Source organism: Chryseobacterium lathyri (genome assembly GCF_019970085.1).
Taxonomy (GTDB): domain Bacteria; phylum Bacteroidota; class Bacteroidia; order Flavobacteriales; family Weeksellaceae; genus Chryseobacterium; species Chryseobacterium lathyri.
In genome coordinates this window covers 230,687-288,357 of sequence record NZ_JAHXYG010000003.1, presented here as the reverse complement: position 1 = coordinate 288,357, position 57,671 = coordinate 230,687, and the positions used below count along the sequence as shown (strand labels likewise).

The following is a 57,671-nucleotide window of genomic DNA, read 5'->3' as shown; positions in this document are numbered from 1 at the left end:
TCATAGATGAATACCATGCTATAAACCGACAAAATAAGCCAAAAGCTTGTGCTAATACCGATAACAGTTCTTGGTGTGCCTCATTTGTGGGCTGGTGTTTGAAAAACAGCGGGTATTCTGCCCAATTAGACCCGGGTGCCTATTCATATGGAGAAGAAAAGACTAGATATAGAGCTGGTTTTAAGAAAAATCCAACAGATAAAAAAGGTCTGGAAAAAGAGGAATTTGATGATCCGGTATGGGGAAAGCTTATAGCCGGGAATCACCCTTTGGTGGGTTCAATATGTGTTTTATTAAATAAACACCACGTAAGTATAGCTGTTGGAAAGAGCAGTGATGGGAAAACAATATATTATCTGGGAGGAAATCAGGGAAACAAAGTCTGTGTGGGAACTTTCGGACAAAGAACCTCTTCCATATATCCCGTAGAATATACCAAAAAATCTGAAGACGATGAGTTACCTATTTATTATACAAAAAATGAAAAGCTTAGTTACTAGTTTGATATTATTGTTTTTTATCCCTGTTTGCGGACAAAAGCCTGTGAATGATACTTTGAAAAGGTATTATCAGGATTCATTGATCATACAAAAAAACTTTAAAGACGGAACAATATCAAACAAACTTACCGTAAAAGTAATTAATCCCTGTAACTCTGAAAAAAACAGATTCGACGGAGCTGTAACCATTATCAGCGCTGCTGTCAAAAATAAAAATTACAGCGATAGCATAGTTTATAATTATCCATATGCACAATCCGGTTTAATCAATTTAAAAACAGATCATATATCTGATCATAACATCAATAAGCATCAGGCAGTCTTCATACCCTTTACGTATTGTGGGAATTGGGATAATGATACAAAAGTCTCCTACATTATATTTTATAACCATAAAAAATATCTGTATCATATAAAATATTATTGTGGAGAAGATGGCAAATGTAAACTAAATGATAATCTGAACATTACATTAAAAGATTTACCCTCAACATTAAGATTAAAAGTGACTAAAGACTTAAAAACAAAATATAATAACTCAAATGATTTTCAATAATAAGCTCAAAATAAAATGATATGAGTGAAGTACAAGAAAAAGATGATTATTCTGTAAACCCCAATCAGAAGGTTTATGATCTCCCCCACCAGGTGGATCATGAAGTGAATGTGGTAAAAATATATTTTGCAAAACAAGTTCCTAAAATGACTTGGGAAACTAAAGAAGAAACTTATACCGTTAAAAGTGGAGGTCTGGTATCTAATGTCAAAAAGAAGTACGAAAAAAAAGGAAGAAGGAACCTCAAGGCAGATCAGGAGGATTCTGTAAAATTAAAGGCAAAAGAATCGGTGAAAATTACCTGGGAAGAGGAAGTACAAGCGAAAAAGGCTGATGGCAGTCCTGATTTTGATTTTGAGAGAATAAACAGCACCACCATTAAAAAGAAAGTATGGGTAGTCGCCAATTGTGAAGGGGCAAGCGGCAAACTCTCTGTTGAGATCCATGAAAATAAATTGAAAAATACTGAAAACGTATATGAAAATCCTATCAAGTTTTTAGATGGCGAGGAGGAGAAAAGTAAAATAGAATTTACTATCAACGGAACACTGGTGTATGCCAAAGAAATAACGATGCGTCCCAAAAGTGACGAAGATTTAAAAAAAATAATAGATAAACTGAATAAAAGAGAGAACTTAAATGCTTTTTTATATTTCAAAGCTGAAGTAACAGGAACAGAAGATGAAGTGAAATTCCCGGATGAGACGCATGAGTTTTTAAATAAAGACAATGAAAGGTTTGAGATCAGATACTGTAATTGTGGAAACAACTATGATATTACCTGTACCCGATATAGTAAAAAATATGGACCAGCCTACTGGGGATCTAAAAAACTTGAAAATTATTCCGATTGGGATACATTGATTGAAGAAAAGAAAATTACGGCTGAAGAAAAGGCTATTTTGGTGGGAATGTCTGAAAATGAAGGCAAATTAGATTCTGTTCAATCCTATGACTGGGACCTTTCAGGTGAACAGATGATATTAACTGCGGGGGCCATGCAGAAAACAGTGGATCATACCGGAAAAGGTGAATTTACTACACAGGTTGAAGAATTTAAAGCTCAGCATCCTGAAAAATATGACGAGTTATTTGTATCATGCGGATGGACGGTAGACTCCGGGATTCTATACTATAAAGATCCGGCAGATCCCAAAGCGGAGAAAATTACAGGAAATACATTATCAAATAAAATCAGAGAAAACTGTAAAGAATCCTTATTTGGAAAAACAGTAGAATGTAAGCCTCTGCAACCGATTGTAAATGCTGTTATTGATAAAGTATTTCAGGAAAAACAGGTGCTGGATTTTATTAAGAGGTTAAAAGAAGTTGTACTTCCTCTAACTCCTACAGGCTATTCATATAAGCTGTCAGATTATTTAAAATCAAAATTAGGTAAAGCAACTGCATTGGATCATCACATTAACAGACCAGGATATGTACAAGATGATTTCGGCTCTGCACTAGACCGGTTTTTTGCAAAAAAAGATGCTAACACAGCCAAAGAAAATAAAACCAGAAAAGAAGGGGAAAAATTAGAAAAAATATCAAGAAATCCTGGCGAATGGGGAGATATGCACAGTAAATACGAGCAGGAAATTCTTGATGATTACGGGAATAAAAGAAGAGGTACAGATATGGATAAACGCTATGAAAAAATGGAAAAAAACTCAAATTTATCATCATGAAAAAATTGACATTTATGCTAATGATTTTAATCATTTTTGTTACCTGCGGAAACGTTGTTTCCCAAAAACATCATGATGTACAGAATAAAACGGCAAAGAAAGACACCATCATTACTTTAAATGATACTCTATCATTGTATTATGCTTCCTACAACAGCCCTATGAAACTATGGTATAATCTCCATATTATTAATAAAAAGAAAAAGATAAAAGTAGGTAAAGGAAGTGAATTTAATGGTACCGGAAGTGAGCTCTTTTCTTCACTGTCCCCTAATGCAAAGTACGTAGTAGTAGACGGCATCATTAAAGAATATGTACATGAAAGTGATAAAGACAGTACCCTGCATGAAAACTACACGTGTGCCATTATTGACATAAAAAAAGCAAAAATAGTTAAACAAATGCAACAGGATTGTGATGGGTCTTGGAATAAAAAAAACCAGTGGGTTTCCTCCGGAGGGAAAGTAGTTTTTAAGTAAAAATAATGAGTGAAAAATTATGGAACCAGAGTTTCCCATAGATATTAAATTGAACCTTTCGGAAGGAAAGAAATTTTATCGCTATTCCTGTAATGAATATACCACCATCAACGGAAAAACGCACAGAAGTGAGCTCAATAAAAATTTTCATGTTACGCTGAAGCGTTTAGAAAAAGAAAGATTTGAATACCATATCGAAATTTTTGATAGAGTTCATCGGGATAAAACACTATCCATGTCCGAAAAAGATTTTCTAGCCAGAATTGCAGATATCAATGACGATGTAATGCTTATAACGGACGAATATGGTCATTTAAAAAATGTACAGGAATTATCAATTCTTCAGGATAAAGTGGAAAAAACAGTAGAAAAGCTCTCCCGCTCCTATGTTGGCAAACAGGCAGAAGATTCTTACACTTTTTTAAAAACATTTTACCAAAACGAAAACTTAGTGGGTAAAGATTTTTTAAAAAGTAATCAATTGGGAATGATCCTCCATAAGTTTTATGGAAGGTATGAGCAGGAAGATCGGGTAAAGTATAGCGTGCGTTACCTTAATTTTATGACCAATACCGTAATAGATATAGAAGAACGTGTACAAACGGAGGCCATGCGTTGTGATGATGAATTATTACTATTACAGTATACCGGGAACATTCCTTCAGATAAAAATTGGGAAATGTTTTATGGAGAAATGAACAGAAAGGAAATTGCTTATAACAGGGAAACAGATTTTCCAAAACTTGACAAATATAAAGGGCAGATTTTATTGGATTTTAAAACCAAAGAAGTGCTAGAACATAAACTTACCATAGAATTTTCCCTGGGTGAAAACTACCAAAAGAAAATCATCTATCATATAAAAGAAATAAGCTATGAAGAACTATAAAAATACAGGATGGATTAAAGAAATGCAGGACCAGCCGGATAAAAAGTCTGGCAAAGGATTGAACCATACTGGTTTTGTGTTTTTATTATTTGGAAATCAGAATCTTACCTCATTTAAGGAAAATGAAATCTCGGATAATCCTCGTCAGGAAATGTAAAAACTCCCGTATTAAAAAAAGAAAAATCTTAAAATGGCGACACGTATTACAATAACAGATTCCGGGCAAACCCAAACTTTAAATGGCCCATTAGCTCCGGATACCCCCGATAACTCTTTACAGCGTATTACTGAAGTTTATTTTGCCAAGAAAACGACAACAGACAACGGAACAAGAGTCAATTTTACAAAAATTGATTCTGCTCATGTACAGCAGGATCATCAGAATCAAAATATCCCATACGATTCCATATTAGGCAAAACAGTATATCTGATCATAGAGACCAGCAATATGACAGATCTGAGTATAGATGCGGTGATAAGGCCTTCAGCAAGTACGATGACAGAAAATACAGATCCATTACAGTTAATGCGTTTTGTATCTCCTGACCGGTATGAGGCACAGAGGCTGTTTACCGTACAGGTAGGAAATTTTGATGCTCTTAACAATAGAGATGGCAGCCATGATCATTATACTAATTTACGGGCTGACCATATCAATAAAGCCATTATTAAGCTGCAGCTAAGGCCTGACGGAAGAGCTACTTTTGATGACTGGACCAGAAGACTGGCAGATAGCAGTATTAATTTGGAAGTGGCAGTAGAAAGAACAGACAATAATCCCTGTGCCTATGGAGATGGACAGGAAGAGGTAAACGGAGCTGGTATTTTCTTGAATGATGACAGAGGAAGATTCAGGGTGGTCAATAAAAATATTTATACCATTCATCATGGCAGCAATACGTACAATGCTTTACAGGTGATCAGTACAAATCCGGAAAGAAGAAGAAGGATTCAGAAGGTTCTGAATAACCATTCCACTGATGTTATCTTTTTTTATTACGACCAAAACGATAATGAACACAGGATTTGTAACAGAACTAAAGAAACTGTAACCAGAAAAAGAAGAGTCAACACCATCCCACCGCTGACCCAAAGAGGCAATCTTTTGGACACCATAGATTTCACAGCGAACAGAGCCGCCGGAGAGCAGATAGATGCCCATCAGTTATTGGTGTATGCTAACGGAACTCTTGGTGATGGAGCCACCGACAAATGGTACATCAATCAACCGGGAAATGTCGAGTTGGTCAATATGGATATTTTAGCGAATGACGGTGTAGGGCCACAGATTTTTGAGGCATTCAATTATAATCAAAATGGGGTCATCATCCGGTATGGGTTTCAGCATACCAGAAGAAGAAGCATTCAGCCGGATCTATTTGCAGGTTTCTTAGGAGCATTGGCACAATTCAGACAGGAAGGACATAATCATTATATCGTATCTCAGGGTTTTTCTTATTCAGACGCGTCATGCTACCCCAGCGCAGAACATGTGAACGGAGAAGCGGGAGATCTGAATTTATTAACGGCTCAGCAAAATGGAGTCAATACGGTCCTTACGGCTGCGAATTTTGATTATGACAACCAGGTTATTCTCCGGAATATTCTTTTTGATTTTGGATTTGGATCAGGCCGGTCAGAGAATTTTTCTAACACCTCAAATGCCAGTACTGCAGACAATGCCAGCACACGGTTACCTCATACCACGCATACCGCTACCCCAAGACATAATAATCATTTGCATGTTCACGGTTTCACCCCAATATTAGATATATATGCCTAAAATTAATATCGCCTGTTTTACCATTCTGTTTTTCCTTTTTTCCTGTTACAGTAAGGCTCAAACAGAAAATAAGGCAATAAGCACAGAATCTCATTCCACAGATAAAGAATCAGTTTTATTTAACACCAATAAATCGGATTGTATTATTCTGCCATTTGGATATCCAGATATTTCAAAACGGATAACCGTTGACGCCATTCTGTCTGCTATACAGGATGAAAATAAATTAAAGGAAATCAATGCATTGCAATTTGAAAAACAAATAAAAAAAGATCTTGTCTTGCTTCCTGAAGAATACAATGTTTTGCTGCCATTCAGCACTACTGTCAATGAAAAATATGACCAAATTAAAATAGCCTCAGATTTTTTGTGTTATGGAGACTATTCACTGTACTTTATGGCGGTTTATAATACCGTTCGTTATGCCGAACCGTTTATTGAAAAAATATATTTAGTTTCAACGAAGGACGGCAAGCTGATCGATATGAAAAGAATCTATCTTAATCATCAGGGAGAAATGGGATTTGCCAACTATACCCTGTTTAATATCGATAAAAATTACACCATTTCTCTACAGGATTATGAATTGTCTGAAAGCCCTTTTCAATTAAAACCTTTACAGAAATACCAGATTCTGCCCTCCGGAAAATTTGCCAGATACTATGACAATGATGGCCCTTATAAAGATGATGAAGAACAGGGCCTGATAAAAAATCACCATAAAGAAGGAAAATGGATAGAATGTAAACCCAATGGATCTATGGATTTACAAAAATATCCGCAATTTACCGATCCGTATACGTATCTGGAAGCCGAATATAAAAATGGTTTACCCGTTGGAACATGGAAATTTTACAAATTATTACAAAAATATAATGAAGAAACAGGGGCCCCCCTATTCAATACAAGGAAAAAAGGACCATTGATCTATACGGAAATGTATAGAGATGGGGAATTAGAAAAGCGGGAATTTCATTAAGGCAATGGAAGGCTTCAAAAGGAAAAGTCTTCCATTGCACTCATCTCTTAATTTTTAATATTTTCCAACCATTGCTGAGCAAGGGTTTCTACATAATCAACAAATGTCGTTACACGATTAATTGTGTAAAAGGTATATTCTGGTTGGCCTTTTAAAACTTCAACATTTTCAAAACTATGATCAGAAGCAAAAAGTAAAACCTTTTTTGTGTTTCGGTCATAAAAAGTTTCATTTCCATTCGCTTCCTGAGCAAAACAAAACAGATCTTTTGTGTCAATTTGCTTTACATTTTCATCTTTACAAACCTGATCATATAAGTCAATCCAGTCACCTAAACCTTTTGTGAGTTCGGATTTAATGAAAATAAAATTCTGATTATCGGTCAGCATTTCATTTTCTGTATCAAAGCTGTGATAAGTTTCCTTTATCCCGCCCATTTCGTCTAAGAGTAACTGATGTTCAGATAAAACATCAATTTCACTATGAATTTGTTCAATCTTGCACAACCAACCACATTTAAAGCCATTTCTGTCCGTCCAGGTATATAGATAATAGTTTGATTTTTTGTTTTTAGATGTTGTTATATCAACACTCAAAATTGAAGTCGATTCTAGCAATAGTTGATATAAAGTTGGAAATGTATTGATAAATTCCGGACTGAAAGTTTTACTGATGATATGTTTAATTTCAACGCTATCATTTTGTCCTACAAACCAACTTACCTCTTGCTTGAAATTTTCAAAATCCTTTTGGTCCATTGTTTTTTGATTTAATTAAATGTTTTTTTCACATAACGCAAAATGAGAACTTGATAATGGCTGAACAGATTTCACATAGCTTTCACCTGCATTTTGTCAAATAAATCTTTGTTTTTTTTAACCATCGAATATACACTTTTAAAAATTTCTTTAAGACAGTCAATGAGTGGTTTGAGTTGAGAAAAAATACTTTTGTTTTTTATTCGCTGATGAAACAGCCTGATAAAACACGCGCTTCATCAAATCAATCAAAGATTGATTCCTTCTTTGCCTCCTACTCTATGCAGGATTATAGTATACCTTTGCGTTAATGAAATTCTATTCGTTAGTTTACTTCTTCCCTCTTCTTTCAAGAATAAGATGCGCCGCATCCAGCATTTTAGTCAGATGAATGTACGGACTGATGATATTTCTTTCCGGCAGATTATCATAGACACCCAGTGAGAAGTAAACCATCCCGGACATAAAATAGTCAAATTCCTGTACGCTGTATTCTCTGAATGCTTTTTTAAAGACCAACAGAGGGTTTCGGTATTCTTTCTCCGAAAGCAAGCCCAGAACCAACGGAGAAACATCTTCCAACTGAGTATTGGCGGCCCAGTTCTTTTCCTTCAGCGTGATGAGATAACCTGCACGGATAAACGACTGGATCGACTGGCGAAAGTGAAAGATAACAGACGGATCTTCTTTGATCCAGCTATTCCTTTTTACCGCATAATTGATAATGCTGTTGAGTCTCTCTTTAGAGGCTGCCAGGTCATTGAGCTGAAAAAAGATCTCCATAAGCTTTACTCCGGAGTGCTTTCTGCGAACTGCCCAAAACCGGGTGTCAAAGTCTGTTCTATTCTTTTTCATGGGTTTGTATTTTTATTATGCATTAATATTTTTTATAAATGTAATAAAAATTCGCTATAATTCGGATTTGAGTCCGAGTTTTTTATAAGAATAAGTAATTTATTTGTTTCTATGACAGAAGCAAATAGAAAAATTGTTGAATTTATAAGGGATGAATGGGTTGTTCCTCTGAACAATAACAGCAAATTTGCAGTGGATCATAACATCGATGAAAAAACAGTCCGAAGAATAAGAGATGATGAAACCTACCAAATCGCTCTTCTTACCATCTTGCGAATTTGTCATGGTAAGAATATCACTCTTGCTAATTTCTTCAAAATGGTTGGAATATAAATGACGTAATCAATATAATTAATCCTGACGAGAGTTGGGATTTTTTTATGACGAAATTCTCGAAACTTCAAAGAATATATTTACTTGAATTCTTTAAGAATTTCCGTGAAAACACGGATTGAAAATTTTAAAATGATTTTTATTTTATTTTTTATGGGAAGCCGTAAGAGAATATAAATTATCATATGTAAATTTGATTTTGTTAACAATAAAATATTAATATTATGGGACTTAAACCAGGGCCAAAAAGAACAGCAACATCAACTGGCAAACCGGATCAACACCAACGTGATAATAAGGAAACACCAGGAAATACACCTTCTTTGAAACCACCTAAGAAACAGCAAGGTAAATAAACGTTATCTTGTAGTAGCCAAAGACCAAATCCTAGCTTCTGTTTGGTTTTTTTGCTTATTTATCCCTAAAATTTGAAAAATTTGAGACTTGTATATTTGTACAAAATGCAGTAATTTAATACTATAATAATTTTACTAGATGAAGAAATGTATTTGGTGTTCAAAAACGGAAAATCTCACAACCTTTAATAAGCTTGCCCATACAATTCCTCAATCCTTAGGTGGAAAATTTACCTGTAAAAATGTATGCGACGAGTGTAATGAATATTTTGGAAAGAAAGAATTTGGATTACCTGCAGTCGAAATTGCATTAAAAGAAGTTTTGAATACTTCGAAGTATTTGCTTTTATCTCAACACAAAGAGCTAAGATTAAATAGATTTAAATCGGAATATTTTGCCTTCAACTATAAAAATGATAGAACTTTTAAGTTTAAGATGGGATACAAGCTGAAGCCAAACTTTCAGAGGGAATTTGCTAAGAGATTTAGAAGAGGTATTTACAAGGTATTTTTAGAAGAAAGAGAAAGGCAATTGGGGGATGCTCATGACGAAAGATTTAATTATATAAGAGAATTTTCCAGATATAACCTAAACGAATATCCAATTTATTTTCAAAAACCAAAGTTTAAAGCAGTTTTCTACAATACAGAAGATTTATTGGTACCTCAAATACGGTTTACTGAACATAGCGATGAAATGGATAAAAATTTTAGATTCTACAGCTATCCTTTGATGGGACATTCTTTCGTAATTCCAACTTCAAACCAATTTATGGATGAACGACTAGCTTCCTATAGACAACATCTTATTCAAAGCAATGATCCGTTTGGTCTTGAACTTATTGAAATAGACAAAGTTGAAAATATAGATTTTAGGTTCCAATATATGAATGAAAAACAATAATAACTTATATACTACTTTAATTTCTAAAGTATTAAACATAATAATAATATAGTCTAAAAGCCAAAGCCACACGAAAGAATTTGTGCGGTAGCTAGGAGAGTAATTTCGTTCATAGTATTGAATTCTTCAGATGACAGTTCAAGTACTTCTAATATCAAAAATTGAATTTACTTAATCATAAATTTAATTACCTAATGTCATAACTATCTACATCTTTCGTATAATTTTTAGGATTAGAGTTTTCAAATTCTTCTTTAGTTGCATACATATATCTGCGATTTCTATGACTAAAGTACTCAATTAAGTTTAAAATACAATCTCTTAATATATGATCTAGTTTTAGATAGTTTTGAAACATTTCATCATGATTTTTTCCAACTATACCTTCATGTACTGCAAGATTTCTTTCTCTTTTTATAAGACTTTTTACATTTTTATTAATAGGAATTTTAGCATATTCTAAGAAATTAGTCAGTGATTTATTGGTACTTGTATGATTGATATTTAAATTCGATATCACAGCATTCATTCTGTTCCATGATGCTTCATCAATACTTTTTACAGGTAAAATAGCCTTTATTAAATTGGGTTTTATCTCTTTTGAGAAAATATCTTCATCTATCATGCCTGTAGATTCAACAGCCATATAATTTGAATATTTTTTTGCAATTCTTTCGAAGGCTGTAATCAATATGAAATATCTCTCTTCAATTCCAGTAGTTTGTGATGAAACATTTAATGAAAAAATTAAAGATTCTAAATCTAAGATTTTATTAATTCTTTGAAATTTCACAAAAGATCGGAAAAATATTTCTCTGAAAATCTCATCAGAAAAAGAATTATGGGTATTTATAGGAATGTAGTCATTATAGTGATCGTCATTCTTGTTTTCGAAGGAATAATTTATTTCTACTTCTGATGTATATCGATTATTATTTTGTCCGTGGTATCTTCCAATATATTCTTTTCGTACCTTGACTTTGGCCCCATTAATAAATGATAGTGTGCTAATTAATTCATGTTTTATTTTTAAGTAATCCTCATAATACAGTATACAATGACTTCTTCGTTCTTTATGATTTCTGAAGTCTATTAATACATTTTCAGAATTCTTATGTTGAATTAATTTGAATTTAAAATAGTTCCCATTTCCTTCTAATCCATCAATCACCCACGATGTCTCAGTGTGATCGAATGTAAAATCAAAAAAACTATCATCATTTTCAATACCATTTATGAACTTTTTAGTTTTAGTGGAATTAGCAAATTTTGTCTTAAAATTCTCAAGTTCCACATACCAAATATTTTGTTTCTTCTCTACTTCTTTTTCCTCACCTTCATAAAGCGCATGCTCTGGAGTATGTAATTTAATATAGTCATCGCAAATAAATGTTACTTTATTATTACTCCCTTCATGTTTTGTCAAAAATAAATCTTGACATTCAATTTTATTTTTTTTCAGTTAAACCAACTATTTTATAATAATGATTGAATTCGTTTTTTTCATAAATTGAATTGTCCGTAAGTAACGTTTCAATCTTATAAACCCCATTTTCTATAAAAACCAAAGCAAATGAAAGATCGATTATTTCATTTTGACATTCTAAATACCCAGAAGTAATAGTATAAACTAAATCCATTTTCTATGATAAGTAATTAAATTTTATTGAAGGTATAAAAAATTATGATTATAATATTCCCTGCTACCGCACGAATCCTTTCGTGTGGTTTTAACATTACATCAAGCATTCAAAAAACATCCAAAGATTAACAAAACCTCAACACAAAGCCTGTAGACACTTCCGAAGGGTCTATAGGTACTTCCCTAACCCCCTGGATGGTCTTCCCAACGGCCTAGACCCCCTTGAGGAACGGACGACACCCCCTTACCCAAGGGGTAGAACCGGTTATGTATGGGGGTGTAGGTGGCTTCCGAACAGCCTTCAGACCGTTATCCAAGGGAGTGCAGACCCTTGTCAAACTCCCTTGAGGAGGGTTATGTCCCCCGGAAACTGAGAAATGTCTACTATTTGCTTTTGTCAATTATTTTCACTATCTTGTAACATGAAAAAAATTGAAAATCAAGGGTGTATAACCCATGCAGGCAGAATGAACGAACGAACAAGAGCGATGGAAGTTCTTGAAAAAGCCAAACAAACACAAGGGAAAATTACCTTTCTGAGACAAGGGGTCGGGAGAAACTTTAAGCCAAAAACTGAGGAGTCTTAAATCGGAATTGATTTAATTGATATCTTCAAAGAATGGTATATTATCTCGTGGACAGAGAAGAACCCGAAAATAATATACTGGAAGTCTTAAAAGAAAAATACATCCGAACCGAAGGACATAACGGCAATAAGCTGGATGATGTTGACAGGATTCTAAATATCTCAATCGACAATCGTAACGCATTTCTTCAGCGTATGATAGATGATCGGAAAATAATGATTCGAGATAGCGCAAACGAGCATATGATTATGCTGCCAAAATAAAGCAAAGCCCCTGAATTATCAGGGGTTATTTTTTGTGTTATAAGGATCTGGAAAAACAAGTAGTTCTTCAATTATTTCCTTCGCAGCAAGGACACGCTTTTGAAGTTTCACGTCGCTTTCTAAAGCCTAAACTGCCGGAGAAAATGTTTGCTTACTAGCTTTGTTGAAAAATCGCAGAAGGCAAGTTTTTTTAATGCAAAGGTTTTTGTAAGATGTTGATAATTTTAAGGAAAACAAAGGGTGGCGGTCCACCACTTATAAAATGTTCACTTCATCTGATCAAAGATTCCAACTTTTTATAATACACAAGTTATAAAGTAATCAATTTATAAAGTAATCAATCAATCTGAAAAAACAGGAATGGTTGCCATTTTTCCACGTTGGTGGGTTCCGTGGGTTAATTGAGGGTCATTGTACGGAAGCATTTGCCCGTTCTCCAAATTCTTCAAACTGTGGAGCATTTTTAAAGGATTTCTTTTGTTTTAGTGACTCAAATTCAGGAGATTTTTTACAATGGTCCATAAGAAAAATTGTCTCTCGATATTTTTTTACAGGATCTATTAAAACAAACTCCCAAATATTCCGTTTAATTCTTAAATTTGGTTCATGCAGCCAAATTAATAAAAAAACACCCTTTAGTTAGAGTGTTAGTTTTTTAAGAGCCAATTGGTACGCAAGAACATACGCAGTCGTAAATACCCTGGTCTGGATCACATACGTATATAGATTCACACTTGAGATAGTGTTTAGCTGGACACACAATTGGATTATCAGCTCCCTTAATTGCTTTTAAATTTTCTCTTGAAAGTTTTTTGAATTTTTTCATGCTTAAATTTTAATTTGTTCAAGGCTAAATATACATAAATTCTTTATTGTGTGAATAATAAATTTTGTACTCTCTGCTTCACAAACTTTTTATTTTCTACTGAAAGTAAGACTTACTTTTTCTATTCTCCAAAATCTGCTAAACAATAGTATCAAAACAAAAATCACCATCTTTCAAAAGAAAACACCAAATATTCCGTTTAATTCTTAAATTTGGCTTATGCGAAAGAATCTTTATTTCATCATTATATTATTTTCTCTGACCAGCTGCTATACGTACCAGGTAAAAAAACAAGTGGATCCAGCGGCCGACAGTAAGCAAAATACAGCTGCGCAAATGAAAAGCGCAACAGCTGCATCCCAAAGCCCGAACGCACAACAAATGCCTGCTCCTGTCAATATTCAGGAGAAACTTGCATCCGGTAAAAATGTTAGAATTGAAGCAGATGGCAAAAGTTATAAAGTAATTGTTGACAAGTGGGAAAGTGACAGTCTGGTGGCACACCCGGTTCATAATCCCAACAAAATTCTGAAATTCCATAAGAACCAGATCAATGCTGAGAAAATTGCAGAAAAACGATTTTCACAACCCATAGCTGATATTCTTACGGTTACCGCTTATGCTGCAATTGGTGTTGGAATCTATCTTCTTGTCCGCTAGTTTTTTTAACCTTTTCCAGTAATGATAGAAAATATTATAAGATAATAACGAAACATACTGTCCGTGAAACGGATCAATAAAATAATGCCATATGATTCATATGGCATTATTTATAAAACATTTCCCAATTAATACGTTATCATTAAAATAGGTTTAAAGGCTTAATAAAGTATTTTTCTGCCTTCAATTTTAACCATATTTTCATTTTCCATTTTCTTAACAGTTCTTATAACCGTCTCAACACGTAACCCTGTAAGGTTGGCAATCTGCTGCCGGGTATAAGGTACCTGAAAAGTCTGGTTATGATCGTTACCCTGGGTTGCCTTTAAATAGTCCATGACCGTTTTGATTTTGAACTGTGGATCCGTGGATGAAATATTAAAAAGCATTAAGTATTTGTAGTAGAGTCGGTCGGACATGCATTTAAACATATCCATCATCACATCCTTATTTTGATGAATGAGCGAAAAGAAATCTGCCTGAGGCAGTTTCATGACGGAACATTGTGTTTTGGCAACGGCAGTCATGGGATACGGCTTATCGTTAAAAAGTAACGATTCGCCAATACTTTGCCCATCGGAAAGAATATTCTGTGTGAATTCTTTACCATCCTCATGGTAATTATTGAGCTCGACAACACCATTAACAATCTGGAAATAAAATTTAGCAAAGCTTCCTTCACTAAAAATAATCTCATTTGGTAAATAGGTTTCATATTCACCTCCATAAGCTAACAAAAGGTCTTCACTGATTATCATATCTTAAAATTTTATTGATAGTTAAGTAATGAACATCGTAGTAAAAAATTGGTGCTTTTCCAATATCAAAAAGCAAGCCATATTAATTTATTGTTACGAACAATACCAAATAAAAACCCGTGTTTATGATCAGGATAATAATATAAATGAGAAGTATTTGTTAATTTTATAAAGATTAGCGAGCATAATGGTAAGTATTAAGCAATGTTTTATGATAGCAGGAACCATATCTGCCTTTACATCGATAGCTTTTATAACTGTTGCTGTATTGTATTTCCGGACCTGTTCAACTAAATGTAACATACACGATCTATTTTTTGGTGCCATTATTGGAGGATAATCAAAACAATTCCAAATGTCAATTAACATGAAAAAGCATATCATTATTGTTGGTGGAGGATTTGCAGGAATTAATCTTATTAAATCCTTAAAAAATGACAATAGATTTCTTATTACGCTTGTTGATAAGAACAATTATCATTTCTTCCCTCCCCTTATTTACCAGGTGGCGACCTCTTTTATTCAGGCCTCCAACATCAGCTATCCTTTCCGTAGATTATTTTCAAAATACAAAAATGTGAATTTTCATATGGGAAGCCTTCTTAAAGTGAATCCCGAAAGCAAAACCATAGAAACAGATACGGGAAACCTGACTTACGATTATCTGGTTATTGCATTGGGAACTGAGTCCAACTTTTTCGGAATGGATAATGTACAGAGGTGTGCACTTCCAATGAAAAGTATTGAGGAGGCACTTTATCTGCGGAATCATATGCTCCTCAACTTGGAGGAAGCTGCCAGAAATAAAGATCCGAAAACCGCAGAAAAATTACAGAATGTGGTTATAGCAGGCGGCGGACCTACCGGGGTAGAACTGGCGGGCATGATCGCGGAAATGGGAAAATATATTGCTGAAAAAGAATACCCGGAGATCAAGCTCAACCTTTCCAATCTGTATCTGATTGATGCCTTACCTACCCTGCTTTCCCCGATGAGTAAAATGGCACAGCAGACTTCCCACAAGACTTTACAGGAGCTTGGTGTAAAAATACTTCTTAATGTTTCGGTAAAAGACTATGTCAATAATCAGGTGCTTCTGTCCGACGGAACATCGATAGATACCGAAACCCTCATCTGGACCTCCGGAGTTATAGGACGGGAAGTTCCTGGAATTCCGGAAGACAAAATAGGAAAAGGAAGAAGAATCTTAACTGATGAATACAGCCGGGTAGAAGGAATGGAGAACATCTATGCGGTAGGAGATATCGCTCTTCAATTAACGGATAAAGAGTTCCCGAAAGGACATCCCCAGCTTGCCCAGGTGGCCATACAGCAGGCTAAAAATCTGGCTAAAAATTTCATCAGGATCGAAGAAGAAAAAATACTCATTCCCTTCAAATATAATGATAAGGGCAGTATGGCGATCATTTCAAAATTCAATGCCGTGGTGGATCTCCCTAAATTTTCTTTCAAAGGTTTCCTGGCCTGGCTTACATGGCTGTTTATCCATATCATTCCGCTGGTAGGCTTCAGAAGCAAAATCAGGCTAGCACTGGATTGGTTACGGCTGTTTATCACCAATAACCCATCCATCCGTTTAATTCTTTATCCAAAAAGAAATACAACTCAACAAAAAAAATAAAGTATGAAAACAGAAGAAACAGTATCCGTCCTCAATGACCTGCTTCACATTACGAATGACAGGATAGAAGGATTTGAAAAGGTTGAAGGAAAAATCTGGGAAATGTATCCCGGAATAAAAGATGAGTATGACCGCATGATCTCACAATCAAAAATCATGAAAAATGAGCTGATTAACCTGATCACTGAAAAAAACGGAAAACCTGAGGATTCAACTTCCATTGCAGGAGCTCTCCACAGGACATGGATTGATATTAAAAATTCATTTACCATAGGCAATCTCGAAGAATCTACCTTAGAAAATGTAATCTTTGGTGAAAAAGCGGCCATTGAGGCTTATCAAAAAGCTCTGGACAGCGGAGATCTCTGTGAAAAAAGCGAGAAAATTGTTTCAGAGCAATTACACAGCCTGAAGATATCTTATCAGCAGTTTAAAAATATTGAAGAATATAAAAAGAAAGAATAAGGATATGAAAATTTAAGTTCAACAATCACACACCAAATCTTAAAATAACATGAAAAAGAAATCGCACAAAGAAATGCTATAGGAAAAACATCGACAACAATTGTTGTGGCTGCTGTTGCTCCAATTGTTTTTGCCCAGTCATAAAAAACATCAAACATACCGCAGGACAAAATCTTATCTACCCCACTACAAAAAGTTCATATCAAATATTAAAGCCACCTCAGGGTGGCTTTTTAAACGATCACAGGTAATTTACTATAAAGATTTGGTCTAAAGTTCAATTCTATGCAAATCCTTTACGGTAGGACCTGTAAGCATTTTCCCATTGACATTGAATCTGGAACCATGGCAAGGACAATCCCAGCTTATTTCTGCACTATTCCAGCGTACTTCACAATTCATGTGAGTACACGTACTTTTAACAAGATGTATTTTCCCTCCGCTGTCTTTATATACAGCGTAAGATTCACCTTCGTATTTTACAACTTTTGCTTCACCTTCAGTAAGTTCGGTTAGAGAATTTATCTTCTCAATAAACAGTTTATCTTTCACAAAATCCAATACTACACTAGCCTGCTCTTTCACAAAATTGGTAAAGCCGGCCACCGGTTTTATCCTTCCCGGGTCAAAAAGCTCTTTATACTTACTGGAACCGGTTAAGATTAAGTCTCCAAGAATTTGTGAGGCAATAGTTCCAAAGATCATCCCGTTTCCCCGGAATCCTGTGGCTGTATAGATTTTTTTGCATCCCGGCAATATTCCAATATAAGGAAACCCGTCAGTCGGTTCATAGTATTGGCTGGACCAGCTGTAAACAGCAGTATCTACATCAAAATGTTCTCTCACATAGTTCTCTAATTTCGAAAAGCATTCTCCGGTATCCTCTGTATGTCCTGTTTTATGGTCTTCACCACCGGCAATCAGCAGATCCTCACCATTTATATTCTGAATTCTGTAGTAATGATAGGGATCAGTCAGGTCATACCCGAGATCTTTAGGATAATGATCTCCTTTCAGACTGAACGCAATGGCATAACTGCGGTAAGGAGCGTTCATCAGATGAAGGATGCTCACTCCGGGAGGAATATGGGTAGCATAAATAACATGGTTTGCACTAATACTTCCTTTTGAAGACTTCAAAATTACTGAATTCTCCTGTTCATCATGCCCTTCACAAACACAGTCTTCTACGAGTGTCCCTCCCAGATTAATAAACGCCTCTGCAAGGCTTTTGATATATTTGATGGGATGAAATTGCCCCTGATTGGGAATAACAGCCGCCTTCCTGAACGCAAAAGGAAAAGGAATTTCATTGGTAAACGTCATCTGATGTCCTACCTGTGATGCCCCTTTTACCATATCCTCCAATTGTTTTTCCTGCTTTTCATCTAAAGCAAAAAGGTAGGCTGTTTTGTTTTCAAAATCACAGTCAATATTAAATTCCCTGATATTATTCCTGATAATATTTTTGGCTTCAATGCCCACATATTTCAAGAGTTTTGCGCTATTTAAACCAAAATCCTTAATGGCCTGGGCATAGGTGGTATCAAAGAAGTCATTTAAGTGGGCTGTTGTTCCGCCGGTGGTTCCAAAACCAATGTTGGCAGCTTCCAGAACAATACACTTCTGACCTTCTTTCTGTAATCTTATTGCGGCAGAAATGCCGGTAATACCGGCTCCAACGATGGCAACATCATAGTGTTTTTCCAAGACTGGCTCTAAAGAAAACTTTTTAATTTCCTCCTGCCATATACTTTTTCTGGCTCCATCCCTGTTCATCACTTTTTAGCTTTTAAAGTGTCGCTTTTTAATCTTAGATCGTTTTTCTTCTTTGCTTCATCCTCATTTATATCACAACGGCAAGCTGTTAAACTCGTAAGGCAAAATGCCATTAAAATGATTGTTTTCATATTTTTTTGTTAGGGTTTATCTATTATTTTATTGCCTTAATAAAGATTTTTGTCAAAGATTTCGTATCATTTAGAAACATCTTCAAGGGAATGAGGGTGCGTAATAATATCATCCAGCTTCATAATGTTAATATTTAGTGGGTGTGAAGAATCTCTTCGGACAACATCTCTGGTTGTTTCCGGATTAAAATGCCATATAGATTTGAAATCTATATGACATTTCATTATTTGACTTAATCTTCCTGTTCTGCATCAAAGTTGATGAAGGTTTCAGCAATTTCAGTAAGGTTATAATCTGTATCTTCTTCCTCCTGAAGTGTTTTTTCGAGCAGGTCTGCAGCCTTATCGTGTCCCATGGTAATAGCAAGCTGAGCCAGCCCCCCATAGGTTGCAATCTCATAATGTTCTACTTTCTGCGCAGCAATAATCAAAGCTGCATCTCTGGTCATAGAACCTTCTGTAGATTTTATAACTTCCTCGCCTTCTTTTATGATTCCTTTTATTGCTTCACATTCTTTTTTTGCTGGAGTCTCATCAATGAGCTTAAAGACTTTTTCCAAACGGCTTATATGTTTTTTGGTCTGAAGCTGATGGTCTTCAAATGCATCTTTCAGTTCTTCGGTTGTTGCCGCTTCCTGCATTTTCTCCAATGCGTCGATAATGGCATTTTCTGCGAAATAAATGTCTTTAAGAGAACTCACAAAGAACTTGTGCAGTGGAGAATTCTTCATTTCGTTTTTGTCTACCGAAGCATTGTCTACTTTCATTTTTTTATCTGCAGCAGATGCTGTTGCAGTGCCTGCAGATGTTGTTGTACTATTTTCTGTTGTTTTTGTTGCCATGATATATGTATATGATGTGGTGTTGAAATTAAATTAAAAGATTACCTCTTTAAAGCTGTAAAGAGGTAATCTAAAAAAATTATGAATTATTACGTCTGCCTCCAAATCCTGATCTTCCTGAACCGGAAGATCTTCCGCCACTATGAGAAGCTTGTCCTCCCATGCGGGCAATCCTGGTACGTTCAGCTTTACTCATGGATGCAAAACCTCTTCTTGAAGTTTCGTTTCCTGAATTTCCTGAATTAGAACCACGACCTGAGCCACTGCCGCTTCCTGAGCCTGAACCTCTTGAACTACCGCCAGCGCCTGATCTTCCTGAATTTGAAGAAGATCTTCCGCCTCCATGGGAAGCTTCTCCTCCCATACGGGCGATTCTTGTACGCTCAGCCTTACTCATGGATGCAAAACCTCTTCTTGAAGTTCCGTTTCCTGAACCTGAAGATGATCTTCCTTTTCCTGATGAGCCGGATCTAGAACCAGAACCAGAGCCGGATCTAGAGCCTCCTCTACCTCCGGAAGTAAATCTTCCCTGGCTATCTCTTCGTTGATTATCTCCTCTGGAACCTTCTCTTCCTACGAAGCTTCCACGTCCTCTATTATCGTCGTCTTCATCATCATATTCATCATCGTCATAGTCTTCGTAATCATCGTCCTCGTAGTCGTCATCATCATAGCTGTTTTCATAATCATCATAATCATCTTCATATTCAGAGAAATCATCATCATACTCTTCATCTTCGGATGCATCGTTATAACCATGGTCATAACCTAATTGATAAACTTCCTCTAAAGTAGATCTTTCACTGTTTGAAGAATTACTTCTTGAACTACGACTGTTTGAATTTCTAGTGCTCATAACTGAATGTTTTAAAAAATTAATATATAAGTGATGTATTGCAGTTCTTAACTAGTATCAGAAAAGCAATGGTGTTAGTATATTGATATAATTGTATTAAGCTGAACAGCTTATGTATGACCTCCACTATGGAAGCATCAGATTTTTAATCAGTTTGATATTTCAAATTTACAGCAGAATAATTCTCATGTTTATGACCCGCATCATATTAAATAATTTTTTCTGTTGATGATCTTCGATAATGTATTTATAAAGCGTGTAGTTCAAAATTACAACCCTATATAATTTATTTTTATGATTTACATCATAAAAAACAGATATTATTCAACATACTAAAGAACTTCACACATTTTAATATTAAATAACACATTTTAAGAATTATATTATTTAAACAAAAAAATTCAAAATATAATAACAGTAATAATAATTTAAAAAGTAAAGATATTATTTACAAAAAACCTTCCTGAGTAGGAAGGCCAGAATATATGGGGTCTAAAAAAGTGTTAAAGGCTATAAAGTTATTTTCCATCCTCTGTTTCAATGCAGGACCGTTATAATCAGTTATTGCATCAATTGAGTACCAGTTTCTCAGTAAGAAACTACAGATTATTTTTCAAATTTATCTACTTATTCTTTTTTAGTTTATGAGCTAGATCACAAAGTAATTTTATTATCTTGGAAACACAATTATTTGGCACTTGTTCTTGTCCAAAAAGCACCGTATGTCAACATACAGTGCTCTATTCTTATTAAAATATATTCAGCTGAACCAATCATTAACCAGTCATTATCCCTCAGACAAAGATTATTAATTTTCCAGATGATTATTTTCTAAAAACTCTCCTATTTTATTCCATTCAATCTGTCCTGCAATGGAATTGGAATTGGCGTCAAAAACATGTTCCCCGTAAGGAATTTCAACATAGGAAACAGGGAGCTTCATTTCTTCCGTTTTTTTTACAAATTTTCTTGTAGCTTCTACATTTACGACATGATCTATTTCGCCGGCAATAATGAACGTCGGGGAAATTCCTTCGGAAAGCTGGTCTATTAAATTCAGCTGTGCATAGCGCTGTGGGAATTCGGTGGGTGAACCTCCGAGATATTTTCTAGCCGCATATTTGAGATCAATATTCTTTTTTTCATCTATTTTCTGCCAGAGCTCGGATAAACTGACAGGCGGATAAATAGCAATAACTGCAGCCGGAACCGGAGGCTGAGGGGAATCGTAAGATTTGGCAAAACCTTTCCTTAATCCTAAATCTGCCTGCATCACCAAAGCGGCCCCAGCGGAGCCCCCTACTAAAACTATTTTGTTCGGGTCAACATTGAATTTTTTTGAATTTTTCACCACAAATCCCATTGAAGTCACGACTGAATTAACAGCAGATTCCCAATTGTGCCGGTCTTCTTTTCCTAAAGGATAATCGATTGAAAAAACGGTGTATCCATGATCTTTAAACCAATTGGCTGCATAACCTACCTGGGTTCTGTTCCCTTCAATAAAAGCACCACCGTGAACAAGAATAACAGGAATCGCAGGCACAGAAGATTTTACTTCCGGACGGAAAACATCTATATGCTGCTCTTCATTATAAATCGTAAGATAAGAATAGGTTTCCGTAGGTTTTATCGGTACTCCAGAACTTTTTAATCCCTGGGAAAAAGAAACTTTGGTATTGTATTTTTTGGCCGTGGAAAACATCACAGCCGTGAAATAAATCTGGGCAAGAAAAAACAAAACCGAAAGGACCAAATTGGCTATCAGTAATTTCCGCCAGTATTTTCCATATCGGTAGAAAAGAAAACAGATCAATAGTAAAACCAACCCCAAAACAACAAACTGTGAATTGAACTGCATGGTAAACGAACTGCTGTAACCGCTCAGAAGCATGGGTGCTTTCAGATACACAGAAATCATAGGAATAACCAATAATATCAGGATAATAAAGAGCAGAACTGCAAAAAATATAGATAAGGACTTTCTCATAGGATTAAAATTTATAAGTTACCGTAAAATATCCGGATGTGGGTGGAATGGCAATCGTAAAATAAGGAGTATTATTGGCCACTGCTGAGTTGTATTCAGCCTGGGTAAAGTTTTCGAAGCCGGCAAGCTGCTGCTGCAGGGTTCCCGGCCTCTGGTAGCTCATTACCCCATATTTGTTAAATACATTGTTCACATTAATAAGCATACTGATATTTTCGTTTAAATTATATCCTATTCCAAGATCAAACTGGGAAAATCCCGGAAGTTTATAGATATTGGTATTGCTTCCTTCTCTTTTACCCATATAGCTCCAGGTCACGAATCCATATGCTTTGCCGATTTTCAAATTAGGAGTGACGTGGGCCATAATTTTCGGAGTATAGGCAATCGTAGTTCCCGAATATGAGGAAACAGTATCATCTGAAGGACCGGCACTTCCCAAATTCCATAAATATCCTTCTTTAACTTTCGGATCCTGCAGGGTAAGCACAGCTCTGATACTGAAATTATCAGCCGGTTTTATATTGGTTTCCAATTCAATACCATAGGTTTCATTTTTATTGTACAGGGACGGTGTGGTATAGAACCCGCCTTTGCCGTCATCAGCCATAAAGCTGTAAGGAATATTGCTCAGCAAACTGTAAAACGGGGTTATAAAAGCATCAAAATAAGTGGTTTTGGTTTTAAAGCCCATCTCCACCTGCTGTGTTTTTCTGGATTGCGGATTCAATAAGTCTATCGTTTCCGGCCTGTTGGCTGCAAAGAACATATCAAGATCCGGAGATTTGCTGCCTTTAGAATATCTGGCATATATGGCAACATTATTATTGAACTTATAATTCACCGCTGCTGAATAGGAAAAGTTTTCCAGCTGCCTGCTATAGGCAACATTGGTAAGTTTCGTTAAAGCATTGTTATTGTACAGGGTAAAAATGTTACTGTCCGTCCCTCCGTTTTTATCTGAAAACAGATAGGTTCTGGTATTATCCCCTTTGATCCATACTTTTTCATACCGGATTCCCCAATCCAGAGTCAGATGATCTGTAATATCCCAGGTATGTCCGAAAAATACGGCCCCCTGCTGCTGTTTGGCTTTAAATTCAATTAAATCCCCCGTACTGCCTGCTGCCTGCGCAAACCCGTCATTATTGGTCAGCTGGTAAACACCGGGTTTTGTAAAATCTAAAGTAGTGACACCCGTTAAGCTTACCGTCAACATTCTCGGCCTGTTTTCCAAAGTCGTAAGCCCTATCCCGTTAATTCCGGAAAAACGCCATACATCAGAATAACCGTAATATCCTCCAAACGAGAAATTCATATGGTTCCATTTTTTATTGATGGTCAGCTGATTCATTGATTCTTTTACTTTATTTTCATAAAAATTTAGCGCCGACATTGCAAATGAATTATTCTGGATAGACTGACCCGGCAACTGATTCTTGGTGATCTGGTAAACAGGTAATCCTCCGGCCCCCAGGGCAGCATTCACACTGGCAAGTTCCTGTCCTGTAAGTGCATCTTTAAAGGAGTAAGTTCCGATTCCCAGTCCACCGACTAAAAAATAAGAGGTCATATCATCCAGTGAGGTAAGAAAAGAATTACCCACACTGTTCTGCACCACATCATTATCAGAGTATTTGCTTGCAAAGAACAGCTTCCAGTCATTTCCCAGGTTATGATCCCAGTTGAGTCCTACGGAACGGTATTTATTGCTAACCAAACGCCCTGAATTATAATCTACATTACCTCCGTGAATAAAATCCGGAGAATTGTACTGCAGCTCCGGAATAAGCAAAGACGAACTGCTGCTGAACCCTTCCGCCGGTTCGGGAGCCGTATAGTTTCTGGTAGGAATCAGCTGCGCATAGCCATTTCTGTCATCCAGATATTTCAGCAATACTTTAAGGCTTCCTTTACTGTATTTTTTTACAATATTTGCTTTTACCTGGCCTCCGTTATTAAACGGATAGCCTGCATACCGGGCACCTAAATCATACCGGTAAAACCCGCCGACATTAAAAAACCAGTTATCACCCAGAGGTCCTCCAAAGTTGGCATCAATTCTGTGATATCCTGAGTTATTAGCTCCCTGAATTCCATATTTTGCACGGATTTCTCCTCCAAATTTATTGCCTCCTGTTTTGGAAATATAATTGAAGATTCCTCCTGGTGCATTGGCCGCCGTAATAGAGGCAGGCCCTCCTCTCACGGCATCAATCTGGGAAATGGTTGCATCTGCTCTTAGAAAAAAGTCGGGACCGTAATTATAATAGGTGGTATTGGTTACAGGCAAACCGTCTTCCTGCATAGAAATATATTCGTAAGCAAAAGTACCGTCTGAAGAACCTGCACTGATTCCTCTTGAGCTTACATTGTTCCTGATCTCTCCCAATGATGAGTTCACATATACTCCGGGAACGTTTTTAAGCAGATCTGCAGCACTTACAGGGACCTGTTTTTCAATGACCTCGCTTTTCAGAACAGAGATAGCCACAGGAGCATTCATCCTTGTTCTTTTATCAAATACCCCGGTCATAATCACCTCATCGATATCTTTTGTTTTCGCTGTATCAGCTTCTTTTTTCTGGGCTGTTACATTGGAAAAAGCTGCCAGAAAAAGTACTGCTACCGTGATTTTTGTATTTAAAAATGTAGTCTTCATAATATTGTAATCATTAATTTGTGCCATACTTTTTAAGCCATTCCGCCACATGGGTGAATACCACCTGCTCATCTGCCGGTAATTTTGTGATAAGATGCCCTGCGCCGGGAACTACGACCAATTTATACGGAACACCTTTTGCTTTCAGGGCTTTTTCCAGAATATAAGCCTGCTGGATGGGAACCACTTCATCCTTGTCACCATGAATAATCATTGTGGGAATCTGATTGACAAATTTTACAGGACTGGTTTTAGCATAAGCTTCCGGAATCGCATCACCGGGTTTCCAGACTACTTTGTTTCCAGACATTTTATCCAGGACATTCAAAAGGTTAGCTGCTTTCACGTACTGTAACGTCTGAACATCTGTAAAATCTACGGGACCACACATTTCTATGATGGTTTTAATCTGAGGATTTTTGGTATAGGCATACATCAGCGAAACATGGGCACCGGAGCTCCCTCCGGAAATTGAAAACCCGTTTTTTCTGGTATTCCACTCATTGGCATGGGAAGAAAGATATTTTACAACGTTATCAATATCATCTAAAAGCTCAGGAAGATGGGTGTCAGTAAGATTGGCATAACGGTAATTGAGATTGGCAACAGCAATTCCCTGTGAAAGAAGATATTCGGAAATTTTACCATCATATGTCCTATCACCTTGCGTCCAGGCTCCACCGTGGATATTAACAAGAAAGGCAGTTTTCGGGCTTCTGTTTGCCGGTAGATAGACATCCATTACATTCCTTTCGTGTGAGCCGTATTGTATATCGGTAAGCTTTTCTTCCTTTTGGCTTACAGAAACCGTTTTGGTGTTTTCAACATTTTGTGTTGAGCAGCTTACCGTCAATAATGTAATGGACAGGGCTGCGATTTTAAAATAATTCATTTCAGTTGTTTTTTTAAATTCTTTTTAAGTATTTTTCCTGTAGCGTTTAAAGGCATCTCATCTATAAATTCTATGATTCTCGGATATTTATATTTGGCAATTCTTTCTTTTGTCCACAGCTTAATATCTTCCTCGGAAGCGTTGCTTTCTTTTTTCTTTACCACAAATGCTTTAATTTCTTCACCTAGCTTTTCATCATCGATGCCGATAACCGCAACCATGGAAATATCAGGATTCCGCATCATCACTTCCTCTACTTCACGGGGATAAACATTCATTCCGCCCCGGATAATCATTTCTTTTTTACGGTCAACGATGAAGAAAAAACCATCCTCATCCTTTACCGCGATGTCTCCGGAAAACATCCATCCGTTCTTCAGAACTTCCTGAGTTTCTTCAGGCCTTTTGTAATAGGCTTTCATTACATTGGGACCGCGATAGATCAACTCTCCTTTTTCACCAATCGGGAGTTCATTACCTTGATCATCTATAATCTTTACCTCAACTCCCCAGATTGGAGTTCCGATAGAACCGGGCTTTCGCCCCACTGCCAGCTGATTGAATGTCACCACAGGAGAACCTTCGGACATTCCATATCCTTCAATAATGGGAACGCCGAAGCGGGTTTCAAATTCGTCAATGATTTTTACAGGAAGGGAAGCACCGCCGGAAACACAGATTCTCAGTTTTTTAATGCTGTTTGTATTTTCTTCAGTGTTTTCCTCATTCAGCAGGGCCCAGTACATGGAAGGAACGCCGGCAAAAATCCGGATATCAAAACGGATAATGAGCTGATAAACTGCTTTGGCATCAAATTTCGGCATCAGGATAAGATGAAGCGATCTCCGGATTCCTGCAAGCATCATTACCGTTAAGCCAAAAATGTGAAATAAAGGTAAAACAACAAGCTGGGCTTCAAATTCGGTAGATGCAATTATAGTTGTGCTGGCTTCTGAATTGGTAAAGAGATTAATATGCGAAAGTTCGGCTCCTTTAGGTTTTCCGGTAGTTCCCGAGGTGTAAATAATAACGGCCGTATCTTCTGATGAGGTAATATAGGATTCAAATTGGGTTTCTTCGTCTTTAATTAAATCATCAAAATTCTCAACATCTTCAGCGAGGTTCCCTATACTGATAAAATCTTTGCATGAAGCACTTTTATCAAACCCCTCCTTTCCAAACATTCCTACAGGCATTTCCGGAGTTCCTGCAAAGCACAGAAACATTTTACTCTCAGAATCGGACAGCTGATAGGCAATCTCTTCAGGTTTAAGAAAAATACTAAACGGGACAACAGCTGCCCCGGTTTTTAATATTCCGAAAAAAATAACCGGGAATTGCAGAATATTAGGACATAGCAAAGCAACCTTATCGCCATATCCGATTCCTCTTTTTGCAAAGGCATTGGCCGCCTGGCCAACTTTTTCATGAAAAATTTTATAGTTAATCGTAGTTTCTCCCAGGCTTAAGGCCGGCTTTTCCGGATTCCTTCTTGCGCTTTCTTCCACTAAAATTGATAAGTTCAGCATAATTTTGTTCATATTGAGTTAATGTTGATATGAAAAGGGCCTTGGTTAAAGGGAATTTCATATGAACTAATCTTAACTCCAAATTAATGATATGCTGCACAGGTGCTGACACGAAAAGGAAATTCCGTGATACGAAAAAGAAATTTTTTCATAGTGTATAAAACTGCAACTTCACGCAAATGTCAGGTATAACAGACATTCACGATATTCCGTATAAAAGTGTTTAAGTTTTACTGACGTTCTTCAGAAGGAAGCTTCCCGAAATGACGAAGATAAAGCTGTGAAAAGTGTCCCCTGTTGTTATACCCGATAAAATCACTGATCTCCCCTACGGATTTTTCGGTTTCCAGAAGCATTGCACGAGCTGTTTCCATTCTGGTTTTGATAATATACTGATGAATAGGCAATTGGGTATAATCCTTAAATCCTTTTTTCAGATCACTGCTATTGAGTCCACAGTAACGGCTTATCTCCCTGATGGCCAGACTCTGGAACGCATTGGTATCTACAAAATCTTTGGCCAGTTTTATTTTGTCTTCAAATGCCTTCTTATGCTCAAAAGTCTTTTCATCGGACAGCAGATAATGGATCCAATAGCTTAAGAACTCTAAAATCCGGCTTTCGAGAATAATACTGCATGAAGCATCGTCAAACGGAGTATCGAAAATAGTTTTAAGTTTTTCCTGACTCAGGTAATTGCGCTGTGCATTTTCCAGCTTTTCTTTCAGAAGCCCTTTATCTTTTGAAAATATGGTTTTGGGTACAAAAATCCTTACGCCATCGATATCGGTAGTATTGTGTTCAAATTTTTTTTCGTCATTAATAAAATTACTGCTGATCTTCCCTTCTTTATTGATCCGGAAATCCATCATCCCATTATCTCCTACTTTATGCGGGGAATGAAAAATGGTTTCTTCATGAAAGTTCCATTTTCCACGGAAAAAATGAAAATTCTTCTTACTGAAAAGAATCAGCTTCCCGGTTCCTAAATCCTCCGGCATCTCCAGAACAGTAGAGTTCAGGAAATCTTTATCACAAAATCTGTAATCCTTCATCAGACCTTGTTTAAAACCATCCGGTTCCAGATAAGGAAGGAGTAATTCCATACAACGGTAATTTATTGGTGTAAGTTAATAAAATTTCAAAACATGACAAATATCATGTTTTTTATTTAAAAATTTGCTGGGCAAACTGGTAAAGAGATCTTCTCCACGTAAGCCATTCATGGCGGGTTTCAGGGGATTTGTATTGGAAATAAGGATAATTATTCCTGTTTAAGAAATCCGTCAATAATTGATCAAATTTAAAAAACATAGCGTCTTCTTTTTCCCCGATTCCGATAAAGAAGTAAGGCTTTTTCTTAGACTTCAGCAAGTTTCCGATAGGAAGTTCTTTAAAAGGTTCTGCCTCAGTTCCTTCATAGATCACAGGACTAAATGCTCCTATCGCCGAAAATGTTTCGGGATGAGAAACCCCGACAAGCATAGCCTGATAGCTGCCGCGGGAAAGTCCTGCGATAGCTTTTTTACCTGAAGTTTTATATTTTGTCTCTATATAAGGAATCAACTCCTGCGTAATGATTTTATCAAGATTTTTGGAAGAAAGCACTGTTCTGGGATAATTGTCCGGCATTTTTTCCTGTTCGGGATTCAAGGCAACCCCATAGTCCATCACCACTATCATTTCCTGTGCCTTTTTCTCTGCGAAAAGATTGTCTAAAATGTTTAGGATATACCCTTGTTTTTCCCAACCTGTAATATCTTCTCCGGTACCATGGTACAGATACAGAACGGGTAATTTTTTTGTACCGTAATTGGGAGGAAGATATACTTTAAAATTCCGTTTACCCTGGGTAATTTGTGAGTTTAAACTGTCATTAATGATTTTCCCATGCTTTACATTTTTTTCCTGGAAAAAAACCTCCCCGGAAGGAACTTCAATTCCACTCGTCGGCTGGCTGTACCCAAAATACAGCTGTGTATTGGGATCATTAGTCCGTTGCCCATCCACATTGAACCAGTAATAATGAAAGCCTATTTCCATAGGTGTCGTGGAAATGTTCCAAAAGCCATCTTTATCTTTGGAAACGGAAGATTTTATACTTTTCATCCCATCTCCTCCATCTAAAGTTACAGATTTTGCACCCGGAAAGTAAACACGGAATTCTGCTTTTTTCTCAGAGTCTATTCTGGGAAATTGCTTTCCCGGTAAAACTGTTGAAGAAGTTTTATAAACCTGGGAAAATACGATGGAAGAGAATAAAATAAGAATTAAAGGTATTTTTTTTGAGTACTGCATTATTTTAGTTTTAAAATATGATTCACAGTCAGACAGCTTTTCTGAAGAAAAGGGCTCTTGTTACTTCTGTCAATCCTGTGTTATTACATCAATATTAAGGAAAATATTGTTCTATATTTAAATCTATAGAATATTGTTCTTTTTCTGGCCGTTTCAAATCCTGATTATTCTACTTCTTTTTTATCCTGATTATTTAAGAAACTGCTTCATCATTCTCAGCGTGATTTTCATGCTTTCCGGGAGTGGCATTCCGTGGGCATAGCCTGCAAAAACATGTAATTCTGTGAAAATACCTGCTTTTATCAGACGGTCAGCGTAAGCTATTCCACTATCCCGTAAAGGATCTGCTCCGGCAACAAAAATTACAGCAGGTGGAAGATTAGAGACATCTTTAATATTGCCAGGCAATACGTATTTTTCTTTTGAATTACCATTTTTTCCTATATAGAAGTCTTTTAAAACTGGGAAATCATCACTTTTGACACCGGGAATTCTTTTAAATTCAACAACAGACGGGTAATCCATCCCGAAATCACCGGGAGGAATTTCCAGAACCTGTAAACTGATTTCCGGACCTTTCAGATCTCTTGTATATTGTGCCAGACTTCCGGATATCCCGGCTCCCGCACTGGAACCTCCAACTGCAATCAGTTTTGGATTTCCACCAATACGCACTGCATTTTTACTGGCCCATAACAGGGAAGCATAGGCATCGTGAAGTGCCGCCGGAAAAGGATTTTCCGGGGCGAAACGGTAATCTATATTGATAACAACAGCATGCCCTTTCAAAGCATAATCTGCACACCTCTGATGATCCCATTTAGGAGTTCCATATACAAAAGCACCACCATGGAACCAAAGAAATAAGGGAAGATTTTTCGCGTTTTTGGGTTTATAAATCGTTACCGGGATTTCGGGATCTTTGGCATTCAGTCCCGGAATTTTAGATTGGGTCACATCAACGCTGTCTTTGTTTTTCAGTTCCGGCCAGGCCATTTCTGCCTGGGTTTTGCGCTCTTTTTTTACTTCTTCCAGGGTAATATCCTGAATCGGAGCATTAATCATAGCTCTAAACTGGGGCAGTAATCTTTTTTCTGCTTCCCGAAGGGTAAGTGGATTATATTGTTGTGCAAATGATAAGCCCGGGATCAGGAAAGATATGAGGAATAACAGGTATTTTTTCATAATAACAATAATGATAGATTCTATTCTTTCAAAAGTAATGTTATGCCTACCATTGGATGATACGAAAAGGAAATTTTGTGATACGGAAAAGAAATTTTTATAACCGGGTTTTCAAATTTGTCAGCAATTTTTTCTCTTTAGCTTTTAAACTGTTTCCGGAAGGCGGCAGCAGTTATCCCTTTATGCTTTTTGAACTGTCTGCTTAAATGGCTTTCATCAGAAAACCCTAAATCGTCTGCAATCTGTCCTATTGAATATTCACTGTAGATTAGCCGTTGTTCTATAATATTCATTTTATACTGAGTAAGATAACAGTGTAAGCTGTCGCCGGTGAGGTTCTTAAAATATTCGCCGATATAATTTGCCGACAGGTTAAACTGTTCTGCAAGATGTTTTATTCTTAAATTCTTAGGACTGTGTATGTTCTGGTGCAGATAAACGAGTATTTTATTAATCAACGGTTCATCCATGGTTGTATCTGATATAACCTGTTGGGGATTCACGTTACGGGAAATAATATTTAAAACAAGAATGACCAGATGCTGAAGATTTTCATCAAAATAGGAAGGCTTGTTGCTGTATTCTGTGATCATATTTTCAATTAATGAAGCGATCATGTTGCAGTCTCTCTCATCTTTAATCAATACCTGCTCAAAGCGGTTGTGATGCGTGAAAATAGCTTCCAGCTGCTTTAACCATTCTATGACTCTTTCTTTTTCGTGTTTGGTTTTGTACTGTTCGAGAAAGACTTCGGAAAACCGGATGGAGCAATAGCGGGTATTGGTAGTGCTCTCAAAACCTCTGCAGTCCAGCGGGGTAAACAAAAAAATACTGCCTTTAGTATATGGAAACTTGTTTTCATTAATAATCCTGGTGCCTTCCCCTTCCATAATCTGTACAATTTCAAAGAACTGATAGATCAGCGGACGTTCATGCCAATGTTCCATATCGGATACAAATATATCTAAAGGTTTATGTAAATGCTTAGTTTTCATTACCCGAAATGTACAAAAAAAACCGCCCGATATCCCTGTTTTTACCTCTTGGTTCATGTTAATTTTGTCAAAAAAATATGCCACAGAAAAAATTAATCGCTCCGTTTATCAGCGAAAACATTTCTCTTTCCAGCAGAGTTGTAATGGCTCCCATGAACCGTAGAAGAGCCATTAAAGGCATCCCGTCACCATCCATGATTACCTATTACCAGCAGAGAGCCGGTGCAGGATTATTAATATCAGACAATATTGCCGTTTCCTCCAATGGTGGAGCGTATATGAATACTCCGGGAATATATACTAAAAACCAAAAAGATGCCTGGAAAAAAGTAGTTGAAGGAATACATACAAAAGACGGAAAAATATTTGCCCAATTAGTACAGTCAGGCCGTGTTGGCCATCCGGCCATCCAAAATAATGAGCCATTGATAGCACCGTCTGCCATACCTGTGAATGAAACTATCCGTATTCCTGATAACAGCTATCAAAGCATGACCATTCCTGATGCTATCAGTACAGAAGAGATTCCGGTTTGGGTAAAAGTTTTTAAAGAAGCAGCCATCAACGCAATGGAAGCGGGATTTGACGGTGTTGAAATTCATGCAGCTCATGGCTTTCTGATCGACCAGTTCATCAATCCTCTGAGCAATACCCGAGCGGATGAATACGGCGGAAGTATTGAAAACAGAACGAGGTTCCTTTTTGAAGTCATGCAGGAAGTTATTGCAGCAATTGGTAAGTATAAAGTAGGTATAAGACTTTCCCCTTTCCGCGAAATTTATGATCTGAAGACTTATCCTGAGGAACTGGCAACCCACGAATATATCCTTGATGAACTACAGAAACTGGATATTTTGTATGTTCATTTTTCTAATGCGTTAGCTGATGGAAAACCTTCAATTCCATTGAGCTTTTTAGAGAATGCGAGACAACGTTTTAAAAACATCATCATAATTGCCGGCGGCTTTAGCGTAGAAACAGCGGAAGAAATATTGCAAACCGGACTTGTGGACCTGGTCGCTTTTGGCAAACTCTATATTTCCAATCCTGATTTGGCAGAACGTATAAAAAATGATCTTCCGCTGGCAGATTGGGATGAGGAAACGTTTTATCACGGTGAAGACAAAGGGTATATTGACTATCCGAAAATATCATTTCAGGGATGTATAGAGTGTTAGCTTTCATATTGAACTAAATTTTAATTGATCTGATACGAATTCCCGGATAGCTGGGCATTTGTGCCAGATCAATCACGTTCTGCTGTTCGGTTTAAAATCCTGTATTTAAGCCTTGAAGCAGGATTTTCAATCATAAAGCGATATAACAAACCTCCGGCAATACATCCTGCCAGGCAGACTAAAAGACTGAAATTGTCTGACACATTCATTCCAAACTGCCCAAGAGTATATTGAATCATATGGATAATTCCTTTATGTGAAAGATAAATTGCATAAGAAAGCGCCGCAATCTGTGTAGTACTATATGATTTTGACCTGAAGAGAAATGAAGACCCAGAAAGTGACGACATCAAAATAATTCCATAACTTATCGCTACAAAAGTAAATCCAAAGACGGAAGCTTCTTCAGAAACCTGATCGTTACATATCCAAAATGAAATCCCCAACAAAATCGCTCCAAGAATGAAAAGCTTATTCCCGTTGTTATGAACTGCATTTTTAAACTGAGATGAATATTGCATTAAATAACTGACTGTAACTCCTACTGCCAGACCGTCCATACGTGTATGTGTAGGATAATACATTTCCATATACCAAACTTTCCAGAAATCTTCGGTATCCAGCACCGGAACAATAAAGTCTTTCCAAATGATAAATCTGGCTGTCAGCGAAAAGATGATGAGGAAGGCAGTAAAAAACACTGTATATCTCAAAACTTTTGCCTTCACTGCGACTAAAAGCATGCAAGGAAGGAAAAGATAAAACTGTTCTTCAATACATAAAGACCATGCATGCGAAAACGTTCCGCGGTTAATGACATCGAGTCCATAGTTTTGAGTAAAGGTGATAAACTTCCAAAAAGAGGATAATGCCTCTCTTTCCCTGAAAAACGGAAATGAAAAGTACAAAGCCAAAGTGAAACAATACGGCGGGATAATCCTGAAAAAGCGTTTGGTAAAAAATATTTTTAAACTGATACTTCCACTTTTCTCAATTTCTTTAAACAGCTGTCGTGATATCAAATAACCACTCAGTACAAAGAAAAGATCTACCCCCGTCCACCCGAATCTCCCTAAGGTATCCAGCCAGGCCGGATGTTGAAACGCTCGGTAATGGTACAATAAAACCAATACAATGGCTAAAGCTCGTAAATGATCCAGTCCGTAAAGTCTTTCAGAAGAATTGTAGTTTGTCTGCATTGTTTTTTCTGCAAATGTTGTAAAACAGATCAGACTTTTTGTGTAATCATGGCAGACAGCTATAATCTGCATGCCAACCGTAAAATCAGCCGTCCGAATGATAAATAAATCTTTCCGTCACTAATTTGCTTCTTTTTATCAAAAAATGGCAGGCTGCACTTCAGGATTTTATATTTTTGAAGACTATGACACTCGGACCGGAAAATAATCTCAAACAGAATATCTGTTTCCAACTGCTCTTTTGGACGGCTTTGTTTGTATTTGGAATTGCAAGAATGTATGGAGAATATGATGACGGAATCTCTTGGGAAATCATCATTTATAATTTCTGTCACTGGATATTTCAGATCGCAGGAGCCAATTTTATCTATTTTGTTCTTATCCGGAATTTTTTTGACCGGAAAAATTATTTCGCATTTTCGCTGTCCCTTATTTTCAGTCTGTATGTTATTTCTGTGGTCAACAGGATATTCATTGTTTATCTGGCAGAACCTTTCTTCATCAGTGTTCCTAAAGACAGCTTCTACAGTATTTTTACGGATATCGGTTATCTTTGGACTCACTATATTTTTACAATTATCAGTGGAGCTTTTATTTTTATTTCAGTAATGTTTGTGATTCGGTATAAAGATGAAAAAGAAAACACGGCGAAACTGCAGAAGGAAAAAGCTGAACTTGAATTAAAATCTTTGAAATCCCAGCTTAACCCACATTTTCTGTTCAATACTTTGAATAATATTTATTCCCTTTCGATCAGCAATTCAGAGAAAACTTCTGAATCAATCAGCCGTCTTTCAGATATTCTGGATTACATTCTGTATAAAGGCCCTAAAAATGAAGTATCCATATCTGAAGAACTCAATATGATTGATCATTATATCACCTTGGAAAGCCTTAGATACAGTGAAGGAAGGTTAAAAATCAGCAGAACGGCTTCCTTATATTCAGCCGCTATGATTCCTCCGCTACTCTACCTTACATTGGTTGAAAATGCTTTTAAACATGGCGCAGAAAAAACTATAGGCTCAACTGAGATAAAAATTGATGTTTCCACAGATGGCTCCTATTCAGTTTTCAGGATTCAGAATACTTGTGGAGATGATGAGTATAACAACCCTGAAGGAATCGGGCTGAAAAATATAGAAAAACAGCTCCGGCTCCATTACCATGATGATTTTATACTCAAAGTTTCAAAAGAAAACAATATTTTTAAAGTTGAAATAAAAACTCCAGCAATCTTATGATCAACTGTATCATTGTGGATGATGAACCTCTGGCAGCAGCCCTGCTTGAAAAACATATTTCCGGGATCGGACATTTAAAACTGGCTGGAAAAGCTGAAAATGCAATGGATGCCTACAAACTTCTGCAGACGAAATCTGTAGACCTTATGTTTTTGGATATCCAGATGCCTCATTTAACCGGAATTGATTTTCTTAGATCACTTCCTCAAAAACCACCAACTATTTTCACAACAGCCTACCGCGATTTTGCCATCGAAGGTTTCGAGCTGGAAGCTGTGGATTATCTTTTGAAACCTATTACTTTTGAACGTTTTTTCAAATCTGTAGAACGGGTTTTAAGAAACAGAAGTGATTTTCAGGAGGACTTTATCATCATTAAAACGGAAGGAATGAACCGGAAAGTCTTTATTCAGGAAATTGTTTATTTTGAAAGCCAGGGAAACGATATCAAAATGGTGTTGGCCAATAATGAAAACATTATATCAAAGCATACAATAACAGAGCTGGAAGCCATTTTATCCGGAAGAAATTTTGTCAGAATTCACCGTTCATTTATGATCAATGCTCAATTCATGACTGCTTTTAACAACAATGAAGTCCTGCTAGGCATTCATCATCTTCCTGTAGGCAGAAGCTATAAAAATGAATTCAATGCTTTGATAACAAGGGTTTCTAAAGGCTCTATTAATTGATGAAAACCAATTATCTCCTCTAATCTAAATATAGATCTAATTACGTTTAACTATATAATAAGCTAATTCACCATATGTTCTTTTCAGATTATCAGTCCGATTAAATCCTGCTTTTTCTAATACTTTTTGTGAACCGATATTATCAAGATCAGTTACGGCTACAACTTCATTGGTCTCAGTCTTTAAAAAGCAATATTTTACGAGAGCACGGCTCACTTCTGTTGCTATTCCTTTCCCCCAATATTTTTTACTTAACGTATATCCTATTTCAATCTGATCGGGTACATCAGCAAAGGTCCTGGCCAGGCACATTCCGATAAAATCATTATTTTCAGAATCAAATATTCCAAAACGTCCAAACGGGCCTTCAAGGTAATCCTTCAGAGCTATTTCGAACATTTCTATATACTGTTCAGGTGAACGATAAGGAAGATATTTGGTAACCTCCGCATCTTCAAAAAGGTCACAAAACAGGTTTTGCTCTTCAACTGAAAATTGGCGGATAATAAAGCTTTGATCCTGATGTAGAATATTCATATTGGAAAATTATACTAATGAAAGGATAAAATTACAAATTATATAGCTTTTATCAAGATTATAATGCTGATTACTTATATTTTCTGAAAGGGCGCTTTTGTAATAGGATGTTTATTCAGAAACTTTATATTTCGCAGCTTTTGAAACTTAATTAATTATCTTTGAACAAATTGAAAGGCAAATAACAGGCTTTTGAAATTTGTTTATTGATAAAACCTTAAAATATGAAGAGCATATTGATTATTCGCTTACTGTCAATTGTATTATGTTTTTCGATGGTAACAGCAGTTTTCTCTCAATCGAAAGCTTATATCCCTGTTTCAAAAGAACTCTACGACAGCATAATGAAGAAAGACAGCATTCTCTTTGGTGCTGCCAATTCCGGAAATATTGATCAACTAAAGACTTTCTTTACTGAAGATCTTGAGTTCTTTCATGATGTTGGCGGTTTGGCAAACTATAAGGAAACCGTTGACAATTTCAGCAGAGTTGCTAAAAATTACTCATATACCCGGAGAGTTTTGGTTCCCGGATCTGTCGAAGTATATCCTATTAAAGATTATGGAGCTGTACAAACCGGAATCCATCAATTCTGCCGCCTGGAAAAAGGTTCTCTGACCAACTGTGGAACATTTAAGTTTGTTCATGTCTGGAAAAAGACTCCTGACGGGTGGAAAATTTCAAGAGTGGTCAGCTACGGACACTAAATAAACTCAGAATAATTTTAAAGTCCCAGTTAATTAATAGTTTACAGCACTAAAAAGCTTATCCAGCTCATTTAAGATTTTGGAAATGATGCAGATAACTTATAAACGTCTGCCAACAAATGATTTGCAAACCTTCCCGCATGCAATGGCATGCATAATATCAACAGCTTCCCCATCATGGATATTAAAAAAAAGTCTTACTTTTGTTTGAAATAATAAAATTGTTTAGAAACTTTTTATTAGTAATTTTAAGACACAAATTTATAAAACATTAAAATCCCTTCCACATGAGAAAAATAATTCTACTCATTACATGTATGTTCAGTATTTCAGTTTTCTCGCAGATCAAAGTGCTGAAAAATGAAAGCTTGGTGGAAATTGGCAAAGATAATTCCGTAGGTTTATATAAAAAAGAGGATAAATTTACCATCAACTACCAGGATCTTAATACAAGTAACCTGAATACCATAAGGTCTTTTTCTTTCCAGAACCTGAACAGCGATGTATCTGGTCTGTATAAACTGCTTATGGACGGCTTTATATCCTCTCCGGACGAAAACATCATCCTGGAACTTCCTAATGATATTATTGAGCTTCATTACGAGAAAAATTATGGCCAGCCGACCGTACAGTTTATCCAATACATCAATAAAAACCGTAAATATGTTGGCAAATCACAGTTTTTAACCAGAAAACAGGTAGACAAAGTATTCGGAAGAACGAACGGAAAATCTGCCATGTATGAGAAGCCTGCTACCATGCAACAGATCAATGGTACAAAGTCTTACTCAAATCAGGCATCCACTGCGGCACCAGCTTCAAACAGCGGCAGTAAAAACAAGAAATCAAGAAAATAATCATATTTATTTTTCAATAATACTGAACTCATTCATCCGGATGAGTTTTATTTTTAAGATAAATCCCAGATATACCGCTATTATTTCTAATATTACGCAACCGTACATTACGAAATGAGTTTTTTATTTTTTACTTTTGCAGAAAGACATTACTTATTATGCCGCTTCAGATAATCAATTTAACCAAGAAATTTGGGGAACAGACCGCACTAGACAATATCAATATTTCTATTGATAAAAATGAGATCATTGGCCTTCTGGGTCCGAACGGAGCCGGAAAATCCACCCTCATGAAATCTATTGTCGGAGCATTGAAAATTGATCAGGGCGAAATTATCTTTAATGGAATGAATATTTCCGAAAACGAGATCGAAAGCAAGAAGAAAATAGGTTTTCTTCCCGAAAACAATCCGTTATACCTGGAAATGTATGTCAGAGAATACCTTCAGTTCGTTGCCAATATCCATAAAATATCTGCAGCCAGGGTAGATGAGGTGATCGAGCTTGTGGGAATTACTCCGGAAAAATCAAAAAAGATCGGCCAGCTGTCTAAAGGATACAAGCAGAGGGTTGGCCTTGCACAGGCCATCATTCATCAGCCGGACCTGTTGATCCTGGATGAACCAACCAACGGCCTGGATCCTAACCAGATTATCGAGATAAGAAATGTAGTGAAAGAAATCGGGCAACAGAAAACAGTACTTCTGTCTACTCATATTATGCAGGAAGTGGAAGCGCTTTGCTCACGGGTCATTCTGATTCACAAAGGAAACATTCTTCAAGACTGCCCTATTGATGAATTTAAAGGCAGATTCGACAGTCTGGAAGAAGCTTTTGCAAGCTATACGGCTGTTTCTTAATACTCATGGAAATACACATCACTCACGGACAGGGCATTATCAAAGTTCTGTACGATGGTTTTGCCAGCTGCTTAATCATCAGGCGTCCTGTGGCTGTTAACTGGCCGGATTCCCGGGGAAGTGTGGGTGAATATTATGCTGTTTCAGAACTCTCTGATGAAGAGAAAATAACTTTGGCTGACGGTCTTAATCATGCCCTTACGGAAGGAACCGAAGAAGAGATCATAGCTCAGGTTGAGGATTTTCTAAAGCTTTTTGAAAGTGGAAGTTACCAGGTTAATCTGGGTAAAATTCCGTTCGACAATTCCAATTTCTATATGGCCACGCCTTTGCCTGATGACGAAAATATTCCTGACCGGAAGAAATTTTCCGGCTGGTTCTACCCTTTCCAGGATTTTAATTATCTGTATACGTTGGAAAGTAAAAGTATAGATCCCAAAAGAATCGAATATTATGTAGATCTTATCAGAAAAGGATGCCGTCCGAAACCCGTTGTATTTTACAGTCTCTACCATCTCGATCCGATGATGAGCTGTGCTTTTGTTCTGGACGGACATCACAAAATTGAAGCTTATACCCGACTGAAGATGGATATCCCGGCAGTTTTTATTGTAAAGGATAATAATAACTACAGCCCTGCATCAGAGATCATGCATGGAGCACACCATCTCCTTCAGGATATTGAGTTTGAACATCTTTTTCAGAATAACGACGAAAATCTGCCCAACATTAATTTTATCGATGATGAAATACTGACCAATGCGCTGGATAAAATGCTTAAGGAATCGGAAAGAATTGACACCTCTATTATTGAAATATTGATCAGGCATCACGAGTCCGGTTCTATGGATGAAAGAAAGTGGCTGAACAGGCGGCTTGATTTTTTAAAGGAAAACGTTAACCTTAGCTTTTTTAGTTTCAAAAAAGGTTTAAATGTATATTCACCGCAATATTCTGAAAGACATAAGACCAATATATGGTTCCTGAAAACGCTTAAAAGCACAGTGGAACTGAATGTATGGATCAAAGAAACCATCTTACGATAAATATCCAATGGCTTCATATTTGATGGGTCTATTAATCTAACCAATAACCCATAATGCGATGATTAAAAGAATCTTATTAGGAGCCTTTTGTATGGCTCAGTTTTCTTTGGCTTATGCAATTGATAAGCCGGTAACCTCCAATTTTATTACTGTTTCCAGCAAGATACTTTCTTCTCAGCAGGTTCCGAAAACAGTGATCATTAAAACGAAAAAATTTAAAATCAGGATCGACAAGCAGCCAAATGGAAAATATCTTTACCAGTCATGGGCTGCCAACGCCAGGATCACATCAAAGCCAAGCATGATCATCAGTGACGGTGAGCTGATCCCTGACGGTTCCGGAGGAAATTACTATTTCAGCTTTGCCAATAAAGGATATACGTATCAGATATGGAGAAACTACCTTACCGATTCAGCTTCCAAAGCACCTTATACACTGACCGTGAATAATGAGAATGATCAGGAAGTTGTACGCCAGGACGGATTTGTAGTGAAGCAATAAAATAATATTATATAACAAAGAATAACCAACCTGCAGATTACATCATTTCAAGACAGTTAAGCTGTGGAATTTGTGTAATCCGTGGAATTTTTTATAATTTTAATTTATTGTATAGATAAGCTTATTACGAGCCAGACTGTTTCAGCTCTGTATGGAAACCGCTTGCTTCATAGCTTTCTTCAGCAGCTTTATACCCTATGTTAAAAATTTCTTCCAGACGGTCTTTTTTGCGCTCAAAAGTTCCATAGGAGGAAAGTTTTTGGGAAGAAATAAACCAGTCACAATAGTCGAATTTTCCTTTTTCGACTCTATATGAAAGAAGGTCGTAGGAACGGGAAACAATCGCTTTAATGGATTTCAGGTCTTTAATATCAATATCATGCGGCGGTGACACGAAAACACCGATCAGTTTATCGCATTCATCTCTGATGATATCTGCAGGAAAGTTATTCAGAACGCCTCCGTCACAGTACATTTCCTCACCGATGATATAGGGTGTTGTAACTCCCGGAATAGAGCACGATGCAATAATAGCATCTACTACTTGGAAGTTTTCGTTAAAGATTTTTTGAGTCCCGGAAACCAGTTCTGTGGCTACAATTTTCACTTCTTTTTTCAAATCCCCTAATTTCATATCATGAAAAATAGGTTTAAGATAATTACTGAAAATCACCGAAGAAACCAACCCCGGCTGGTTGAAAGTAAAATGCTTCCAGTTGAAGAAATAAACCGAATTGAAAAATTCCAGAATCTCATCCGGTGTTTTTCCTACTGCATACAGACACCCCACAATAGATCCTGCGCTGCAGCATGACAGCACATTAATATCTATGTTCTTTTCATTCAAGAATTTTAAAACTCCTGCATGGGCGATCCCTTTGGTACCGCCTCCTGACAAAACCAGCCCTGTTCTCTCAAAATTCATAGAATAAATGTAAGAAAACAGCCTGAAATAATCAGATTAATTTTAAGAAACATGCGGATTTTAGAATTATTTTAACAAAACACCTGGTAAGCTGTTCTTCTTATCTGATTCAAAAAAGCAGAGAATTTAATTTGGAACGATCAGTTTAAATTGTATATTTGTCTCATGCCAAGAAATAAGGAATTTGATTATACAGAAAAACTGGAACTAGTGCGTAACCTCTTTTGGGAAAAGGGATACCACACAACATCCATGCATGATATTGTAGCTGTCATGAAGCTGAACAGGAGCAGTATCTATGATACCTATGGCAATAAGCATGATTTATTTTTAAAATGTCTGGCGAATTATGCGGCCTTCAAAGAAAATCAATACTCAAAAGCGTCACAGGCAAAAGATAGAGGAATTGAATCTCTAGAATATATCATCCGGGATGTTGTAGATCAGACACTGGCAGATAACAGAGCGTGTCTTATTGTAAAAACTATTTTTGAAGTGGCCCCTTCAGACCAGAAGGTTAAGCAGTTCATCCTGAAGAATGGTGCGGTGCTGCAGGCGATTTTAGAACAGGCCATATTACAGGCCCGTACGGAAGGAGATATCAGAAGTGAAAGTTCTTCATCTGTTATTGCCCGTTATATTCTTGCTTCTTTCAGTAGTTTTTGGAGTCATTATATCTTAACGCAAAATAAAAAAGAAGTAACGGAAATGGTTGATTTTTTAATGGAACAAATCAAGAAATAAATTTTTTTATCCAATAACGGAACGATCGGTTTAAAATACAATAATAAAGATATTAATCAAGTAACAAGTAAAATAAAATGGAAAAAAAGACTTTAAATGAGATCAGAAAAAACAAAATTGAAACCTATTTTAAAAAGATAGATTCAGGAATATTTGATGATGAATACTTTGATCTTTATGCTGAAGATGTAGAAATGTATTATCCTAAATTTGGGTTTGAAAAAGGGAAACAGGGAATTAAAAATTTCGGAAAGGTCATAGGAAAGCATTTGGAGAAGCTTACTCATGATATTCAAAATTTCAGGTATACTTTTTCAGATACTGTCATTGTGGTTGAAGGCAATGAAAAAGGAGTCACAAGGTCTGGTAAGGAATGGCCGGACAATCATACGTCTTTTGGCAAATTTTGCAATGTTTTTGAATTTGACGGTGAACTGATTAAAAGAGTTCATATCTATGTAGATCCTGATTTTACATCGGAAGATACCGAAAGGCTTGCTATTTTCAGGAACGACTCCGGTAAACAAAATTCAGTACCCTCGACCAGAGATGTAGTTGAAGAATTCTATGATCTGCAGTTCGGAAGGAAAGAAGGAAATATAGTAGATCTTTTTGCAGATTATGTAGACTGGGATCTGCCCGGCAACAAGGATAAATTCCCATGGACAGGAAAAAGAGAAACCCGTGAGGAAATAGAGCTGTTTTTTCAAGAATTATACAATAACATACAATCGGAAAGCTTTACTATTGATTTTATTTCTATAGAAGGGGAAAACGCAGCCGTAGCAGGACAGTTATCCTCCAGAATACTGAAATATGACAAAGTATTCAGTACCGAATTTGTTGTTATTTTTAAAGTGATTAGCGGAAAGATTGTCAAATATCATTTCTTAGAAGACAGCTATAAACTTAATGAAGAAATGAAATAAAACGCATTCTCTTCCCTGTACAACACTCTTATGGTCGTTACATAATATTTTAAACCACAAAAGTCACAGAATTTTCAAATACTTTAAACCTATAAATTTTCTGACTTTTGTGGTTTTATTTTGATACATCCAGAATATGGACAGTTTTTATGCTGCTGCTATTTCAGCAGGTATTCCTGCATGAATCTGATCACGGCAAGACGCTGAAAATCCACATTTTCTTTTTTCCTGAATCCGTGGCCTTCATTTTTAGCTTCCAGATACCATACTGTTTTTCCCTGGGCTTTCAGCTTATCTCTCATCTGAACAGCTTCCGTCACAGGAACTCTGGGATCATTGGTTCCCTGGATGATGAACATTGGTTTTTTAATCTTATCGATATTATTCAGAGGAGCAATTTTGGTAAAGAATTCAGCCATTTTGGGAATCCTTTCATCACCGTACTCTACCCTTCTCAGGTCTCTTCTGTATTCTTCCGTATTTTTAAGGAAGGTATTAAAATCGGAGATTCCCACAATATCTACGGAGCATCTGATTTTATCGGCATATTCATAAGCAGTGGCCAGAGTCATAAAGCCTCCGTAGCTTCCTCCCATGATCATGATCCTGTCCTTATCCAGCTCAGGCTGCTTGGCGATCCAATCAAGAAGGGCTCCGATATCTTTCACGGAATTCATTCTCAGGTCCCAGTTATCAGCTGCAATGAATGTTTTCCCAAAACCGGATGAACCTCTTACATTAGGATAAATCATGGCAACTCCCATTTCATTGGTAAAATAGTTCGAAGAGCCTATAGAAGATGCCATAGACTGCCCTTCCGGGCCACCATGGATATTAATAATCACCGGTCTTTTCCCTGTAAACTTCGATGACGCCGGATAATAAAACCCTGAGATCTTCATGTTGTCAAAGCTCTTCCATTCGATCAGTTTTGGGACGGACATATCGGAAGGCTGCATTTCACCTTGCTCACTTTCCGTCCACCTTTCTATATTCCGGGTGGCCATATCCATTTTATAAACATCCGAACCGGAATCTGCTGCTGATCTGGAGAAATAAAGAGATTTCCCATCATTGGAAAACTTCACACCACCAATCAGACCGATCGGGATTTGGCTAACAGGTACATATTTTTTTGTAGCCGTATCCAGAATATACAATTTATTGATTCCGCTTTCATTGGTTACAAATGCCAGCGTGGATTTATCTTCAGAAAGCTCATAATCTTCTACATTCCATGGAATGGAAGAGGTCAGGTATTCTGTTTTTTTGGTTTTTAAATTTAAAACTGCCAGTCTGCTGAATTCATTATTCCGGTCTGTAATGTAGAAAATTTCATCAGGATTTTTGCTGAAAATACCAGCGCTTTGCACGACTCCTTTTTCTTTGCGGTCTGTGATGGGTTCCAGTTTTTTAGCTTCCAGATCATACAGGTACAGATAGGAATCGTTAGCTGAAACATATTCTGCAACCAGAAGCTTTTTACCGTCTTCGGAAAGATCGGAAATTCCCCAGCCGCCTCCTTTGACTTCCAGTACCAATTGTGCATCTTCCGGTTTTAGAGGATTCATGTAATAAATATCCCTGTCGCCACCGTTTCTTTTTGTGGATGAAAAATAAAATCCTGACCCATCTTTTTTCCAGATTACTCCTCCATTCTGGGATCGTCCGCCATCGGTGAGAAGTTTAGATTCCATCGTCTTCAGATCAAGCTTAAAAAGCTGCCCGAATTCATTGCCTCCGGTATCTTTGGTGTAGATCAGATACTCCCCCTTTACGGGCTCATATGAGGCTGTACTGACAGGTTCATCAAAGAAAGTAATCTGTTTTCTCGCTCCCATGGGAACAGAAATCTTATGAAGCTGATTGGTCGAAGCAAAACGGGTCACCGCAATGATCTCTTTTCCATTAGGATGAATGTCTGCAACACCTGCATTTCTACTCTCAGAATACTTTTTAATAGTCTGATTCAAGCTCTTTGGAATAGGCAGAATATTTTCGACAATAAGATTCTCATTGGGGCTTACAAAGTCATTTTTCGTCTGTGCAGACAGGAGTCCGGCGAACAGAAGAGGAAGAAGAATATATTTGTTTTTCATGCTTAAATTTTGCCTGAATTTACAAAAAACCACAGACATTATCCATGGTTTCATTTATTTACAAAGTTTCTATATGATTATTTTTTATCGTATCGTTCAAGGATCTGTATTAAATCTGTATCCTCAACCATCCCATCTATCAATAGTGAAAGATCGGGGTACGCTCCGAATATTTCCTTCAATTGTGCTCTTGCTCCCGGTGCCCTAAAATATATTTCATTAATATTTTTATTCTTCCGCATGATCAAGTAATCTGTATTCTTTGTTTCATAGGTATAGATAGGGCCGTCGTAAAAGCTCTTTCTGTACCATTGCGTCTTATTCCCGCTATACATTACCTGAAGCAATCCGGAATCTTTAGAAAGAACGGATTTTGAGTTAACGAATGTTCTTTTTACTTTTTTAAGGTCTCTTATTTCCAGGTATTTAATATCATTTTCATTCACTTTCAGCTTTTTACCTGAAGGATCTAACACTGTGATCTGGCGGATATAAGTTGCCGGAGAAAACTCTTCATTATCATACAATCCAATATTCAGAATTTTTGTTTTTATAGTGTCTTTAGAATTTTTCAGGACATATTTTGCCGGAAAGTATGTTTCTTTCTGAGAAAATAAAAAATTAAAACAAAGGAAAAGAAGGAGTAAATTTATCTTTTTCATAATTGCAGCTATCATAAAAAAAGCCCAGAGCAAATCTGAGCTTTAAATATAGCTATTAATATTTTAGTTATTCATATACTTTTCAAAAATCGCTGAAAAGTCTTTCTGATTGTTATCTTTCAAAACTGTTTTTTGACCAGTTAAAAACATATTCTGAATACAGGTATCAGTTAAATTGATCTTAGATATGGATTACTTCACCGTAAGCTGCTGCTGCTGCTTCCATAATCGCTTCGGAAACCGTTGGGTGTGGGTGGATCGATTTAATGATCTCATGACCTGTAGTTTCCAGTTTTCTAGCTACTACTGCTTCTGCAACCATATCTGTAACTCCTTCTCCAATCATGTGGCATCCTAACCACTCACCATATTTGGCATCAAAAATAACTTTGATGAATCCGTCTGTGTTCCCGTTTGCAGTTGCTTTACCACTTGCGGAAAGAGGGAACTTCCCTACTTTGATCTCGTATCCTTTTTCTTTAGCCTGCTTTTCCGTAAGACCTACAGAGGCTACTTCTGGGTGACAGTATGTACATCCCGGGATATTGCCATAGTCGATTTTTTCAACGTGCATCCCTTTGATTTTTTCAACACAAGTGATTCCTTCAGCAGAAGCAACGTGTGCCAAAGCCTGTGTAGGAATGATATCACCGATTGCATAGTAACCCGGAACGGAAGTTTCATACCATTCGTTCACTAAAACTCTTCCTTTATCTGTCTGGATTCCTACTTCTTCCAATCCGATGTTTTCGATATTGGCAGCGATACCTACGGCAGAAAGTAAAATATCAGCTTCAAGGGTAATGTTTCCGTTTGCTGTTTTTACAGTTGCTTTTACGCCTTCTCCGCTTGTATCAACACTTTCAACTGATGCATTAGTCATGATCTCGATTCCTGTCTTTTTAAGAGATTTTTCCAGGTGCTTAGAAATTTCCTCATCTTCTACAGGAACAATGTTTGGCATAAATTCTACAACAGTTACTTTAGTCCCCATTGTATTATAGAAATCGGCAAATTCTACCCCGATAGCGCCAGAACCTACAACGATCATAGATTTCGGTTGCTCAGGAAGAGATAATGCCTGTCTGTATCCGATTACTTTTTTACCATCCTGAGGAAGGTTAGGAAGTTCTCTTGAACGTGCTCCTGTTGCGATAATAATGTTCTCTGCTGCATATTCAGTCACTTTACCATCTTTATCTGTAACAGAAACTTTTTTACCTTTCTGAACCTTAGCTGTCCCAAGAATCACGTCGATCTTGTTCTTCTTCATCAGGAATTCAATTCCTTTGCTCATTTTGTTGGCAACGCCACGGCTTCTCTGGATTACATTTGGAAACTCAAAGCTTCCTTCCACTTTATTCAGACCATAGTCTTCAGCATGGTTGATATAATGAAAAACCTGAGCAGACTTCAGTAAAGCTTTCGTAGGAATACATCCCCAGTTCAGGCAGATTCCCCCTAAGTTTTCTTTCTCGATAATTGCAGTTTTGAAACCCAATTGTGCTGCTCTGATCGCTGTAACATAACCGCCAGGACCGCTTCCGATGACAATGATATCGTAGTTCATTATTTTAAAAATTTTATGCGAATTTAAGGAAAAATATTGGATGTTCTATGTTCTGTCATTCATATTTCACTGAATACTACGTTCATTTGGTGGACCGTTGACTGGCTTTATATTTCCTGGTTATTTTTTCCTTTTCAATCTTTTACTTTCAGGAAAATTATATAAAGCTGAAATAAGCACAGAAAAAAAATAAAGAAAGCCGTTCTCAGCTGGTGAAAACGGCTTTCTTATCAGTTTAATGTATAATTTTAAAAAGATCCGGGATTACAGTTTTTTAAGTAATCTTTTCTCGGTCCGGTATCTTTCATTTAAAGCTTTCATCTGATCTCTTTTCATCTTTTTTGTCGCAAGCGGATGATTCATAATCAGTTTCTTTTCTGTATTGTATTTTTTGTCCAGCTCACGCGATTTACTGCTGATTAGCTCACTTTTGGATGGGTGTGGAGGTGCCGGTGGTCGTTTCTGGGCATTCACACTCATCGATAAAACGAATAACAATACGGTCGATATAAAAAACTTTTTCATGACATTTTACTTTTAAGAATGATTTTAAAATGATTAATTAATATCCATTCAATTCATTCAGGTTTTGCAATACATATTACATATATCGTACCAGAGTTTTTATCCTTTGCATTCACCTTCTGTCAGCAGGCTTTAGAAAAGGATAAATCCTGAATAAGAAATTATTCTACCTCAATATTCTGTTTTAAGGGAAGGTTTTTAGAGGAATTTCCGACCATAATTCTGTAAGTTCCTTTTTCTACTGTCCAGTTCATATTTTCATCTAAAAACCGGAGTTCTTTGACTGGAATTTTAATGGTTACCTGCTTTGATTCCCCGGGATTTACATACACTTTCTGAAAACCTTTTAACTCAATAACAGGTCTTGAAACTGATGCCAGCAGGTCTTTCACATACAGCTGAACGACTTCACTTCCGCCTTTTATTCCTGTATTTTTGACGTTGATTCGGGCAGTAACAGTATCATTTTCAGAATATTTCAACTGATTAAGCTGCAGATCCGAAAGCTCAAAAGTGGTATAGCTAAGGCCAAAACCAAAAGGATACAATGGCTCACCACTCAAATCATAATAATCATTTCCTCTTCCTGTCGGATGATGATTGTAGGTCAATGGCAGCTGCCCTTCTTCGGCCGGAAAGGTAATGGGCAATTTCCCTGAAGGATTTTCCGCTCCGAAAAGAATTTTCGCCACCGCGTTTCCGCCCTCTTCTCCCGGATACCAAACATCCAGAATGGCTCCTGCTTTATCTTTCCACGCTGTGGTTTTGATAGCAGAGCCCCCAACTAAAATTGCGGTTATGGGTTTGTTCAGTTTTGAAACTTCATGAATAAATTTCTCCTGATTTCCGGGCAGGCTCAGCGAGGAACGGTCCTGAAACTCTCCTTCATGAATTCCGGCAACAACAATGATATGATCTGCCTTTTCTGCAGTTTTTAAAGCCTCATTAAATTCTTTCTGAGCATCATCAATACCATAATTCCAGATCAGCTCAACATGAGCTTCTCCCCTGCTTTCCCGGAATTCTATAATGAGATTGTATTGTTGGTCTTTCACAAAATCTATGGCAGCTGTTTTTGTTGAATAGCCCAGCTTTTCCCATTGATCAACAATTAATTTTCCGTCCAGATATAATCTGAAACCATCGTTTCCACGCAGTCCGAGCTGGTATTTTCCATTACCCGGAGCCTTCAGTTGACCTGTCCACCGGATGCTGTAGTTGTCCGGCTGTAGTTTTTCAGGATCCGGTGAGTATAGGGTCCATTTGAAATTAATCTGCTCATCCTGCCTTTGAAAAGCCTCCTTTCCCTGTAAGCCCGTATTTGGAAAATAATTTCCTTTTAAGCCTTTCTGATTTTCAGATGATAAAAGATCGGCAGGAACCGTTGCAAAATCCTTCAGATCCCATGTAATACCTTTTGAATAAAGGATCTCTATATTTTTGTCTTTCGTGAAGTTTTTAATTCCCTCAAGCATACTTACTTTATGGTTTCCCGGCCCGGAATAACCGCCAAGTCTTGCATCAACAGCATCTGTCCCGATCACGGCTATTTTTTTAACATTGGCAGAAACCGGGAGTGTTCCCCCATTATTCTGTAACAACACAATAGATTCAAGAGCTGCTTTTTCGGCTAACGACTTATAATTAATCATTTTCAATTCATGAATTTCCCGGTCAGAGATATAAGGATTCTCAAAAAGCCCGAGTTCAAATTTTGCCTTTAAAACCCTTGCTACCGCATCATCTATCCTTTCCTGTGAAATCCGTCCATCCAAAAACGGAGGAATAAACAGCTGATAATGTTTGTATTCTGTCTGGAAAATTACGTCAAGCCCTGCATTCATAGCCTGTGCAGAGGCATCATCATAATCTTTTGCCGTAAAATGAAGTACATTGGCCCCTCCTACAGCACTGGCATCGCTAATGACAAAGCCTTTGAAATTCCATTCTTTTTTCAGTTTTTCTGTGAGCAGCCAATGGTTGGCAGTCGAAGGCCTTCCGTCGAGAAGGTTATAGGAGGTCATCACAGACCTGCTTTTTCCTGAGGTAAATGCTGTATGAAAGGGAATAAGATGGGTTTCTTCAAGATATCTTCTGCTCCAGTGAATAGGATAAGAATCTCTTCCGCCTTCTCCTACATTTGCTAAAAAATGCTTTGGAGTGGTAATGAGTCCCTGGTTTTCAAATGAGCTTACGAAACCAACGCCCATCACAGAGGTTAAAAAAGGATCTTCCCCGTACGTTTCCTCTGTCCGTCCCCATCTCACATCGCTGGCCAGATTCACTACCGGGGTCAGAACCTGGCGGATTCCTCTTAATTTTGATTCTTTTGCAATGGCAGAAGAAACCTGCTTCATCATTTCGGGATTGAATGTGGCAGCAAGCCCAATGGCCTGGGGAAAAGCCGTTGCTCCCTCCCGCATTAATCCGTGTAAAGCTTCATCAAACGGGATGATCGGAATTCCCAGTCTGGATTCTTCAACAAAATATTTTTGAATAGCATTGATTTTTCTCGCGAGCTTTTCCGCATCTTCACCGGCATTATATTTCAACAGCTGGCCTGCTGCCCCGTCCCCTTGATTTCCGGCACTGACCTGAAGGCCAAAGATTCCGTGCCTGTACTGGTCTTTGGGAACATTATCCATATCTCCCGGGATCATAAAACACTGCCAGAATTTTTCTTCGGGAGTCATTCTTTTTAACAGATCCTGAACTCTTACTTCTACAGGCTGTTTCGGATCTTTGTATAAAGGTTTTTCTTTCTGGGCATACAGAAATGTGGAATTTACGAGCGTAATGACTGTAATTTTAACAAAATAGAGGTTCATTAGTTCATCATTTGAATAGCTGTGGCATACTTTAATTTTTTTCTGTCTTCCGGCAACTTCAGCTCTACTGTAGTTCCCGTCTGTTTCCACGTCAGTTTTGTACTGATTCCAAGAATTTTCAATGCTTTCGGTTTAAAGTTTTCCGGCAGTGAAAAAGTGAGTACATCAGGAGCCTGGTACTCTTTCTGATCATCAATATGAAAAACATTGAGGGTTTTACCATCTTTAGACCGGGTATAATAGAAGTTTCCGTTGTGATAAGGCGCTGCACTTCTTGTAGCGAACACAGCTGACCGGTTTTTCTCCATCCAGCCGGAAATCTCATTTAATCTTTCATAAACCACTGGATCGTAGTCTCCATTGGGTCCGGGAGCTATATTCATGAGGTAATTTCCACCCCGGGAGATAATTTTGATGAGTGTTTCAATAATTTTTTGGGAAGATTTATAATGGTCGTTGGGAACATACGAGAAAGAATCTCCCATCGTAATGCAGCTTTCCCAGGGAATGGAAAGAGGATGTTCTGGGACAGCCTGCTCGGGGGTCACATAATTTTCCCACTTTCCGGGTACGGTACGGTCTACAACTATGATTCCCGGCTGGTTTTTCCTGGCCATGCTTCCAATTTTATCCATATCAATATCCTGCTCTACTTTGATGGTTCTCTGCCATTCCACAGACGGATCAATGGTTTTAAAAGGCCGTACCCAGCCACCATCCAGCCACAGAATATCAATTTTCCCGTAGTTGGATGTAATTTCATTAAGCTGATTAAAAGTGAATGTTTTAAAGCCTTCCCATCTTTCAGGATACTTTTTCGGATCGTAATTTACATTTCTATCTTTCGGCGGAAAATAGGGCCACCAATAGTTTTCCGAATGCCAGTCGGGCTTTGAAAAATAAGCTCCAATTTTGAAACCGTCTTTTCTGAATGTATTGAAAATCTCTTTGGTAACGTCTGCTTTAGGATTTTTTGAGAACGGTGTTTTTGGTGAGGTAACTTTATAGTCTGATTCCTTGGTGTCAAACATGGCAAAACCGTCATGATGCTTTGTGGTGAAAACCACGTATTTCATTCCTGCTTTCTTTGCTGCATCTGCCCATTTTTGAGGGTTAAATCCTGTGGGATTAAAGGTAGTCTGAAGGTTTTCATAGTTCTTGACATACTCATTGTAAGATTTCCCATGTTCAGGCCTTCTCTGGGTCCAGGACTCGTCTTCAGGGCATAAGCTCCAGCTTTCCACAATTCCCCATTGGCTGTAGGTCCCCCAATGCATAAACAGCCCGAATTTCAGATCCTGCCACTGCTCCAGATTCTGAACAACAAGCGGATCATCCGGCTTCTGATAGCCTGCAGATACATTATGAGCCTGTGAAAAGAAAGCAGAAGAAATAAGAAAAGATGAAAGAAAAAAGGTTTTTGTTTTCTGTTTAATGAGCATTTGACGTTCGTTTTTGCTAAATTAAACATCCTGCCACTAATCAGCAAACCTTAATTTTTCAATAAATGCTGCAGCGCTTTATCCAGTTCATTTCTTCTTTTCAATAAAAGTTCAGTTTCCATATTCAAAAAGAGGGAAGCCATTTCCAGCTGCCGTACCGGAGCATTCAACCCAAAAGAAATTTTGAGATTTTTTCTCATCTTTGTCATAAGATCTTTGTAGACAAAGGATTGGGAGCGGTTACATTGACAATCCTTGATATATTCTCATAGTTAATGATCCATTCAACGGCTTTACAGAAATCATCAATGTAAAAGCTCCTTTAAGCATGATATCCGTAAACTGGACGTTTTTTTGCATACTGATGATTTTGGTTGTCAATGTCTGATCAATTCCTAAATGCCTGGCTCTCCATGTTACGGTTTCATTTTCTTCAATAAGGCCGGACGTTCTTCCTGCTATTGCCTTTTCATTGGTTTTTTCGGTTGATTTCTGATGCAGGTCAATATCCCTGGCCAAGTCGAAAACTTTGTGAATATCTGCTTTGATCAGGGTTTCTAAATATATTGTAGTCATTCTTAAGTTTTTAGGTTCGGGGTATAGATACAAGGTTTGGAAGATATTTATTTTTGATATTGATAGAATTTATAAGTATCGAAAATATAAACCAGAGCTAAAATTGGGCTATAATAAAGTCCGAAAAATGGGATCGCTATCAACAAATTATATGCCTGCGATTTAAAAAGGATAAGTAATAATAGAGAAATCCAGATAGGCATAATAAATACTCCGTAAATAATGAAAAGTATAGATTTTTCTTCCTTTAAAAAAAGCTTGATTATATAGCTTATTAGTTGAGAAATCCCTACCATAAAGTGAAATGACAGTCCTCCAATAAAAGAATTATCCATTGTAAAGATTGAGATAATTCCTATAATTAAAATCAATAGCTGAATATAGAGGTCGTATTTTGCAAAGGTTTTCATCATTAATTTTAAAAGGTTAAAAAATCTCCTCTGGTTCTTTTGTTGGAAGATCTGAAAGTGAGATACATCCAAATTTTAAATATCAGTGTCTTCATTTTCTATAAGTTTTTCTTTGTTCATAGCGTGTTTACGGCCTTTTAAGAATAGCAATAAGTTCAATAGCATCATAATTCCGAGATAGATGGAAAATCCACCGATCTTTCTACTTAAGGCAACAACCAGTCTTTCTACGGATTCAATCTGAAAAAACTCAATGATACATAAGGCAAATCCGATGTTCAGGAGATAAAATCCAATCTTAAAGAGAGAGTTTGTAGCCATTGCAATGTCTTCTTTCTGGTGAAAAATATCAATCATGAATGTTTTTGAATTTTTGAACAGAAACTGGGATACGAATACGGTAAGAGCAATGACAATTGGAAGATAGATCATGTACGCTGAAAAATTGTACGTTGCGGTAGTTAAAACTGTTGTGTTCATAACTGTATTATTTTAAGGTTAGTTTATTTTTTAAGAAGTAAAGGGTAAAAATGTTCATATAATGCAGTACACAAAGGATTAAAGCTATGTATCCTATACGGACTGCCGTCACTGAAATAAGTTCTTCTACAGAACCGACTTTGTCCCAGAATGCGATGTTGACAGCAATATATCCCAGGTTTACCAAATAATAGCATCCGAGAAGTATCCTGTTGATCGTAAGGCACATTCCTTTATCATGAAGAAGATATTCCAGGTAGGACTTTCCGGCCTGAAAACATCTCCGTCCTACATCTATGGTGATGTAAAAACTCACCGTAAGAAAAATGATGTATGAAAATATATTGAACATTTTATATGTATTGTATTTTCAGTAATTTTTGAAAATAAAATTCAAATAAAAAAGGATGGTGTCCTTTTCTATTTTAGCAGATTGGTAATTTTACCTACCAGCCAGTGATCATCACTTTTGATTGCCATATCCATAATATTGTTGATTTTTCCCGTTACGGAACTGAAATCATCCATCAGCTTTACAAACTCTTTCGCTTCCTGAGAATCATTATCCTCTATGTTCTTTAATTCTTCCAGAAAAGCAATGACAGGTTCTATTTCCCTTTTCCTCCTTTCTTTTGTAATCTGTTTGAACAGGTACCAAACATCTTTTTCTGCTACAAAATACTCTTTACGGTCACCTTTTATAAATTCTTTTCTTACAATTCCCCAGTCAATCAATGCCCTGAGATTCATATTGGCATTCCCTCTTGAAATTTCCAGCTGTTCCATTACTTCATCGGTGGAAAGCGGTTTTCCAGTGGCCAAAAGCAATGCATGAACCTGCGCCATCGTACGGTTAATTCCCCAGTTTGTCGCGAATGTTCCCCAAGTCTGGATATACTTTTCTTTTGCTTCCGAAAGTTTCATTTGTTTCTCCATTTTCAATTTCTATAACAAATGTAATTATATTTTTTGAATTTTCAATAATTTTTGAAAATTAAATTTAAAATAAAACAGACATTTAAAATAATGTCTGTTTTAAAGCTATTTTTGAATGGTTTTATACGTTTCAACCAATCTTATAAATTCGGATCTGTACCCTTCTTCATCTTTATTTTTTCCTTCTCTGGCAAGTATTTCGATATCATTAAGGTCTTTTTTGCTTATTAATTTTGAATCTCTCAAAACCAATCCAAACCATGCGACAGATGATGCAAATTTAAAATCAGGACTTGCAGATGTAATAGGCTCATCAGAATTTTTCACAACCTGAATGATCTCAACACTTCTATCTTCATCCGGTTTTTTATACCGGAATTTAACTGTTGCCATTTCGTCTCCGAAATTTTGAGAATTTAAGGTTTTTGTGTATTTTAATTTGCTTTCTTTAGGCGCAAATGCTGATTTAACATTTTTAGGAATTATCTCATACAAAGCAGTTAATGTATGGCCACTCCCTAGTTCTCCGGCATCAATTTTATCATTTTTAAAATCCTCATTCCTCAGTTTTCTATTTTCATAGCCAATTAGTCTGTAAGATTTTACATATTCAGGATTAAACTCAATTTGGATCTTAACATCTTTTGCAATTGCGAACATGCTACCTGCAAATTCCCTTCCCAGAAATTTATTGGCCTCCTGCATATTATCTATATAAGCATAATTACCATTTCCTTTATCTGCCAAAGTTTCCAGTCTATTATCCTTGTAATTTCCCATTCCGTAACCCAGACAGGTAAGAAAAACTCCTGATTTTCTTTTTTCTTCAATTAAAGTTTCAAGACCTGCAGAAGAGGATACTCCAACGTTAAAATCACCATCTGTAGCTAAAACAACTCTATTATTTCCTCCTTTTATGAAGTTCTCCTGTGCCAATTGATAGGCAAGTTCTATTCCTGCGCCGCCTGCTGTACTTCCTCCCGCATCAAGCTTATCTAAGGCTTCTATTATCTTATCTTTTTCTTTAGCCGAAGTAGGAGCTAAAACCATTCCTGCACTTCCTGCATATACTACAATCCCCACTTTATCCTGAGGTCTCAATTGATTTAAAAGTACTTTTAGAGAAGATTTCAGTAATGGTAATTTATTAGCTTCATTCATAGAACCGGAAACATCAATAAGAAATACCAGATTGGAATTAGGAAGATTATCCAGCGGGATATTTTTTCCCTGAAGACCTATTTTTAAAAGTTTATGATCAGGATTCCAGGGTGAATCACTGTATTCTGTATTGATCGAAAATGGTTTTTTACTTTCAGGCTGAGGATAATCATATCTGAAATAATTCATCATTTCTTCTACCCTTACTGCATTTTTATCTACATTATCTCCACCATTAATCATTCTTCTGATATTAGAATAGGATGCATTATCAACATCAATAGAAAAAGTAGATACCGGCTGACTTACCGTCAATTCAAAAGGATTCTCAACTAAGGACGCATACTCTTCATCATCATAATCTATTTGCTTTTTCGTTCCTTTTTTACCCGCATAATTTATTTTATTATAAACTTTCTCATTCGTATCAAAAGATTTCCTTCGATACGAACTTTCCGTAATAATGCTTTCTGATGAGACTTCCATAGCAGTTTGTCTTTTAGGCTTCGGGCAGCCATTATATTCAGGCATTCCCGGAACTGTAGGACAGGCATCATCTTTATCCAATATACCATCACCATCGGTATCCGGCCAAGGACAGCCATTATTTTCTGCTGGCCCGGCTGCGGTAGGACAGGCGTCGTCTTTATCTAAAACCCCGTCACCATCAGTTTCAGGCTACGGGCAGCCATTATTTTCCACAGGGCCTGCAATTTCAGGACATTGGTCTAATTTATTGGGAACACCGTCCTGATCTTTATCTTTCCTTATGCTTAAAGGTTTAGAATTATTTTCAGCTGTAGATACTTTATTTGTGGTACAGTTTCCTAACAATACCAGAATTACTATTGCAGTACTAATTTTTTTCATCATATTTTTTTAGTAGCTGTGAAATTATCAAAATATATTTAATTTCTGTTAAATACCTTAAAATTTTGTTAAAATCCAATTCTCGACCTCTAGAAGTTATTCAGCATATTATTTTTAAATTATTTTGGAATCACTTTATAACTCTCAATAAGTCTTATAAATTCGGATCTGTACCCTTCTTCATCTTTATTTTTTCCTTCTCTGGCAAGTGTTTCGATATCATTAAGGTCTTTTTTGCTTATTAATTTTGAATCTCTCAAGACCAATCCAAACCATGCGACAGATGATGCAAATTTAAAATCTGGGCTTGTAGAATGATCCGTATTTTTCACAGTCTTCACTATTTCTGTACTGCCATTTCCGTCTGGTTTCTTGTAACGGAATTTAATAGTTGCCAGTTCATCACTAAAATCCTCAGAAGAAGAAGTCTTGTTATATCTTAGTTTATTCTCTTCAGGCAGAAACTCAGATTTCACACCAGCAGGAATCACTTCATATAAAGCTGTTACCGTATGTCCGCTTCCCAATTCCCCGGCATCAATTTTATCATTGGTAAAATCTTCATTTCTCAATTTTCTGTTTTCATAGCCAATGAGGCGGTAGGAACTCA

At 36.9% G+C, this 57,671-nt stretch carries 61 protein-coding genes (2 of these 61 running past the window's edge); 25 read left to right on the top strand and 36 right to left on the bottom strand.

Going from position 1 to position 57,671, the window contains the following annotated elements:
• The 8 genes in view from LC418_RS10685 to LC418_RS10650 are tightly spaced (at most 33 nt apart) and all read left to right on the top strand, a layout consistent with a single transcriptional unit that may run on beyond the window.
• Positions 1 to 500, top strand: partial view of a PAAR-like protein gene (locus LC418_RS10685; RefSeq protein ID WP_223559085.1) — the end only. 1,180 nt of this gene lie to the left of the window's left edge; only the last 500 of its 1,680 coding nucleotides appear in the window; its start codon lies beyond the left edge, outside the window; its stop codon occupies positions 498 to 500.
• Entirely contained in the window at positions 481 to 1,056 is a 576-nt protein-coding gene (locus LC418_RS10680) for a hypothetical protein (protein WP_223559084.1), read from the top strand. Before LC418_RS10685 ends, LC418_RS10680 begins: the two co-directional genes overlap by 20 nt.
• Positions 1,057 to 1,076: 20 nt before the next feature.
• On the top strand, positions 1,077 to 2,744 hold the full coding sequence (locus LC418_RS10675) for a hypothetical protein (RefSeq protein ID WP_223559083.1): 1,668 nt from the start codon (positions 1,077 to 1,079) through the stop codon (positions 2,742 to 2,744).
• Entirely contained in the window at positions 2,741 to 3,223 is a 483-nt protein-coding gene (locus LC418_RS10670) for a hypothetical protein (protein ID WP_223559082.1), read from the top strand. Before LC418_RS10675 ends, LC418_RS10670 begins: the two co-directional genes overlap by 4 nt.
• Positions 3,224 to 3,242: 19 nt before the next feature.
• On the top strand, positions 3,243 to 4,112 hold the full coding sequence (locus tag LC418_RS10665; protein ID WP_223559081.1) for a hypothetical protein: 870 nt from the start codon (positions 3,243 to 3,245) through the stop codon (positions 4,110 to 4,112).
• Positions 4,099 to 4,269, top strand: a complete 171-nt coding sequence (locus tag LC418_RS10660) for a hypothetical protein (protein ID WP_223559080.1) — start codon at positions 4,099 to 4,101, stop codon at positions 4,267 to 4,269. Before LC418_RS10665 ends, LC418_RS10660 begins: the two co-directional genes overlap by 14 nt.
• 33 nt (positions 4,270 to 4,302) lie before the next feature.
• The gene (locus LC418_RS10655; protein ID WP_223559079.1) at positions 4,303 to 5,895 is read left to right on the top strand and encodes a hypothetical protein; all 1,593 of its coding nucleotides are present in this window, start codon (positions 4,303 to 4,305) and stop codon (positions 5,893 to 5,895) included.
• On the top strand, positions 5,888 to 6,874 hold the full coding sequence (locus LC418_RS10650) for a toxin-antitoxin system YwqK family antitoxin (protein ID WP_223559078.1): 987 nt from the start codon (positions 5,888 to 5,890) through the stop codon (positions 6,872 to 6,874). The genes LC418_RS10655 and LC418_RS10650 overlap by 8 nt, the downstream gene beginning before the upstream one ends.
• 47 nt (positions 6,875 to 6,921) lie before the next feature.
• Here the strand turns inward: LC418_RS10650 and LC418_RS10645 are convergent, their stop codons facing one another.
• Both LC418_RS10645 and LC418_RS10640 read right to left on the bottom strand, forming a co-directional pair.
• Positions 6,922 to 7,632, bottom strand: a complete 711-nt coding sequence (locus LC418_RS10645; protein WP_223559077.1) for a hypothetical protein — start codon at positions 7,630 to 7,632, stop codon at positions 6,922 to 6,924.
• A gap of 330 nt (positions 7,633 to 7,962) precedes the next feature.
• On the bottom strand, positions 7,963 to 8,487 hold the full coding sequence (locus tag LC418_RS10640) for a hypothetical protein (protein ID WP_223559076.1): 525 nt from the start codon (positions 8,485 to 8,487) through the stop codon (positions 7,963 to 7,965).
• Between the two features lie 111 nt (positions 8,488 to 8,598).
• On the opposite strand from LC418_RS10640, the gene LC418_RS10635 reads away from it, so the two are divergent.
• From LC418_RS10635 to LC418_RS10630, 3 genes are all read left to right on the top strand, one after another.
• Positions 8,599 to 8,820, top strand: a complete 222-nt coding sequence (locus LC418_RS10635; protein WP_223559075.1) for a hypothetical protein — start codon at positions 8,599 to 8,601, stop codon at positions 8,818 to 8,820.
• Positions 8,821 to 9,044: 224 nt separating this feature from the next.
• Positions 9,045 to 9,176, top strand: coding sequence for a hypothetical protein (locus LC418_RS20905; RefSeq protein ID WP_262901783.1), 132 nt, complete (start codon positions 9,045 to 9,047; stop codon positions 9,174 to 9,176).
• 139 nt (positions 9,177 to 9,315) lie between these two features.
• A complete protein-coding gene (locus LC418_RS10630) occupies positions 9,316 to 10,080 on the top strand; it encodes an HNH endonuclease (protein ID WP_223559074.1) in 765 nt (254 codons plus the stop codon).
• A gap of 187 nt (positions 10,081 to 10,267) precedes the next feature.
• Here LC418_RS10630 and LC418_RS10625 read toward each other — a convergent pair whose 3' ends face one another.
• Positions 10,268 to 11,506, bottom strand: a complete 1,239-nt coding sequence (locus LC418_RS10625) for a hypothetical protein (RefSeq protein ID WP_223559073.1) — start codon at positions 11,504 to 11,506, stop codon at positions 10,268 to 10,270.
• Between the two features lie 835 nt (positions 11,507 to 12,341).
• Between LC418_RS10625 and LC418_RS10620 the strand changes: the two genes are divergently transcribed.
• Complete coding sequence (locus LC418_RS10620; protein WP_223559072.1) at positions 12,342 to 12,572, top strand: hypothetical protein; 231 nt, start codon at positions 12,342 to 12,344, stop codon at positions 12,570 to 12,572.
• A 655-nt stretch (positions 12,573 to 13,227) separates the two neighbouring features.
• Here the strand turns inward: LC418_RS10620 and LC418_RS21120 are convergent.
• Positions 13,228 to 13,398, bottom strand: a complete 171-nt coding sequence (locus tag LC418_RS21120; protein WP_155859086.1) for a bacteriocin-like protein — start codon at positions 13,396 to 13,398, stop codon at positions 13,228 to 13,230.
• 219 nt (positions 13,399 to 13,617) lie between these two features.
• On the opposite strand from LC418_RS21120, the gene LC418_RS10615 reads away from it, so the two are divergent.
• Positions 13,618 to 14,058, top strand: a complete 441-nt coding sequence (locus tag LC418_RS10615; RefSeq protein WP_223559071.1) for a hypothetical protein — start codon at positions 13,618 to 13,620, stop codon at positions 14,056 to 14,058.
• 161 nt (positions 14,059 to 14,219) lie between these two features.
• On the opposite strand, the gene LC418_RS10610 is transcribed toward LC418_RS10615, so the two are convergent.
• Complete coding sequence (locus LC418_RS10610; RefSeq protein ID WP_223559070.1) at positions 14,220 to 14,816, bottom strand: Crp/Fnr family transcriptional regulator; 597 nt, start codon at positions 14,814 to 14,816, stop codon at positions 14,220 to 14,222.
• A gap of 129 nt (positions 14,817 to 14,945) precedes the next feature.
• Entirely contained in the window at positions 14,946 to 15,119 is a 174-nt protein-coding gene (locus LC418_RS10605; protein ID WP_223559069.1) for a hypothetical protein, read from the bottom strand.
• A gap of 64 nt (positions 15,120 to 15,183) precedes the next feature.
• On the opposite strand from LC418_RS10605, the gene LC418_RS10600 reads away from it, so the two are divergent.
• On the top strand, positions 15,184 to 16,458 hold the full coding sequence (locus LC418_RS10600; RefSeq protein ID WP_223559068.1) for an NAD(P)/FAD-dependent oxidoreductase: 1,275 nt from the start codon (positions 15,184 to 15,186) through the stop codon (positions 16,456 to 16,458).
• Between the two features lie 3 nt (positions 16,459 to 16,461).
• The gene (locus LC418_RS10595; RefSeq protein ID WP_223559067.1) at positions 16,462 to 16,923 is read left to right on the top strand and encodes a PA2169 family four-helix-bundle protein; all 462 of its coding nucleotides are present in this window, start codon (positions 16,462 to 16,464) and stop codon (positions 16,921 to 16,923) included.
• 270 nt (positions 16,924 to 17,193) lie between these two features.
• Here the strand turns inward: LC418_RS10595 and LC418_RS10590 are convergent, their stop codons facing one another.
• From LC418_RS10590 to LC418_RS10535, 12 genes are all read right to left on the bottom strand, one after another.
• Complete coding sequence (locus LC418_RS10590) at positions 17,194 to 18,702, bottom strand: FAD-dependent oxidoreductase (protein WP_223559406.1); 1,509 nt, start codon at positions 18,700 to 18,702, stop codon at positions 17,194 to 17,196.
• A 197-nt stretch (positions 18,703 to 18,899) separates the two neighbouring features.
• Positions 18,900 to 19,058, bottom strand: a complete 159-nt coding sequence (locus LC418_RS10585) for a hypothetical protein (RefSeq protein WP_223559066.1) — start codon at positions 19,056 to 19,058, stop codon at positions 18,900 to 18,902.
• 8 nt (positions 19,059 to 19,066) lie between these two features.
• Positions 19,067 to 19,675 (bottom strand): ferritin-like domain-containing protein, encoded by a 609-nt coding sequence (locus LC418_RS10580; RefSeq protein WP_223559065.1) that lies wholly within the window; start codon positions 19,673 to 19,675, stop codon positions 19,067 to 19,069.
• A 79-nt stretch (positions 19,676 to 19,754) separates the two neighbouring features.
• Positions 19,755 to 20,531 carry a KGG domain-containing protein gene (locus tag LC418_RS10575; RefSeq protein WP_223559064.1) on the bottom strand — a complete coding sequence of 259 codons (777 nt, stop codon included), beginning with the start codon at positions 20,529 to 20,531 and terminating at the stop codon, positions 19,755 to 19,757.
• A gap of 808 nt (positions 20,532 to 21,339) precedes the next feature.
• Entirely contained in the window at positions 21,340 to 22,521 is a 1,182-nt protein-coding gene (locus LC418_RS10570) for an alpha/beta hydrolase (protein WP_223559063.1), read from the bottom strand.
• Positions 22,522 to 22,525: 4 nt separating this feature from the next.
• Positions 22,526 to 25,210: a TonB-dependent receptor domain-containing protein gene (locus LC418_RS10565; protein ID WP_223559062.1), complete on the bottom strand. Its 2,685-nt coding sequence runs from the start codon at positions 25,208 to 25,210 to the stop codon at positions 22,526 to 22,528.
• Positions 25,197 to 26,075 carry a prolyl oligopeptidase family serine peptidase gene (locus LC418_RS10560; protein WP_223559061.1) on the bottom strand — a complete coding sequence of 293 codons (879 nt, stop codon included), beginning with the start codon at positions 26,073 to 26,075 and terminating at the stop codon, positions 25,197 to 25,199. Before LC418_RS10560 ends, LC418_RS10565 begins: the two co-directional genes overlap by 14 nt.
• Complete coding sequence (locus LC418_RS10555; RefSeq protein ID WP_223559060.1) at positions 26,072 to 27,604, bottom strand: long-chain-fatty-acid--CoA ligase; 1,533 nt, start codon at positions 27,602 to 27,604, stop codon at positions 26,072 to 26,074. The genes LC418_RS10560 and LC418_RS10555 overlap by 4 nt, the downstream gene beginning before the upstream one ends.
• Positions 27,605 to 27,834: 230 nt before the next feature.
• Positions 27,835 to 28,710 carry a helix-turn-helix transcriptional regulator gene (locus tag LC418_RS10550; RefSeq protein ID WP_111954597.1) on the bottom strand — a complete coding sequence of 292 codons (876 nt, stop codon included), beginning with the start codon at positions 28,708 to 28,710 and terminating at the stop codon, positions 27,835 to 27,837.
• 61 nt (positions 28,711 to 28,771) lie between these two features.
• Positions 28,772 to 29,902 (bottom strand): alpha/beta hydrolase-fold protein, encoded by a 1,131-nt coding sequence (locus tag LC418_RS10545; RefSeq protein ID WP_223559059.1) that lies wholly within the window; start codon positions 29,900 to 29,902, stop codon positions 28,772 to 28,774.
• Between the two features lie 189 nt (positions 29,903 to 30,091).
• A complete protein-coding gene (locus tag LC418_RS10540) occupies positions 30,092 to 31,087 on the bottom strand; it encodes an alpha/beta hydrolase (RefSeq protein WP_223559058.1) in 996 nt (331 codons plus the stop codon).
• A gap of 137 nt (positions 31,088 to 31,224) precedes the next feature.
• On the bottom strand, positions 31,225 to 32,082 hold the full coding sequence (locus LC418_RS10535; RefSeq protein WP_167409396.1) for an AraC family transcriptional regulator: 858 nt from the start codon (positions 32,080 to 32,082) through the stop codon (positions 31,225 to 31,227).
• Between the two features lie 77 nt (positions 32,083 to 32,159).
• Here LC418_RS10535 and LC418_RS10530 point away from each other — a divergent pair, with 77 nt between their 5' ends.
• Positions 32,160 to 33,260, top strand: a complete 1,101-nt coding sequence (locus LC418_RS10530) for an alkene reductase (RefSeq protein ID WP_223559057.1) — start codon at positions 32,160 to 32,162, stop codon at positions 33,258 to 33,260.
• A 68-nt stretch (positions 33,261 to 33,328) separates the two neighbouring features.
• On the opposite strand, the gene LC418_RS10525 is transcribed toward LC418_RS10530, so the two are convergent.
• On the bottom strand, positions 33,329 to 34,459 hold the full coding sequence (locus LC418_RS10525; RefSeq protein WP_223559056.1) for an acyltransferase family protein: 1,131 nt from the start codon (positions 34,457 to 34,459) through the stop codon (positions 33,329 to 33,331).
• A 185-nt stretch (positions 34,460 to 34,644) separates the two neighbouring features.
• Here LC418_RS10525 and LC418_RS10520 point away from each other — a divergent pair, with 185 nt between their 5' ends.
• Both LC418_RS10520 and LC418_RS10515 read left to right on the top strand, forming a co-directional pair.
• Positions 34,645 to 35,703: a sensor histidine kinase gene (locus LC418_RS10520; protein ID WP_223559055.1), complete on the top strand. Its 1,059-nt coding sequence runs from the start codon at positions 34,645 to 34,647 to the stop codon at positions 35,701 to 35,703.
• On the top strand, positions 35,700 to 36,395 hold the full coding sequence (locus tag LC418_RS10515; RefSeq protein ID WP_223559054.1) for a LytR/AlgR family response regulator transcription factor: 696 nt from the start codon (positions 35,700 to 35,702) through the stop codon (positions 36,393 to 36,395). The genes LC418_RS10520 and LC418_RS10515 overlap by 4 nt, the downstream gene beginning before the upstream one ends.
• A gap of 36 nt (positions 36,396 to 36,431) precedes the next feature.
• On the opposite strand, the gene LC418_RS10510 is transcribed toward LC418_RS10515, so the two are convergent.
• A complete protein-coding gene (locus tag LC418_RS10510) occupies positions 36,432 to 36,932 on the bottom strand; it encodes a GNAT family N-acetyltransferase (RefSeq protein WP_223559053.1) in 501 nt (166 codons plus the stop codon).
• Between the two features lie 224 nt (positions 36,933 to 37,156).
• Here LC418_RS10510 and LC418_RS10505 point away from each other — a divergent pair, with 224 nt between their 5' ends.
• From LC418_RS10505 to LC418_RS10485, 5 genes are all read left to right on the top strand, one after another.
• Positions 37,157 to 37,639: a nuclear transport factor 2 family protein gene (locus LC418_RS10505; RefSeq protein ID WP_223559052.1), complete on the top strand. Its 483-nt coding sequence runs from the start codon at positions 37,157 to 37,159 to the stop codon at positions 37,637 to 37,639.
• 287 nt (positions 37,640 to 37,926) lie between these two features.
• Complete coding sequence (locus tag LC418_RS10500; protein ID WP_111954581.1) at positions 37,927 to 38,496, top strand: hypothetical protein; 570 nt, start codon at positions 37,927 to 37,929, stop codon at positions 38,494 to 38,496.
• A gap of 158 nt (positions 38,497 to 38,654) precedes the next feature.
• Positions 38,655 to 39,356 (top strand): ABC transporter ATP-binding protein, encoded by a 702-nt coding sequence (locus tag LC418_RS10495; protein WP_111954579.1) that lies wholly within the window; start codon positions 38,655 to 38,657, stop codon positions 39,354 to 39,356.
• Positions 39,357 to 39,361: 5 nt separating this feature from the next.
• Positions 39,362 to 40,402, top strand: coding sequence for a hypothetical protein (locus LC418_RS10490; RefSeq protein ID WP_223559051.1), 1,041 nt, complete (start codon positions 39,362 to 39,364; stop codon positions 40,400 to 40,402).
• A 58-nt stretch (positions 40,403 to 40,460) separates the two neighbouring features.
• Positions 40,461 to 40,904, top strand: a complete 444-nt coding sequence (locus LC418_RS10485; protein ID WP_111954575.1) for a hypothetical protein — start codon at positions 40,461 to 40,463, stop codon at positions 40,902 to 40,904.
• Positions 40,905 to 41,028: 124 nt separating this feature from the next.
• Here the strand turns inward: LC418_RS10485 and LC418_RS10480 are convergent, their stop codons facing one another.
• Positions 41,029 to 41,829 (bottom strand): patatin-like phospholipase family protein, encoded by an 801-nt coding sequence (locus tag LC418_RS10480; protein ID WP_223559050.1) that lies wholly within the window; start codon positions 41,827 to 41,829, stop codon positions 41,029 to 41,031.
• Between the two features lie 165 nt (positions 41,830 to 41,994).
• On the opposite strand from LC418_RS10480, the gene LC418_RS10475 reads away from it, so the two are divergent.
• Together LC418_RS10475 and LC418_RS10470 are read left to right on the top strand one after the other, a co-directional pair.
• Complete coding sequence (locus tag LC418_RS10475) at positions 41,995 to 42,573, top strand: TetR/AcrR family transcriptional regulator (protein WP_223559049.1); 579 nt, start codon at positions 41,995 to 41,997, stop codon at positions 42,571 to 42,573.
• A gap of 77 nt (positions 42,574 to 42,650) precedes the next feature.
• A complete protein-coding gene (locus LC418_RS10470) occupies positions 42,651 to 43,502 on the top strand; it encodes a nuclear transport factor 2 family protein (RefSeq protein WP_223559048.1) in 852 nt (283 codons plus the stop codon).
• Between the two features lie 158 nt (positions 43,503 to 43,660).
• On the opposite strand, the gene LC418_RS10465 is transcribed toward LC418_RS10470, so the two are convergent.
• From LC418_RS10465 to LC418_RS10395, 15 genes are all read right to left on the bottom strand, one after another.
• On the bottom strand, positions 43,661 to 45,601 hold the full coding sequence (locus LC418_RS10465; protein WP_223559047.1) for a S9 family peptidase: 1,941 nt from the start codon (positions 45,599 to 45,601) through the stop codon (positions 43,661 to 43,663).
• 77 nt (positions 45,602 to 45,678) lie between these two features.
• Complete coding sequence (locus LC418_RS10460) at positions 45,679 to 46,263, bottom strand: hypothetical protein (protein WP_223559046.1); 585 nt, start codon at positions 46,261 to 46,263, stop codon at positions 45,679 to 45,681.
• A 63-nt stretch (positions 46,264 to 46,326) separates the two neighbouring features.
• Positions 46,327 to 46,413, bottom strand: a complete 87-nt coding sequence (locus tag LC418_RS21115) for a YvbH-like oligomerization domain-containing protein (RefSeq protein ID WP_111954563.1) — start codon at positions 46,411 to 46,413, stop codon at positions 46,327 to 46,329.
• A 31-nt stretch (positions 46,414 to 46,444) separates the two neighbouring features.
• Positions 46,445 to 47,833 (bottom strand): dihydrolipoyl dehydrogenase, encoded by a 1,389-nt coding sequence (gene lpdA / locus LC418_RS10450; protein ID WP_111954561.1) that lies wholly within the window; start codon positions 47,831 to 47,833, stop codon positions 46,445 to 46,447.
• A gap of 264 nt (positions 47,834 to 48,097) precedes the next feature.
• The gene (locus LC418_RS10445) at positions 48,098 to 48,358 is read right to left on the bottom strand and encodes a hypothetical protein (RefSeq protein ID WP_223559045.1); all 261 of its coding nucleotides are present in this window, start codon (positions 48,356 to 48,358) and stop codon (positions 48,098 to 48,100) included.
• A gap of 161 nt (positions 48,359 to 48,519) precedes the next feature.
• A complete protein-coding gene (locus LC418_RS10440; protein WP_223559044.1) occupies positions 48,520 to 51,276 on the bottom strand; it encodes a glycoside hydrolase family 3 N-terminal domain-containing protein in 2,757 nt (918 codons plus the stop codon).
• Positions 51,186 to 52,628, bottom strand: a complete 1,443-nt coding sequence (locus tag LC418_RS10435) for an alpha-L-fucosidase (RefSeq protein WP_223559043.1) — start codon at positions 52,626 to 52,628, stop codon at positions 51,186 to 51,188. The genes LC418_RS10440 and LC418_RS10435 overlap by 91 nt, the downstream gene beginning before the upstream one ends.
• 50 nt (positions 52,629 to 52,678) lie before the next feature.
• Entirely contained in the window at positions 52,679 to 52,828 is a 150-nt protein-coding gene (locus tag LC418_RS10430; protein WP_223559042.1) for a hypothetical protein, read from the bottom strand.
• Positions 52,829 to 52,868: 40 nt separating this feature from the next.
• Positions 52,869 to 53,204, bottom strand: a complete 336-nt coding sequence (locus tag LC418_RS10425) for an SRPBCC family protein (protein WP_338075528.1) — start codon at positions 53,202 to 53,204, stop codon at positions 52,869 to 52,871.
• Positions 53,205 to 53,689: 485 nt separating this feature from the next.
• On the bottom strand, positions 53,690 to 54,094 hold the full coding sequence (locus tag LC418_RS10420) for a hypothetical protein (protein ID WP_223559041.1): 405 nt from the start codon (positions 54,092 to 54,094) through the stop codon (positions 53,690 to 53,692).
• Positions 54,095 to 54,101: 7 nt separating this feature from the next.
• Positions 54,102 to 54,446, bottom strand: a complete 345-nt coding sequence (locus LC418_RS10415; protein WP_223559040.1) for a hypothetical protein — start codon at positions 54,444 to 54,446, stop codon at positions 54,102 to 54,104.
• A 68-nt stretch (positions 54,447 to 54,514) separates the two neighbouring features.
• Entirely contained in the window at positions 54,515 to 55,018 is a 504-nt protein-coding gene (locus tag LC418_RS10410; RefSeq protein ID WP_111955055.1) for a GbsR/MarR family transcriptional regulator, read from the bottom strand.
• Positions 55,019 to 55,135: 117 nt separating this feature from the next.
• Positions 55,136 to 56,758, bottom strand: a complete 1,623-nt coding sequence (locus LC418_RS10405; protein WP_420837285.1) for a vWA domain-containing protein — start codon at positions 56,756 to 56,758, stop codon at positions 55,136 to 55,138.
• Positions 56,759 to 56,869: 111 nt separating this feature from the next.
• The gene (locus LC418_RS21110; protein WP_223559039.1) at positions 56,870 to 57,064 is read right to left on the bottom strand and encodes a thrombospondin type 3 repeat-containing protein; all 195 of its coding nucleotides are present in this window, start codon (positions 57,062 to 57,064) and stop codon (positions 56,870 to 56,872) included.
• Between the two features lie 116 nt (positions 57,065 to 57,180).
• On the bottom strand, positions 57,181 to 57,671 hold the 3' portion of the coding sequence (locus LC418_RS10395) for a vWA domain-containing protein (RefSeq protein WP_223559038.1). The gene runs 1,981 nt beyond the window's last position; 491 of the gene's 2,472 nt are visible here — the last part of the coding sequence; its start codon lies beyond the right edge, outside the window; the stop codon is at positions 57,181 to 57,183.

Coding starts and splice junctions, on each gene's coding strand:
- LC418_RS10680 (WP_223559084.1), top strand. CDS start 481: ATGAAAAGCTTAGTTACTAGTTTGATATTATTGTTTTTTATCCCTGTT.
- LC418_RS10675 (WP_223559083.1), top strand. CDS start 1,077: ATGAGTGAAGTACAAGAAAAAGATGATTATTCTGTAAACCCCAATCAG.
- LC418_RS10670 (WP_223559082.1), top strand. CDS start 2,741: ATGAAAAAATTGACATTTATGCTAATGATTTTAATCATTTTTGTTACC.
- LC418_RS10665 (WP_223559081.1), top strand. CDS start 3,243: ATGGAACCAGAGTTTCCCATAGATATTAAATTGAACCTTTCGGAAGGA.
- LC418_RS10660 (WP_223559080.1), top strand. CDS start 4,099: ATGAAGAACTATAAAAATACAGGATGGATTAAAGAAATGCAGGACCAG.
- LC418_RS10655 (WP_223559079.1), top strand. CDS start 4,303: ATGGCGACACGTATTACAATAACAGATTCCGGGCAAACCCAAACTTTA.
- LC418_RS10650 (WP_223559078.1), top strand. CDS start 5,888: ATGCCTAAAATTAATATCGCCTGTTTTACCATTCTGTTTTTCCTTTTT.
- LC418_RS10645 (WP_223559077.1), bottom strand. CDS start 7,632: ATGGACCAAAAGGATTTTGAAAATTTCAAGCAAGAGGTAAGTTGGTTT.
- LC418_RS10640 (WP_223559076.1), bottom strand. CDS start 8,487: ATGAAAAAGAATAGAACAGACTTTGACACCCGGTTTTGGGCAGTTCGC.
- LC418_RS10635 (WP_223559075.1), top strand. CDS start 8,599: ATGACAGAAGCAAATAGAAAAATTGTTGAATTTATAAGGGATGAATGG.
- LC418_RS20905 (WP_262901783.1), top strand. CDS start 9,045: ATGGGACTTAAACCAGGGCCAAAAAGAACAGCAACATCAACTGGCAAA.
- LC418_RS10630 (WP_223559074.1), top strand. CDS start 9,316: ATGAAGAAATGTATTTGGTGTTCAAAAACGGAAAATCTCACAACCTTT.
- LC418_RS10620 (WP_223559072.1), top strand. CDS start 12,342: ATGGTATATTATCTCGTGGACAGAGAAGAACCCGAAAATAATATACTG.
- LC418_RS21120 (WP_155859086.1), bottom strand. CDS start 13,398: ATGAAAAAATTCAAAAAACTTTCAAGAGAAAATTTAAAAGCAATTAAG.
- LC418_RS10615 (WP_223559071.1), top strand. CDS start 13,618: ATGCGAAAGAATCTTTATTTCATCATTATATTATTTTCTCTGACCAGC.
- LC418_RS10610 (WP_223559070.1), bottom strand. CDS start 14,816: ATGATAATCAGTGAAGACCTTTTGTTAGCTTATGGAGGTGAATATGAA.
- LC418_RS10605 (WP_223559069.1), bottom strand. CDS start 15,119: ATGTTACATTTAGTTGAACAGGTCCGGAAATACAATACAGCAACAGTT.
- LC418_RS10600 (WP_223559068.1), top strand. CDS start 15,184: ATGAAAAAGCATATCATTATTGTTGGTGGAGGATTTGCAGGAATTAAT.
- LC418_RS10595 (WP_223559067.1), top strand. CDS start 16,462: ATGAAAACAGAAGAAACAGTATCCGTCCTCAATGACCTGCTTCACATT.
- LC418_RS10590 (WP_223559406.1), bottom strand. CDS start 18,702: ATGAACAGGGATGGAGCCAGAAAAAGTATATGGCAGGAGGAAATTAAA.
- LC418_RS10585 (WP_223559066.1), bottom strand. CDS start 19,058: ATGAAATGTCATATAGATTTCAAATCTATATGGCATTTTAATCCGGAA.
- LC418_RS10580 (WP_223559065.1), bottom strand. CDS start 19,675: ATGGCAACAAAAACAACAGAAAATAGTACAACAACATCTGCAGGCACT.
- LC418_RS10575 (WP_223559064.1), bottom strand. CDS start 20,531: ATGAGCACTAGAAATTCAAACAGTCGTAGTTCAAGAAGTAATTCTTCA.
- LC418_RS10570 (WP_223559063.1), bottom strand. CDS start 22,521: ATGAGAAAGTCCTTATCTATATTTTTTGCAGTTCTGCTCTTTATTATC.
- LC418_RS10565 (WP_223559062.1), bottom strand. CDS start 25,210: ATGGCACAAATTAATGATTACAATATTATGAAGACTACATTTTTAAAT.
- LC418_RS10560 (WP_223559061.1), bottom strand. CDS start 26,075: ATGAATTATTTTAAAATCGCAGCCCTGTCCATTACATTATTGACGGTA.
- LC418_RS10555 (WP_223559060.1), bottom strand. CDS start 27,604: ATGCTGAACTTATCAATTTTAGTGGAAGAAAGCGCAAGAAGGAATCCG.
- LC418_RS10550 (WP_111954597.1), bottom strand. CDS start 28,710: ATGGAATTACTCCTTCCTTATCTGGAACCGGATGGTTTTAAACAAGGT.
- LC418_RS10545 (WP_223559059.1), bottom strand. CDS start 29,902: ATGCAGTACTCAAAAAAAATACCTTTAATTCTTATTTTATTCTCTTCC.
- LC418_RS10540 (WP_223559058.1), bottom strand. CDS start 31,087: ATGAAAAAATACCTGTTATTCCTCATATCTTTCCTGATCCCGGGCTTA.
- LC418_RS10535 (WP_167409396.1), bottom strand. CDS start 32,082: ATGAAAACTAAGCATTTACATAAACCTTTAGATATATTTGTATCCGAT.
- LC418_RS10530 (WP_223559057.1), top strand. CDS start 32,160: ATGCCACAGAAAAAATTAATCGCTCCGTTTATCAGCGAAAACATTTCT.
- LC418_RS10525 (WP_223559056.1), bottom strand. CDS start 34,459: ATGCAGACAAACTACAATTCTTCTGAAAGACTTTACGGACTGGATCAT.
- LC418_RS10520 (WP_223559055.1), top strand. CDS start 34,645: ATGACACTCGGACCGGAAAATAATCTCAAACAGAATATCTGTTTCCAA.
- LC418_RS10515 (WP_223559054.1), top strand. CDS start 35,700: ATGATCAACTGTATCATTGTGGATGATGAACCTCTGGCAGCAGCCCTG.
- LC418_RS10510 (WP_223559053.1), bottom strand. CDS start 36,932: ATGAATATTCTACATCAGGATCAAAGCTTTATTATCCGCCAATTTTCA.
- LC418_RS10505 (WP_223559052.1), top strand. CDS start 37,157: ATGAAGAGCATATTGATTATTCGCTTACTGTCAATTGTATTATGTTTT.
- LC418_RS10500 (WP_111954581.1), top strand. CDS start 37,927: ATGAGAAAAATAATTCTACTCATTACATGTATGTTCAGTATTTCAGTT.
- LC418_RS10495 (WP_111954579.1), top strand. CDS start 38,655: ATGCCGCTTCAGATAATCAATTTAACCAAGAAATTTGGGGAACAGACC.
- LC418_RS10490 (WP_223559051.1), top strand. CDS start 39,362: ATGGAAATACACATCACTCACGGACAGGGCATTATCAAAGTTCTGTAC.
- LC418_RS10485 (WP_111954575.1), top strand. CDS start 40,461: ATGATTAAAAGAATCTTATTAGGAGCCTTTTGTATGGCTCAGTTTTCT.
- LC418_RS10480 (WP_223559050.1), bottom strand. CDS start 41,829: ATGAATTTTGAGAGAACAGGGCTGGTTTTGTCAGGAGGCGGTACCAAA.
- LC418_RS10475 (WP_223559049.1), top strand. CDS start 41,995: ATGCCAAGAAATAAGGAATTTGATTATACAGAAAAACTGGAACTAGTG.
- LC418_RS10470 (WP_223559048.1), top strand. CDS start 42,651: ATGGAAAAAAAGACTTTAAATGAGATCAGAAAAAACAAAATTGAAACC.
- LC418_RS10465 (WP_223559047.1), bottom strand. CDS start 45,601: ATGAAAAACAAATATATTCTTCTTCCTCTTCTGTTCGCCGGACTCCTG.
- LC418_RS10460 (WP_223559046.1), bottom strand. CDS start 46,263: ATGAAAAAGATAAATTTACTCCTTCTTTTCCTTTGTTTTAATTTTTTA.
- LC418_RS21115 (WP_111954563.1), bottom strand. CDS start 46,413: ATGTTTTTAACTGGTCAAAAAACAGTTTTGAAAGATAACAATCAGAAA.
- lpdA (WP_111954561.1), bottom strand. CDS start 47,833: ATGAACTACGATATCATTGTCATCGGAAGCGGTCCTGGCGGTTATGTT.
- LC418_RS10445 (WP_223559045.1), bottom strand. CDS start 48,358: ATGAAAAAGTTTTTTATATCGACCGTATTGTTATTCGTTTTATCGATG.
- LC418_RS10435 (WP_223559043.1), bottom strand. CDS start 52,628: ATGCTCATTAAACAGAAAACAAAAACCTTTTTTCTTTCATCTTTTCTT.
- LC418_RS10430 (WP_223559042.1), bottom strand. CDS start 52,828: ATGAGAAAAAATCTCAAAATTTCTTTTGGGTTGAATGCTCCGGTACGG.
- LC418_RS10425 (WP_338075528.1), bottom strand. CDS start 53,204: ATGACTACAATATATTTAGAAACCCTGATCAAAGCAGATATTCACAAA.
- LC418_RS10420 (WP_223559041.1), bottom strand. CDS start 54,094: ATGAACACAACAGTTTTAACTACCGCAACGTACAATTTTTCAGCGTAC.
- LC418_RS10415 (WP_223559040.1), bottom strand. CDS start 54,446: ATGTTCAATATATTTTCATACATCATTTTTCTTACGGTGAGTTTTTAC.
- LC418_RS10410 (WP_111955055.1), bottom strand. CDS start 55,018: ATGAAACTTTCGGAAGCAAAAGAAAAGTATATCCAGACTTGGGGAACA.
- LC418_RS21110 (WP_223559039.1), bottom strand. CDS start 57,064: ATGATGAAAAAAATTAGTACTGCAATAGTAATTCTGGTATTGTTAGGA.